The sequence below is a fragment of the Microbacterium sp. Root61 genome (genome assembly GCF_001427525.1).
GTDB lineage: Bacteria > Actinomycetota > Actinomycetes > Actinomycetales > Microbacteriaceae > Microbacterium.
The window spans coordinates 1071042-1128712 of record NZ_LMGU01000001.1 but is presented as its reverse complement, the minus strand read 5'-3'; the positions used below and the strand labels follow the sequence as shown (position 1 = coordinate 1128712).

The following is a 57671-nucleotide window of genomic DNA, read 5'->3' as shown; positions in this document are numbered from 1 at the left end:
GCGTACGCCCCCGCGACTCCGCTCAGCACGACGGGATCGCCGACGCGGAACCCCTCCGTGCCCGCGCCGATCGCGGTCACGACACCGGCGGCGTCGGAGCCGACCCTGCGCGGTTCGTCGATCGCGGCTGAGGCGCGGAGACCGCTGCGCAGCTTCGCGTCGATGGGGTTGGCACCCACCGCCTCGATGCGCACCGCCAGTTCGCCGTCGCCGGGGACGGGGTCGGGAACGTCGATCAGGGTGAGGACTTCGGGTCCGCCGAACTGGGTGTACACGATCGCCTGGGTCATGTCTGTGTCAACCGCCGTTCCGTCTCGTCGTATTCCGCCGCGGACATGTCAGCCTGCGAGCGTCTTCGTGATCCGCTGCAGCGAGACCGGCTCGCCGGCCCCCACGCGCTGGGCGAACAGGCTCATCCGGTACTCCTCCAGCAGCCATCGCGCGTGCACGAGCGATGCCGGCGCATCCGGCGGGGGAGGGATGACGCCGCCGGCGTCGGCGAACAGCGCGGCGGCGCGTTCGAACTCCGTCATCCGCTGTCGATCGCGGCCGGGGTTGTCGGCGAGGCCGCTCAGTCGTTCGAGCACGCCCTGGAGGTAGCGCGGCAGTTGCGCGAGTCGGGCGAGGCCGGTCTGCGCGACGAAGCCGGGGAAGACGAGTCCGGACAACTGCCCGCGGATGTCGTTGAGTGCACCGAGCAGGACGAGCGAGTTCTGGCTGCGCACGGCACGGTCGGCGTCCCGCGCGAGGATCAGGATGCGCGCCGTCAGCGACACGGTCTTGAACACGTCATCGACCACGCCGGCGGAGAAGGCGTCGCGGACCCGCGCGAACTCGGCTCGCGTGCGGATCACGCCCGTCGGGCTGAGGCGAGCGATCACGGCGTCCGCGACGGCCGTGCGGCAGTCCTCGATGAGCGCCTTCGCGGACGGATACGGGGATGCCGCGAGCGCCAGCTTCTCGTTCGCGGTGAGGTGCTCGAGCACATACGCGGCGGCCGACGGCACCGTGAGGAGAAGCAGTCGGCGGGCGCCGGCGCGGGTCTGCCGCGCCGCTTCCTCCGGCGTCGTCTCGATGCGCACCGAGACGGTCGCGCCGTCATCGACCAGGGCGGGGTAGCCGCGCACCACGCCGCCGGCGACCTTCGTGTCGACGACTTCGGGGAGATCGTCGAAGGTCCAGTCCGTGAGGCCCGTCCGGGTCAGCGGGGCAGCGGCAGGGCCCTGAGGACCGGACGGCGGCATCGGCCCTGTCTTGCTACCCGACTCCGGTGCGTTCGAACGCTCTGCGCCGCGCTGCAGCGAGCGCTCCACCGTGGTGCGCGCGCGGTCGGCGAGCCGGGTCTGCAGAGCGAGCAGATCGCGATCGGATGCCGCGGCCCGGCCACGTTCGTCCACGGCCCGGAACGAGACCTGCAGGTGCTCCGGCACTCGGCTCATGTCGAAATCGGCCGCGGTCACGGGCTGGTTCGCCACCCGCTGGACCAGCCGCGCGAGCGTCTCGCGGAGCGTCGTCGCGGGCAGGCCGTTGTGCGCCTCCGGGCCGAGCCCGGCCAGTTCGTCGGAGAACCGGGCCGCCCAGTCCGCCGCGGGCACGACGTTGCGGCGGATCGCCTTGGGCAGTGCGCGGAGCAGGGCGGTGACGAGCTCGGCCCGCATCCCCGGCACCTGCCAGTCGAATCCGTCCGGGCGCAGCTGCGCGAGCAGTGCGAGCGGCACGATGACCGTGACACCGTCATCCGGCGCCCCCGGCTCGAAGCGGTACGCCAGCGACAGCACCTGATCGCCCTGCTGCCAGCGCGCGGGGAAGTCGCGGGCGTCGCCGCGGGCGGCCTCGTCGACGAGGTCGGCCTCGGTCAGATCGAGCAGTCGCGGGGTGCGGGACGAGGCATCGCGCCACCAGGCTTCGAAGGAGCGGGCATCGAAGACGTCCTGCGGGACGCGGGCGTCGTAGAACGCGAAGACGGCTTCGTCGCCGACGAGGATGTCGCGGCGGCGCTCGCGCTCCTCGATCTTCTCCAGGCGTCGTCGCTGCTCGAGGTTGCGGCGGAGGAAGGCGGTGAGCTGCTTGTCGAGGTAGGACGGGTCCCAGTCCTCCTCGACGAGGGCGTGCCGCAGGAACAGCTCGCGGGCGAGGGGCCGGTCGTACCGGGCCAGCTGCACGCGGCGGCGCGGGATGATCTCGACGCCGAAGAGCGTGACCTTCTCGGACGCGACGGCCGCTCCCGCGGTCTTGGACCAGTGCGGATCCCCGAGCTGCCGCTTCGCGAGGTCACCGGCGAGCGGCTCGGCCCAGGCCGGATCGATCGCCGCGACCGTGCGGGCGAACAGGCGCGAGGTCTCGACGAGCTCGGCGGCCATCACCACGTCCGGGCGCTTCTTCTTCAGTCCGGATCCGGGGAAGATCGCGAACCGCGCGCCGCGGGCACCGACGTACTCGGCCGCCGGCTGGCGCTTCGTGTCAGTGCGCGCGTTCGACGCCCGGGCGGAGCTGCGCTCGTCGAGCATGCCGATGTGCGAGAGCAATCCGGACAGGATCGCCTTGTGGATCTCGTCCGGATCGGCCGAACCGCCGGAATCATGCCGTTCGCCTTTGTCGGAGCGCGAGACGAGCGAGCGCAACTGGCGGTGGACGTCGACCCATTCCCGCACCCGCACGTAGTTGAGGTGCTCGGCACGGCAGAGGCGCCGGAACGCGCTGGATCCCAGCTCGGCCTGCTGCTCCTGAAGGTGGTTCCAGAGGTTGAGCATGCTCAGGAAGTCGCTGGTCGGATCGGTGAAGCGCGCGTGCAGCCGGTCGGCCTCCTCGCGGCGCTCCTCCGGACGCTCGCGCACGTCCTGGATCGACATGCCCGCGACGATCGCCATCACATCGGACAACACTCCGGTCTTGCGCGCTTCCAGCAGCATGCGGGCGAATCGCGGGTCGATCGGCAGGCGCGCGATCTCCCGGCCCAGGGGAGTGAGCGCCGGCCCCTTCGGCTGGTCGCCCGACCGCGTGCCGCGCTCGGCGGGTCGCACCGCGCCGAGCTCGAGCAGGAGGTCGAAGGCGGCCTTCACCCCGCGTGAATCGGGCGGGGTGAGGAACGGGAAGGCGGTGATGTCGCCGAAACCGAGCGCCAGCATCTGCAGGATGACGGAGGCCAGGCTCGTGCGCAGGATCTCGGGCTCGGTGAACTCGGGGCGCTTCTCGAAGTCCTCCTCCGAGTACAGCCGGATCGCGATGCCCGGGGCGGTGCGACCCGCACGGCCGGCGCGCTGCTGGGCGGAGGCCTGCGAGATCGCCTCGATCGGCAGCTGCTGGATCTTGGTGCGGACGCTGTAGCGCGAGATGCGTGCCGTGCCGGTGTCCACGACGTAGCGGATGCCGGGAACTGTCAGGCTCGTCTCGGCGACGTTGGTGGCGAGGATGACGCGGCGACGCACGCCGGCGACGGTGGAGCGCTCGAACACGCGATGCTGCTCGGCGGCGCTCAGTCGGCCGTACAGGGGGAGCACCTCGGTGGGTGAGGTGTCCTTGGCGTAGGCGCCGCGGACGGCGTCCGCGGCATCCCGGATCTCCGCCTCACCCGGAAGGAAGACGAGCACATCGCCGGACGGCTCGCGGTCGAGCTCGCGCAGGGCCGCGACGATGGCGTCGACGTCGTCGGGGGTGTCGTCGCGCTTGGTGACAGGAGCCCGCTTCGGTCGGGCAGTGGCCGGTTCGCGGTTGGATCGAGCCGATCCTCCCTCGTCCGCAGCGCCGTCAGTCGCGACCTCCTCGACCTGTCCGCGGTAGCGGATCTCGACGGGATACGTGCGTCCGGAGACCTCGATGATCGGGGCGGGGTTGCCCGCGGCATCCGCGAAGTGCTTCGCGAAGCTCTCCGGATCGATCGTCGCGCTGGTCACGATGACGCGCAGATCCGGGCGCTTCGGAAGGATGCGGCGCAGGTACCCGATGAGGAAGTCGACGTTCAGGGACCGCTCGTGCGCCTCGTCCACGATGATCGTGTCGTAGCGGCTGAGCAGCCGGTCGCGATGGATCTCGTTCAGCAGGATGCCGTCGGTCATGAGCGTGACCCGGGTGTCCTCGGTCACCTTGTCGGTGAAGCGGACCTTGTAGCCGACCGTGGTGCCGAGCGGCACCTCGAGCTCTTCGGCGATGCGCTCGGCGATCGTGCGGGCCGCGATGCGGCGCGGTTGAGTGTGCGCGATCTTCGTGCGACCGAGCTCGAGGCAGATCTTCGGCAGCTGCGTGGTCTTGCCCGAACCGGTTGCGCCGGCCACGATCACGACCTGATGGTCGCGGATGGCGAGCGCGATCTCGTCCCGCGCGGCGCTGACGGGCAGCTCCGGCGGGTACGTGATGACGGGTTCGGGAGAGGGCATAGCCCTCCATCGTAAAGTCTTGCGGGACCGACTTGACCCTGACACCGTGTCAGGGCCCACCGTGGAGTGATCATGTACACCATTGGAGAGTTCGCTCTGTACGGACGGGTGAGCGTTCGGATGCTGCGGCACTACGACGCGATCGGGCTGCTCAGGCCCGCCCGGGTCGACGCGAGATCCGGGTACCGGTCGTACGACGCCGCGCAGTTCGCGACGCTCGGGCGCATCGTGGGCCTGCGCGATCTCGGCCTCGGACTCGAAGTGATCCGCGGAGTGATCGACGGATCGACGGATGCCGCGGGCACGCGCGCCCTGCTCGCCTCCCGTCGAGCCGAGCTGTGCGATCAGATCGCCGCAGACCACGAGCGCATCCGCCGCCTGGACGAACGCCTCCGCATTCTGGAAGGAAGCACCATCATGTCCGCTGCCGTCGAAATCAAAACCCTTGCCCCCGTCGCGGTGCTGGAGGCATCCGCCGTGGCCCCGGGGCCGGGACCGGAGAACGTTTCGCCCGTCATCGGGCCCCTCTACGACCGGCTCGCGGCGGCGATCAGCGCCGCCGGCCTGGCGGTGCGGGAACCGGCCTATGCGCTGTACGAAGCGGTCGATGGTGAGAACGAGGATGCCGGGCTGCGCGTGCGCGCGGGCTACACGGCGGCCGACGGAGATCGCGCCGCGGATGGGTTCGATGTCGTCGTGCTGCCCGCCGTGCCGCTGGCTGCGACGATCGTGCACCACGGTGTGATGTCGCGCATCGGTGAGACGTGGAACGAGCTCATGGAGTGGATGCCGGCCAACGGTTATCGTCCGTCCGGCCTGTGTCGTGAGGTGTACCTCGTCACCGACCCGCTGCCGCAACAGGAGTGGGTGACCGAGCTGCAGCAGCCGGTCGAAAGGATCTGAGCACGGAGAGGCCGACCGGCACCCACCGGTCGGCCTCTCATATGCCGAGAGACGCAAACCTATTGCGCTCGCAGACTACTTTGCGGTACAAAGTAGATATGAACGCAACACAGGATGACCCCATCTCCGGAGATGAAGCGCTATCGCCGGAGCAGATGCTCGCCCTGCTGGATGACCAGCGCAAGAGCGTCGAAGGGCAGATGGCCGCCTTCGTCCCGATCCTCGTGACGACGTGGGGTGTCGCGTGGCTGCTCGGCTTCGGTGCGCTGTGGCTGATCGACGGGTTGAAGCCGACGTTCTCCCTTCCGTTGCCGATCGCCATCGCGATCTTCGTGCTGCTCCTCGGCGGCGCGATCGCGATCTCGACGGTCCTCGGCATCCGCTCCGGTCGCGGTATCCGGGGCAACAGCGCTGCGGCCTTCACCGGCATGGTCTACGGAATGACCTGGATGCTGGGCAGCCTCGCGATCTTCGGCTTCGCGCAGGGGCTGGTGTTCAACGGCATGGATCGCGACCTCGCGAACCTGTTCTACCCGATCGCCTTCGTGCTGTTCGCCGGGATCATGTACGTGATCTCGGGCGCCATCTGGCACGCGGTGCCCATGATCGTGCTCGGCGTCTGGACCATCGTGGTGGCGATCGCGGCGCTGTTCTTCGGCTATCCGACCCACTACCTCGTGCTGGCGATCGGGGGCGGCGTCGCCTACCTGCTGCTCGGCATCCTGTCCTTCGTCCACCTCGCCCGGCTGCGCAACCGGGTCACGCGGACGGCGGCCGGCCGTGGATGAGCTCGACCCGGTCATCCACGCGCAGGCGCGGCTGCGGATCATGGCGACGCTGGCGACGATCGACGCGGGCGACCAGATCTCGTTCGCACGGCTCCAGGAGCTGCTGGACATGACCGCGGGCAACCTCTCCACGCATCTGCGGAAGCTGGAGGATGCCGCGTACGTCGAGGTCGTCAAGACCCACAAGGGCCGCACGCCCATCACCTACATAGCCCTGACCAAGCAAGGCCGTCGCGCCTTCGAGGACTACATGGACGCCCTCCGCGGCGTCCTGGGAGCATCATCATGACCCTCGCACCGCTCGCCTCCTTCGACCACGTCACCCGCCGCTACGGCGACATCGTGGCGGCGGATGACGTCACGCTCGACATCGCGCCCGGTCAGATCGTCGGCCTGCTCGGCCCCAACGGCGCCGGCAAGTCCACGCTGCTCTCCCTGCTGCAGGGGCTGCGGCGCCCGACCTCCGGGACGGTCCGCCTCTTCGGCGGCGACCCGCGGGACGTGCGCAATCGGCAGCTGCTCGGCAGCACGCCGCAGGAGACCGCGCTGCCGGAGGCGCTCAAGGTGGGCGAGGTCATCGACTTCGTCGGCGGTCACTTCGCTCACCGGGTGTCCACGGCCGACCTCGCCGCCCAGTTCGGGCTCGGGGATCTGCTCCGCCGGCAGACCGGATCCCTCTCCGGCGGTCAGAAGCGTCGCGTCAGCGTCGCGCTCGCGTTCGTCGGAGCGCCGTCCCTGGTGGTGCTCGACGAGCCGACGACGGGACTGGATGTGGATGCGCGCCGATCCCTGTGGGACGCCATCCGCGCGCAGCACGCCGCGGGCGTGACCATCGTCGTCACCAGCCACTACCTCGAAGAGATCGAGGCGCTCGCCGAGCGTGTGGTGGTGGTCGACCACGGCCGGATCCTCGCCGACGACACGATCGGCAGCGTGCTCGCCCACGTCGGGCGCAGCCGAGTGCGCATCCTGACGCCGGACCCGGTCGCCGTCGCACGGCTCGACCCGTCCGCTCACCATGAGACCGACGGAGACGGTGAGCTGTTCACGATGACCGACGCGGACGGATTCGTCCGCGCACTCGTGGGCAGCGGCATCCCGTTCCAGGGACTCACGGTGCGCGGCGCCACCCTCGAGGAAGCGTTCCTCGCCCTCACCGACTCGACCGACCGAAAGGCCTCCGCATGAGCGCCATCACGCTGGACCGCACGGGCGGAAGTACCCCGAGCATCGTCCGGATCACCCTGCTGCACGCCAAGTACAACCTCATCGAGACGTTCCGCATCCCGGTCGCCGTCATCGGCGCGATGGTCTTCCCAGCGCTCGCCCTGCTCTTCTTCGTCGTGCCCAACCGCGCCGTGGCCGACAACCCGGAGTTCGCGACGCAGGCGGTCATCTCGCTGTCGGTGTTCGCCGTGATGTCGAACGGCCTGTTCAGCTTCGGCCTCACGATCGCCGAGAGCAGGGAGAAGCCGTGGGATCCGTACCTGCGCACCCTCCCGGCATCCGGGCTCGCGCGTGTGCTCGCCCAGATCTTCTCGACCGGGGCGCTCGGAATCGTCGCGATCATCCCCGTCATCGTCGTGGGTGGCCTCTTCACCGCGGCCACCGCATCCCCCGGGCGTATCGTGCTCGGGTTGTTCGCGCTCGCCGTGTCGGCGGTGCCGTTCATGCTGATCGGCATCTGCATCGGCTACGCGATGCCGATGAAGGCCGCGATCGCCGTCGTGCAGGTCATCATGTTCGGGCTGGCGTTCGGCGGCGGACTGTTCCTCCCGCCGCAGATCTTCGCCGACTGGCTCAACACGATCTCGCAGTGGTTCCCGTCGCGCCAGGCGCGGGAGTTCGTCATCTGGGCCGTGCAGGGCGGCGATCTGGAGTGGTGGGTGTGGGTCGGCATCGTCGTCTGGACGATCGTCTTCCTCATCCTGGCGCTCGTCCTGTTCCGTCGTGACGAGGGCCGCCGCTACCGCTGATCCGGAACGTAGGCTGGAGACATGACGACGGTTCCCTCACTTCAGCTCAACGACGGCAACAGCATCCCCCAGCTCGGCTACGGGGTGTTCAAGGTGCCGCCGGCAGACACCGAGCGTGCCGTCAGCGAGGCGCTCGAGGTCGGCTACCGCCACATCGACACCGCCGCCATCTACGGCAACGAGGAGGGCGTCGGCGCGGCGATCGCGGCCAGCGGACTGTCGCGCGACGAGCTGTTCATCACGACCAAGCTCTGGAACGACCGCCACGATGGCGACGAGCCGCGCGCCGCGCTCGGGGAGAGCCTCGAGAAGCTCGGCCTGGACGCCGTCGACCTGTATCTCGTGCACTGGCCGACCCCGGCGCGCGACAACTACGTGCATGCGTGGACCAAGCTCATCGAGCTGCGGGATGCCGGGCTCTCGCGCAGCATCGGCGTCTCGAACCACCTCGTGCCGCACCTCGAGCGCATCGTCGCCGAGACCGGTGTCGTCCCCGCCGTGGACCAGATCGAGCTGCACCCGGCGCATCAGCAGCGCGCGGTGACCGAGTGGGCTGCCGCCCGCGGCGTCGCGATCGAGGCCTGGGGGCCTCTCGGTCAGGGCAAGTACGACCTGTTCGGCACCGCGCCGGTGACCGCGGCATCCGTCGCCCACGGCAAGACTCCGGCACAGGTGGTCATCCGCTGGCACCTGCAGAAGGGGTTCGTGCTGTTCCCCAAGTCGGTGCGCATCGAGCGCCTGCGCGAGAACCTCGACGTCTTCGACTTCACGCTGACCGACGCCGAACTCGCCGCGATCGATTCGCTGGACCAGCCAGACGGCAGTGGCCGCGTGAGCTCGGACCCCAACGAGGTCAACTGACGGTGTGACGCCCCGTGTCGCGCGGCGGGGCGGAGACGGACGCCGCGGCTAGCGTCGTAGGCATGACCGAGTCCGCTCCCCGCACCCCGCTGCGCGTCGTCGGGGTGTCGGGCTCGCTGTCGGCGCCGAGCCGCACGACGGCCTTGGTCGCGGCCCTCATCGAGGCGCTCGCGGACCGTTCGGACATCGATGCGCGGATCATCGAGCTGACTGACATCGGACCCGACCTCGCCGGTGCCCTGCGCCGCGAAGACCTCTCGCCGCGGGTCGAGGACGCGCTCCTCGCGATCGAGAGCGCCGACCTGATCATCGCGGCGAGCCCGGTGTACCGCGCGTCTTTCACGGGACTGTTCAAGCACCTCTTCGACTTCGTCGGGCAGTACTCGCTCGTAGGGAAGCCGGTGCTGGTCGCCGCCACGGGCGGGGGCGAGCGGCACGCCCTCATCCTGGAGCATCAACTGCGGCCCTTGTTCGGGTTCTTCCAGGCACTGACGCTGCCGCTCGGGGTGTACGCGAGCGACGCGGCGTTCGAGGGATACACGGTCACCGATCCCGCGCTGCTCGCCCGCATCGACGAGGCCGCATCCCGGGCGCTCCCGTTGGTAGAGCAGGTCGCCCGTCAACACATCTCGGAGTACGTGTCGAGCTGGTGAGTGCGGGCATAGCCTGGACGCATGGCCTCTCGTCTTGCCGACGCGTCAAGTCCCTACCTGCGCGCGCATGCCGACAACCCCGTCGCGTGGTTCCCGTGGGGTCAGGATGCGTTCGATGAGGCCCGGCGCCGCGATGTGCCCGTGCTGGTCTCGATCGGGTATTCGACCTGCCACTGGTGCCACGTCATGGCCCGGGAGTCCTTCTCGGATGACGTGACCGCCCGCGAGATCAACGACGGTTTCGTCGCGATCAAGGTCGACCGGGAAGAGCATCCGGAGGTGGATGCCGCGTATCTGGCCGCCGCGGGAGCCTTCACCGGCAGCCTCGGCTGGCCGCTGACCGTTTTCACGACGCCCGACGGACGCCCGTTCTACGCCGGCACATACTGGCCGCCCGAGCCGCGCCCGCCGCTCCCGGCATTTCGGCAGGTGCTCGCGGCCGTCCGCGAGGCGTGGGAGGAGCGCCGCGACCAGGTCGACGAGACCTCGCAGCAGCTCGCGGAGGCTCTGCAGCGTCTCGGTGCCGTGCGGCCGCCCGCCGACCGTCTTCCCGGCTCCGACGAACTCATGGATGCGGCACGGCGCCTGGCCCGGCTCGAGGATCGGGAGTATGGGGGCTTCGCCGCGGCATCCGTCGGTATGGACACCCCGAAGTTCCCGACCGTTCCGGCCTTGCGATTCCTCCAAGCGACCGCGGCACTGGGCGACGGCGGGGAGCCGGAGGTCGCGCATCGTGCGCTCGCAGCGATGGCGACCTCGCCGCTGCGAGACCCCGTCGATGGCGGCTTCTTCCGCTACGCGACCCGTCGTGACTGGACCGTGCCGCACTACGAGCGCATGCTGACCGACAACGCCGGGCTGCTCGAGGTCGCCCTCGACGACGGCGATGCTGCTACGGCCCGGGGCATCGCCGCGTTCCTGCGGGAGGTCATGCAACTGCCGTCCGGCGGGTTCGCGGCGGCGCAGGACTCCGAGTCGATGGTGGACGGGCGTCGGTCGGAGGGCGGGTACTACGTCCGGGATGCCGCGGCACGGGCATCGCTGGATCCTCCCGCGCTCGACGGCAAGGTCATCACCGGCTGGAACGGACTCGCCATCGCCGCGCTGGCCCGCGGCGGGGTGCGGTTGCAGGAGCCGACGTGGATCGAGGCGGCGCGCTGGGCCGCGGACTGCGTCCTGGTGGACAACATCGACGCGAACGGGATGCTGCGGCGCGCGTCGCTGGATGAGATCCCGTCGCGGGCAGCGGGAGCGCTGGAGGACTGGGGGCTGCTCGCCTCCGGTCTGCTCGGCCTCGCCGCCGCGACGGGCGATGTGCTGTACGCGACGAAAGCCCTCGACCTGATCGACGCCTGCGTGCGGGACGGAGCGCTGCGCACGCCCGGTGGCGGTGATCCGGTGCTGGCCGCACAGGGCGTGCCGATCACGACGGATGCGGCCGACGGAGACCATCCGTCCGGACCGGCGTCCGTGGCCGCTGCGGCGCTGGCGGCGTGGCGGCTCGGTGCGGGGGAGCGCTACCGGGAGATCGCGGCCGGGGTCGTGGCATCCCATTCGTCCATCGCGCTGGATCATCCCGTCGGCTACGGCGCGCTGCTGGAGACGGCGGTCGGACTGGCCGCGGCGCCGCGGCAGGTCGTGGTGGTGGCACCCGGGTCGGATGACCCGCTCGTTGCGGCGGCAGGTGCGCTACGTGCCGACGTGATCGCCGTCGTGACGCCGGAACAGGCGCAGGAGTGGGCCGAGGCCGGGTTCGAGCTGTTCGAGGCGAAGGCGCTCGTCGGCGGTCGCGCGGCGCTGTACGACTGTCGCGGCTTCACGTGCCGCCTGCCCGTGACCGAGGCATCCCAGCTCGCGGAGAGCTAGACCCAGGTCGGGAACCAGTTGTGCGCGCGCCAGAAGTCGTACGGGACGGAGGTCGCGGTGAGCACCGGGTACCAGAACGCGGAGAGCACAAGCACGAAGGCGAGGAACACCAGCACCACTCGTTGCCCCGATTTTCGCCGGTCCGGATCGGTGCTGCCCGATCCGGCGATATCTCGCAGGGCGAAGGCCAGCGCCAGCAGCATGAACGGGAGCATCGCGATCGTGTAGAACTGGAAGATCGTGCGCTCCGGGTACAGCAGCCACGGCACGTAGGTCGCGGCGAAGCCGGTCAGCACGATCGCGTAGCGCCAGTCGGGCTTCACGATGAAGCGGATGACGAGATAGACGATCGCCGCGATGCCGGCCCACCAGATCAATGGGTTCGGCATGCTGTAGACGTTCTGCACGCACCCGTTGGCCGTCTCGCAGCCGAGCTGACCGAGCTTGTCCTGGTGGTAGTACATCGACGTCGGCCGGATCAGGAACGGCCATTGCCAGGCCGCACTGCGGTAGCCGTGCGGCGAGGTGAGACCGACGTGGAACCCGTACATCGCCTCGTGATATGCCCACAGGTTCTGCAGCGGCAGCGGCACCCACGACCAGAATCCGGTCGCAGGTGAATCGTCCACCGCGTGTCGGCCATAGCCGTCATCCGTGACGAGCCAGCCGATCCACGACGCGACGTAGACCACGAGCGCGATGGGGACGAGCAGCAGGAACGACGCGATGCCCTGCCGGAACGCGGCATCCGTCGGCCAGAACCCGACCCCGGCGCGTCGACGGGCCAGCGCGTCCGAGACCACGACGTAGATGCCGATCGCCGCGAGCACGTACAGTCCCGACCACTTGACCGCTGTCGCGGCGCCGGCCGCCGCCCCCGCCGCGATGAGCCAGGGGCGGTTCCACAGCACCGGCCCCCACGCGGGCGGCGTGCCGCCGAGCGATCGGGCACCGATCACGGCGGCGAGATTCGCGAGATGTCGGCGGCGATCCAGGATGACGAACCAGAACGAGAGCAGGGCGAAGAAGGTCAGGAAGATGTCGAGGAGCGCGACCCTGCTCATCACGATGCCGAGGCCGTCGACCGCGAGCAGCAGCGCTGCGACCGAGGAGAACACCGTCGATCCGGTCAGTGACCGTGCCACGAAGTAGAGCAGCAGCACCAGCGCGGTGCCGAACAGCGCGGTGGTGAACCGCCATCCGACCGAGGAATCGGCCCCGAACAGGCCCATTCCCGCGCCGATGATCCACTTGCCGAGCGGCGGGTGCACCACGAAGCTGCCGACAGTGGTGAAGGTGTCGGTGTTACCCGCGACGAACAGCGCGTCGGCGCGGTCACCCCACGTGGATGGGTAGCCGAGGTTCCACTGGCTCCAGGAGTCCTTCACGTAGTACGTCTCATCGAAGATGAAGGCGTGCGGATGCCCGAGGTTCCAGAAGCGCAGGATGCCGGCGATGAGGGTGATCAGGGTCGGCGCGAGCCAGCCCCACACGCGGCCTCGGCGCGGATCCGCAGCCACCCGCGCGCGCCAGCGGTCGTACACGGACGGCCGAGTGCGCGTCGCAACGGCCGGGGGCAGGAGTGGCTCGGCGATCGTCACGCGAACAGCCTATGGGGGTCGAGTGCGAGACTGGGCGCATGCTGATCCTCGCCGCCACCCCGATCGGCAACCTCAAGGATGCCTCGCCCCGCCTCGTCGAAGCGCTCGAGACCGTGCGCGTCGTCGCCTCCGAAGACACCCGGACGACACAACGCCTGCTCGCCGCGCTCGGCGTGACCAATCGCCCGCGCCTGATCGCCTTCCACGACCACAACGAGAAGGAGAAGGCCGCCGAGCTGGCCGCCCTCGCTGCGCAGGAGGATCTCCTCGTCGTCAGCGAAGCGGGGATGCCGACGGTCAGTGATCCCGGATACGGACTGGTCGCCGCGGCCGCCGCCCTCGGCGTCACGGTCACCGCGATCCCCGGACCGAGCGCTGTCGTCACCGCGCTCGCCGTCTCCGGGCTGCCGACCGATCGCTTCACGTTCGAAGGATTCGTGGCGCGCAAGCCGGGGGAGCGGGCCGCTTCCCTGCGCGCCCTCGCGGCCGAACCCCGCACGATGGTGTTCTTCGAAGCGCCGTCGCGGGTGGCGACCACGCTCGCCGACATGGGGAAGGCGTTCGGCGACGATCGTCGCGCGGCCGTCTGCCGTGAGCTGACCAAGATGTTCGAGGAGACCAAGCGCGGCACCCTCGCCGAGCTGACCGCCTGGGCCGCCGACGGCGTTCGCGGCGAGGTGGTGCTCGTCGTCGAGGGAGCCGCCCCGCGCAACGTCGCATTCCCCGATGCCGTGACGCAGGTGCTCGAGCTCGTGCGCGCCGGCACGCGACTGAAGGATGCCGCATCCGAGGTCTCCGCCCACACCGGGCACTCCTCGCGCGAGCTCTACCAGGCCGCGTTGGCCGTCAAGGGCTGACCCGTCCGCGTCACATGTGACGTTTCGGCTTGCGCAAGACCGTTTCGGCCGGGCGATCGTCACAGGCCGAGGCGAGGCATCCGGCCAAACTAGACTCGACGGGTGAGTAACGGGAGTTCTTTCTACATCACGACGCCGATCTACTATCCGAGCGACGTGCCCCACATCGGCCATGGCTATACGACCGTGGCGGTGGACACGCTCGCGCGCTGGCACCGCCAGGCGGGCGATGACACCTGGATGCTGACCGGCACCGACGAGCACGGCCAGAAGATGCTCCGTGCGGCCGTCGCCAACGGCGTCACACCGCAGCAGTGGGTGGATCGCCTGGTCGGCGAGTCATGGTTCCCGCTGCTGACGACGCTGGACGTCGCCAACGACGACTTCATCCGCACGACGCAGGAGCGCCACGAGCACAACGTGCAGACGTTCTTCCAGACCCTGTACGACCGCGGCTACATCTACGCGGGCGAGTACGAGGCGCTGTACTGCGTCGGCTGCGAGGAGTTCAAGCCCGAGTCGGAGATCGTCGACGGCACGGGTGCCTTCGAGGGCCTCAAGGTCTGCGCCATCCACTCCAAGCCGCTGGAACTGCTGCAGGAGAAGAACTACTTCTTCAAGCTCAGCGAGTTCCAGGACAAGCTCATCGAGCTCTACACCTCGGTGCCCGACTTCATCCGCCCCGAGTCTGCGCGCAACGAGGTCATCTCGTTCGTCAAGCAGGGCCTCAAGGACCTCTCGATCTCGCGCTCCACGTTCGATTGGGGCATCAAGGTCCCGTGGGACGAGGCGCACGTCATCTACGTGTGGGTCGACGCGCTCCTGAACTACGCCACCGCGGTGGGCTACGGCTCCGACCCGGAGCAGTTCGCGCGCCGCTGGCCGGCATTCCACGTCGTGGGCAAGGACATCCTGCGCTTCCACGCCGTCATCTGGCCCGCGATGCTGATGGCTGCAGGGCTCGAGGTGCCGCGCGGCGTGTTCGCGCACGGCTGGCTGCTGGTCGGCGGCGAGAAGATGTCCAAGTCCAAGCTCACCGGCATCGCGCCGACCGAGATCACGGACGTCTTCGGCTCCGACGCGTACCGGTACTACTTCCTGTCCGCGATCGCGTTCGGCCAGGACGGCTCGTTCTCGTGGGAGGACCTGTCCGCCCGCTACCAGGCCGAGCTCGCCAACGGCTTCGGCAACCTCGCCTCGCGCACCGTCGCGATGATCGAGCGGTACTACGAGGGCATCGTCCCGCCACCGGGGGAGTACACCGACGCAGATCTCGCGATCCAGCAGGTCGTGGCCGATGCCGCGGCCACCGCCGACGCCGCGATCGAGCGTTTCCGGATCGACGAGGCGATCGCCGCGATCTGGAAGATCGTGGACGCGCTGAACCTCTACATCACCGAGAACGAGCCGTGGGCTCTGGCCAAGGACGACGCCCAGCGCGGCCGCCTGGGCACGGTGCTGTACACGGCTGCCGAGGGACTTCGCGCCCTCGCGACCCTGCTGTCGCCGGTCACGCCGGTCGCGACGGAGAAGCTGTGGATCGCGCTCGGTGCCGCCGAGACCCTCGGACGCCTGCAGGACCAGCCCATCCGCGCCGCAGGGAAGTGGGGTGCGCTCAAGCCCGGATCCTCGGTCAACGGCCTGGCGCCGCTGTTCCCGCGCGTCGAGCAGACGGTGTGATGACCGACCCCAGCAACTACGTGCGGGAGCGGTACAACGACGGCTCGCGCGATGTGCGATGGCCGGCGGCGCCCGAACCGCTCGCGGTGCCGGTGTACGACAACCACGCTCACCTGGAGATCGCCGACGGTGACGAGCTGCTGACGGTCGCCGATCAGCTCGATCGCGCCGCGGCGGTGGGCGTGATCGGCGTCGTGCAGGCGGGCGGCGACATCGAGTCGAGCGTGTGGTCGGCGGAGGCCGCGGCATCCCATCCCCGTGTGCTCGCTGCCGTCGCGATCCACCCGAACGAGGCTCCGGCGTATGCCGAAGCCGGCCGTCTCGACGAGGCGATCGCGGTCATCGACGAGCTCGCCGCGCAGCCGCGCGTGCGGGCCATCGGCGAGACGGGTCTGGACTTCTTCCGCACCGAGGCCGACGGCATCCCTGCGCAGTACGTGTCTTTCGAGGCGCACATCGCGCTGGCCAAGAAGCACGGGATCGCGATGCAGATCCACGACCGCGATGCGCATGACGCCGTCCTGGAGACGCTGGCGCGTGTCGGCGCCCCGGAGCGCACGGTGTTCCACTGCTTCTCGGGCGATGCCGACATGGCGCGTATCGCCGCCGATGCGGGGTACTACCTGTCGTTCGCGGGCAACGTGACGTTCAAGAACGCGCAGAACCTCCGCGATGCTCTCGCGGTCACGCCGCTGGATCACATCCTGGTGGAGACGGATGCTCCGTTCCTCACGCCGACGCCGCATCGGGGTCGCCCGAATGCGCCGTACCTGATCCCGGTCACGCTGCGCTTCATGGCGGCCGAGCTCGGTCTGGACGTCGACGAGCTGAGCGCTCAGGTCGCCGCCAACACCCTCGCTGTCTACGGGGCTTTCGAGGACTGAGACATGGACGGCGAACTCTGGGATGTGACGGATGCCGCCGGCCGGCCTGTCGGCAGGACCCATCGCCGCGGTGATCCAGGGTTTCCGGCCGGCTTGTTCCATGTCGTTTCGGCCACGTGCGTCGTGCGCGATGACGGGCAGGTGCTGCTGACGCAGCGCGCCGCGATCAAGGATTGGCCGTTGGCGTGGGAGTTCCCCGCGGGCAGCGCCTTGGCCGGTGAGACGAGCGCGGAGGCGGCGTCGCGCGAACTGTTCGAGGAGGCGGGGCTGCGGGCTGAACCGGAAGCGCTTATCTTCGTCGGACGCTTCACGGAGGTGAACGCGCTGCTCGATCTGTACGTCGCGCATGGTGTGGATGTCGGCACGCTCGAGCTCGATCCCACCGAAGTGCGCGACAGCGAGTGGGTGTCGCTTGCGGAGGTGCGCGATCGGTACCGTGCGGGTGGAATGGCAGGGCCATGGGTCGATCGCCTCGAAGCGCTGTGGGAGCGGTTGGTTGCTGCCGTGCGCGGAGCGGATGCGGCGGATTAGTAGTCGCACTCGGCGACTCACGATGCCGAGAGCGCCGATCGACGTCGCTGATTCGCTGAGCGGGGCTCAGCGGCCGATGGCTGAGCGGAGACTCAGCGGTCGATGATCGGCAGACCATCGACACCGTGCGCAGGATCGGTCGCGAGACGCGCGTGGAGCTCGACATCAAAGCGCTCGGTGCCGTACCGGAGCTTCTGTCGTTCGATCCCTTCGGGGATGAATCCGGCGCGGGTCGCGACCCGGCACGATGCGGGGTTGTTCACGCGATGGCCGAGTTCGAGCCGGAAGATGTCTTCGCTGAACGCCAGATCGGCGACGGAGGCTAGGGCGCGGGTCATGAGGCCCCGGCCGCGTGCGGCGGAGGTGAGCCAGTAGGAGATCCATGCGGTGCCGTGACGATGCTCGATGGCCGAGACGCCCACGTTTCCCACCGCAGTCCCGTCGTGTACGACAGCCCAATTTCGCGCATTCGCGCGCGCGCTCAGCTGCGTATCGATGAAGGATGCGGCTTGCGCGACGGTGCGGAGGTCCGCTCCGCCCAGCTGGGTGTCCAGACCAGGAGTCGACAACACCGCGGCGCGCAGGGCGTCGGCATCCGTCGCGCGCCAAGGACGGAGGTGGAGGTCGTCGAGCATCGATCTATGCTTTCATGTCGGCGGCGACCCCGGAGATCGGGCCACCGAGAGCAGCGGCGGCATCATGTCGTCGGCACGCATCATGTCACCGGCACCGCGCCACCGCGAGAACCGCGCCGCCGGCCCGCATCACGCCGCCGGCCGAAGCCGTTTCGGTGGTGGATCGACGTCGCGCCACGCGTATCGCAGAGCGAGCCGCGCTCCCAGGACGATCGGATCTCCTCGCCCGGGCGGCGGGTGCAAGACGAAGTCGGCATGACCGTCGCGGGTGATTCTCCACCCACCGTGATGCAGCTGCATGTGGTGATAGCGACATAGGAGTATCCCGCGATCGATGTCCGTGGAGCCGCCCTCGGCGTAATGGTCGATGTGATGGGCTTCGCAATACGAGGCGGGGCGGTCGCAGCCTCGCCACCGGCATCCGCCGTCGCGCACTGCGAGAGCGATGCGCTGTTTCGAGGAGAAAAGTCGCTCTTCGCGCCCGAGATCGAGGGGATTTCCTTCGCGATCGACCGTGCACCGGACGGTTCCGGTGTCGCAGACCCGCTGGGCGATCAGCCATGCCGGAAGCGCGAGCTGATCATCCTCGGTGAGGCTTGTCGCCGGGGATTCCTCGAGACCGGCCTGCAAATCTTGTGCCGTCACGAGAACACGCACGCCGGCCTGACGCGTGCCGAACACAGCCGTGGCGTCGGCCAGCGCGCCGGCGCGGAGCACATCGAGGATTAGGTCATACGCGAGCTGCTCATTGGTGCGTGCATCCTCGACGAGTTTCTCGGCCTGCGCCTTTTCCGTCGGATCGACGAAGCGCGGCCCTCCACGCCGTGGCCGCAGCGCGCTCGCGACGATCGTCTGAACCCACGCTCCGCCGAGGTCGTCGAAGGTGAGGGACGCGCGTCGCACCCCGTCGGCGTCCGTCCACAGGCGGAACGACCGACGTTCGGAACGTTCGTCGTATCGGCGCTGAGCACCCTCTGGATCGAGTTGGTCTCGCACTGTTCGCGCCGCGCGTGCCAGCTCTTCCACGGTGCGGTCCGCAGCTTCACGGCCGAGCTGTTCCGCGGCGAGCGACCATGCCTCCGCGAAGTAGGCCGAGTGTTCATCGGTGTCGGGCGGCTCACCGAGCCCGCGAAGGATCGCCTCGTGCTGCGCCGAGCTGATGGTGCCGTCGAGCAGCGCGCGCCCGAGCGCACCGTGCCAGGCCTCGCGGATGGGGTCAGTGTCGCTGTGCGTCTCGTGGTCGAGCCGAACCTCGACATCGCCTCGTCCGGCGATCCCAGCCCCCGTCAGCAACGACTCGCCGAGTCGTACGTGCTTGATCGCGTCGGCGCGTGTGGCGCCCGTCAGCTCTTGGATGAGCGCGACGGGGGAGTGATGCCCACGCGTCTGGGCCAGCCCGCCATGACCGCTCTCGCGAGTGCTGCGGACAGCGGCGATTCCGGACGCCGTGATCCGCACCTTCTCCGCTGCGCGGATGATGCCCGACGCGGCGGTGATCACGACGACGACGGCATCGTCGTCGAGCGCGGCGACCTGGCTCGGCAAGACACCTGATGCAGTGTCAGCTCCGAGAGCATCGCGCAGCACTTCGAGGTGCTCGAGAATCTCGGAGAAGATTGCCATGGTCTATTCTCCCAAAGGCCTCCGACATTCGAACGGAAGGATCACCCAGTTCGGGAAACTCCCCGCACCTGCGTGCATGTGGAGGAACGATCGAGCCGCGCCACTGAGTTTTGAGGCCTGGCTGCGTCGGATGCCAGGCTGGAATGGGGATTTTCCGAGCGATGGTTGGATGTGGGGGTGAACAATCGACCTCTCGCCGTCGCCATTGGCCGCTCGCGTGACAGATAACCGACTGCGGGAGAAGTACACCGTTGCGGCGCTGTTCCACACCATCGCCGAGGGCGTCGAATTCGACCGCGGTCATTGGCCCGCGCACGTGACGCTCGTGTCGAACTTCGTCACCGATGCGGACCTCGCCGATCTCGTTGCCGCCGTGCGCGGCGCGGATGCTCTGACCGGGCCTCTGGCCGTCGAGTTCGCCGGCTCGGCGCTGTTCGGACCGGATCGTGATGTGCCCGTTCAGCTGGTGCGGCCCACACGGCTCGCACTCACCCACGAGCGCCTGGCCGATCGGATCGAATCGCTCTCGGGGTTCGCGGCCGATGTCCCGGCCTACTGGCGGAATGGCTACCGACCGCATGTCACGCTCTTTCCGGGGCTCGCGGTCAGCGAGGGAGCGCAGCGCGTCGTACAGTGCGTCGTCATCGCGCGGCTCAGCGGAACTGCGGCGACGGTCGTTGCCGCGTTCGAAGTCCCGGACTGATCGGCCAGCGCGAGCTGAGCTCTCCCGGAACAACCCGTTCACGGCTGCGAGAACCGTTCATGCGATCAGGCATCCCCCAGTCCTACCCCGCGTTCTCCGCCACACCGTCTTCCACGACCGGCTTCGCGGCCGCGATGTTCGAGATCGAGCGCCACACCAGCAGCAGCGTGATGGCCGAGCCGGCGAAGGCGAACCACCACGGCGCGGTGAGGCCCCACGCCTCGGCGAGCAGCCCGCCGATGAGCTGACCGATCACGAGACCGCCGAAGACGCCGACCATGTTCACCGAGGCGATGCGTCCCTGCAGGGGCATCGGCACCAGGCGCTGCCGCACAGTGGTCGAGATCGTGCCCCAGATGAAGGCGTACGCGCCGAATCCGAACATGACCACGAAGGCGACGATGTCGGACGTGTTGAGGGCGAAGATGAGGTGCATCAGCACTTCGAGCGAGAGGCACACGCGCATCAGCGTCGCGAACGACACGTGACGCTCGAGCCAGCCGAAGCAGCCGGTCGAGATGAGCCCGCCGAGCGCGGCCGCTGTCGTGAGGGCGCCGTAGCCGATGACGCCGAGGTTGAGGTGCTCGGTGGCGTAGAGCACGAGGATGCTCCAGGGAGCGGCCCACGTCACATTGAAGACGAGGATGATGATGACGAGCGTGCGCACCGGTGCGTTGCCCCTCAGCCAGCGGAGGCCTTCGCGGATCGGTTGGGCCTTCACCCCCGGGACGACGGCAGCCTGCTCGGGGATCGGAGTCCGTGCGATCCGGGAGATGAGGATCACGGCGAGGGCGACGCAGAGTATCTGCACCAGGAACGGCCAGAACGACCCGATGGCGAACAGGAACGCACCCAATGGCGGGCCGGCGAGCTGGTTGCCGACGAGGTAACCGGCCTGCAGCCGCGCGTTCCCGATGCCCAGATCGGAGGGACGCACGACCATCGGCAGCAGCGTGCTCCCCGCCGTATCGGCGAAGACTTCCGCAGTGCCGTAGAGGAAAGCCGTGGCCAGCACGATCCACACCGTGACGTTGCCGGTCGCCAGGAAGACCACGAGCCCGAGCACGATCACCGCGCGCGATCCGTTGGCCAGCATGACCAGGCGGCGGCGATCGTGGTGGTCGGCGATCGAGCCGGCCAGCAGTCCGAACAGCAGCCACGGGAGGAACTGCATCATGGCGCCGGCGGCGACCAGGAGCGGCGACGAGGTCAGCGACGCGATGAGCAGCGGGGCGGCGGACAGTGCGATGCCGTCGCCGAGGTTGCTGGTCCACGAGGATGCGAGCAGCCAGCGGAAGTCCGCGCCGAGGCGGCGGGGCGCGATGAGTTCCCCGAGCGATGGCATCCCGCCATCCTAAAGGGGGCGTCCGACGCGATCGGCCCTACGACTTCACCTTGGGCGGGTGGGTGAAGAGGGTCTCGGTCTTCTCCAGCTCCATGCCCTTGGTCTCCGGGATCTTCCACCACACGTAGAAGAACGAGAGCGCGGCGAACATGGCGTACATGCCGTAGGTGAGGGGCAGCGACCAGCTCGACATCGCCGGGAAGCTCACCGTGATGAGGAAGTTGGCGATCCACTGCGCGCCGGCGGCGAGGCCGAGGGCCTTGCCGCGGATGCGGCTGGGGAAGATCTCGCCGAGCAGCACCCACACCAGCGGGCCCCACGAGGCGCCGAACCCGATCACGAACACGTTGGCGGCGACCAGGGCGATCGGTCCCCACGGTGCATCCAGCGTGACCGCGCCCGAGGCATCCGTCGTCGAGAACATGAACGACACGGCCATCAGCGACAGCGACACCGCCATCATCACCGAACCGGTCAGCAGGATCGGCTTTCGACCTACACGGTCGACGAGGAAGATCGCGACCAGCGTCACCAGCACGTTCGTGATGCTCGTCACCACGCTGATGCCCAGCGACGCGCTCTCCGGGAAGCCGACCGACTGCCACAGCGTGGTCGAGTAATAGAAGATCACGTTGATGCCGACGAACTGCTGGAACACGGACAGGATGATGCCGACCCAGACGATCGACTGCAGACCCAGGACCGGTCCGCGCAGCGACACCCCGGAGTTCTTACGGTCGGACTCGATCGCGTTGGTCAGCTCGCGCATCGTCTGGTCGAGGTCGGCGGGCGGCACGAGCCGCGCGAAGATCTCCTTCGCCTCCTTGGTCCTGCCCTTCGCGATCAGGTAGCGCGGGGACTCCGGGACCGTGAAGGACAGGATGCCGTAGACCGCGGCCGGGATGACGCCCACGAGGAACATCCACCGCCACGCCTCCAGACCGAACCACAGCGGCTCGGACGCGCCGCCGGCGCCCCAGGCGAGCAGGGCGTCGCTCAGCAGCGCGGTGAAGATACCGAGGGTGATGGCGAGCTGCTGGAGGGACGCGAGGCCACCGCGGATCTGCCGGGGCGCGATCTCGGCGATGTACGCCGGGGCGACCACCGAGGCGATGCCGATGCCGAGACCGCCGATGACGCGCCACAGGATCAGGTCGCCGACGCTGAAGGTCAGTGCCGAGCCGATCGAGCTCACGAAGAACATCACGGCGCCGAGGAACATGACGCGCAGGCGCCCCCACCGGTCCGACAGGTTGCCCGCGATGATGGCGCCGACGGCACAGCCGAGCAGCGCGACTGCGACCACGAAGCCGGTCACGACGGCGTTCAGCTCGAAGTTGTGCTGGATCGAGTCGACCGCTCCATTGATGACAGATGAGTCGAAGCCGAAGAGGAATCCACCGACCGCCGCCGCCACGGAGAGTGCGACGGCACGGCGCCCGTAGGGACCGCGGAGGGTGAAGGAGTTCGTGGGAATCGTGCCGGCATCCGTCATGGCGCCACACTATCGATCCGGTGTCGTCAGTGACAGGGGACGTGACTCCCCAAGGCAGCGAATACAGTGAGGGGATGCCCGTGACACTGCTCGGTGCGGCCGAGATCCGCTCCCTCGCCTCCGAGTTGGATGTGACCCCGACCAAGAAGCTCGGACAGAACTTCGTCGTCGACGCCAACACCGTGCGCAAGATCGTGCACGTCGCGGGTGTGCAGGCGGGTGAGAGCGTGGTCGAGGTCGGCCCGGGGCTGGGGTCCTTGACCCTCGCGATCCTGGAGACCGGCGCGTCCGTCACCGCCGTCGAGATCGATCACCGGCTCGCGGCCCGTCTGCCCGAGACCGCCGCCGCGCACGGCGTCGCGCCGGGGGCACTGACCGTCGTGGACGCCGACGCGCTGCGCATCACCGAGCTGCCCGGCGACCCCACGGTGCTCGTCGCGAACCTGCCCTACAACGTGTCGGTGCCGGTGCTGCTGCACTTCCTCGAGCACTTCCCGCACCTGCAGCGCGGCGTCGTGATGGTCCAGGCCGAGGTGGGGGAGCGGCTCGCCGCACCCCCAGGGTCCAAGATCTACGGCGCTCCCAGCGTGAAGGCGGCATGGTACGGGCAGTGGCGGCTGGCGGGCATGGTCTCCCGCCAGGTGTTCTGGCCCGTCCCGAACGTCGACTCGGTCCTCGTGGGGTTCGTGCGGGATGCCGCGACGCGCGGCACCGAGGAGGAGCGTCGTCGCACCTTCCAGATCGTGGATGCCGCCTTCCAGCAGCGGCGCAAGATGCTGAGGCAGGCGCTGTCCGCAGTGCTCGGAGGATCCTCGGCCGAGGCATCCGCTCTGATGGAGAAGGCCGGCGTGGATCCGACCGCGCGCGGCGAGCAGCTCTCGATCGACGACTTCGTCCGCATCGCACGAGCCCGCTGAGGCACCTGCGGACGGCGGGCGAGGCGCGCTAGCCTCGAAGCGTGACTGACGCGCCTCGCTTCACTACCGGCATCCCGGAGATCCATCGTCCCTACGCCGCCGCGACCGGCCGTTACGACCTGACCGAATACCGCCAGGTCGGCAGCTCCGGGCTGTTCCTGCCGCCGATCTCGCTCGGTCTGTGGTGGAACTTCGGCGACAACGTGCCGTTCGACCGTCAGCGCGCGGTGCTGCGACACGCGTTCGACGTCGGCATCACCCACTTCGACCTGGCGAACAACTACGGCCCCCCGTACGGTTCGGCCGAGACCAACTTCGGCCGCATGATGCGCGAGGACTTCGCGCCGTACCGCGACGAGATGATCCTCTCCTCGAAGGCCGGATACGACTTCTGGCCCGGCCCGTACGGCAACTGGGGGTCGCGCAAGTACGTCCTCGCCAGCGCGGAGTCGTCGCTGAAGCGGATGAGTGTGGACTACGTCGACATCTTCTATTCGCACCGCGTCGACCCCGTGACGCCCATCGAGGAGACCATCGGCGCGCTGGACACCCTGGTGCGCCAGGGCAAGGCGCTCTATGTGGGGATCTCGTCGTACAGCGCCGAGCGCACCGCGGAGGCGTCCGCGGTCGCCCGCAGCCTCGGCACTCCGCTGGTGATCCACCAGCCCGCATACTCGATCCTCAACCGCTGGGTCGAGGACGGCCTCACCGGTGTGCTGGCGCAGGAGGGCATGGGCGCGATCGCGTTCACCCCGCTCGCCCAGGGCCTGCTGACCGACAAGTACCTCGGAGGCGGGCCGGCGGACCGCTCGCAGCAGCGCTCGTCGCTGCCGACGAGCGAGCTGTCGGAGAAGGGGCGCGCCACGATCGAGGGGCTGAACGTCATCGCCCGTGAGCGCGGGCAGACGCTCGCGCAGATGGCGATCCAGTGGGTGCTGCGCGACCCGGTGGTGACCTCCGCGCTGATCGGAGCATCCCGTGCCGAACAGCTGGACGAGAACATTGCCGCCCTGCAGGGCCCCGCGTTCGACACGGAGGAGCTCGAGCAGATCGACGCGCTGTCGGACTCCATCGACGTCGACCTCTGGGCCGAGTCGGCGGCGCGGTGAGGCTGCGCATCGACGGGGCGTTCGCTGTGCCTGAGACGGCGGTCGGCGGATGAGCATGGGCGCGCGCGGACCCGCTCGGGTGCACGTGCGGGCACCGGGCAAGCTGAACCTCTTCTTCGAGGTCGGCGACGTCCAACCCGACGGATATCACGACGTCGCATCCGCCTACCAGGCGGTGTCGCTGTACGAGGACCTGTGGGCGGAGGATTCCGACGAGTTCACCGTGTCGGTGACCGGCTCGGTCGATGTCAGCGGAGTGCCCGAGGACGACCGCAACCTCGCGCTGCGCGCGGCGCGCCTGGTCGCCAAGGAGATCGGCCACTCCGGCGGCGTCCACCTCGAGATCGTCAAGCACGTTCCGGTGCAGGGCGGGATGGGCGGAGGATCAGCGGATGCCGCGGCCGCCCTCGTCGCCTGCGACGCGCTGTGGGGAGCAGAGTTGGGTTCGGCCCGGCTGCAGCGCCTCGCGGCGCGGCTCGGCGCCGACGTGCCGTTCTCGTTGATCGGGGGCACCGCCGTCGGCACCGGGCGCGGCGATCAGCTGAGCCCGGCGCTGGCGAAGGGGCGGTTCGACTGGGTCCTCGTGGTCGCGGACGGCGGGCTGTCCACACCCCAGGTCTACGAGCAGCTCGATCAGCTGCGCAGCGGGTCGACGTTCGACATCGCGCCGCGCGCGCGGGCGCCGCGCATCGATCCCGCCGTGCTTCAGGCGCTGCGGGCGGGCGATGCTCCGGGCCTCGCCGCCCACGCGCGCAACGACCTGCAGGTCGCCGCGCTGTCGCTGCGCCCGGATCTGCGCGCCGTGCTCGAGCTCGGCGAGAAGGCCGGGGCGCTGGTCGGCATCGTGTCGGGCTCCGGCCCGACCCTCGCGTTCCTCGCCGACGGCTCGGAGTCCGCCCTCGAGCTCCAGGTGACCCTGACCGCGTCGGGCCGAACCGCCCTGCACGTGCACGGCCCGGTGGCGGGTGCCCGGGTGATGTGACGCTGCGCGGCTCGCGGGCCGTGTTCTTTCGGGATTCCGACCCCGTGTCCGAGGGCTCCTGTAGCGTTGAAACGCTCGCCGGCGGCTCCTCCGCCCGTGATCGAAAGGTGTGACATGAAGGCACTGCTCGACGGCACGGTGATCGCCGAAGCGCCCACCGAAGATCTGATCCACATCGAGGGCAACTGGTACTTCCCGCCATCCAGCATCACTGCGGGGGTGCTGGTACCCAGCCCCACGCAGTACACCTGCCCGTGGAAGGGCGAGTGCCAGTACTTCACGGTCGTGGGCGGCGATTCGCCGTTGGCCGACCGGGCCTGGTCGTATCCGATGCCGTTCTCGAGCGCGGTCGACCGAGTCGGCCGTGACTTCTCGGACTACGTCGCATTCTGGAAAGAAATCAGCGTCGTCGACTGAGCGCCGCCCGTGCGGCGCGTGACAACCGGACCTGACGAGGAGACGTCGTGATCGAATTCACCCGGGTGGTCAAGCGATTCCCAGACGGCACCGTGGCTGTCGACGAGTTCAACCTCGTCATCCCGTCCCGCAAGACGACGGTGCTGGTCGGCTCGTCCGGAAGCGGCAAGACCACGCTGCTGCGGATGATCAACCGGATGGTCGAACCGACCGGCGGCTCGATCGCGATCGACGGCGACGATGTCGCCACGCGCGACCCGGTGCAGCTGCGGCGCAGCATCGGCTACGTCATGCAGAACTCGGGGCTGCTGCCGCACCTCACGGTCGCGGACAACATCGCGACCGTCCCCGTGCTGCAGGGCATGAAGCGGGCTGCGGCCCGCGCCCGCGCGCTGGAGCTCATGGTCACGGTGGGGCTGGACCCGGCTACGGCCGATCGGTACCCCAGCCAGCTCTCCGGTGGACAGCAGCAGCGTGTCGGTGTGGCCCGCGGTCTCGCGGCCGACCCGAACATCCTGCTCATGGACGAGCCGTTCGGTGCCGTCGACCCCATCGTCCGCGCCGAGCTGCAGCAGGAGCTGATCCGCCTGCAGCGGGACATGGACAAGACCGTCGTGTTCGTCACCCACGACATCGACGAGGCGTTCCTGCTGGGGGATCAAGTGGTGATCCTCGAGAAGGGGGCGCGCGTCGCGCAGGTCGGCAGCCCCAGCGAGATCATGGAGAACCCGGCCTCCGACTTCGTGGCGAGCTTCATCGGCGCCGACAAGGGCAAGCGCGCCCTGCGCCTCAAAGAGACTCCGCGCGGCACAGTCGTCGTGGATGGCGAGGGTCGCACCCAGGGGGCGCTGATCCGGGATGCGGTGACATGAACTGGGTGATCGACAACCTCGGTCTGATCTGGTCCCTGTCGCTGGAGCACCTGCGGCAGAGCGTCATCCCGATCGTCCTCGGTTTCGTCATCTCGGTGCCGCTGGGCTGGCTGGCCTGGCGCTACCGGCCCGTGCGCGCCGTACTGCTGACCGGAACGGGCCTGCTCTACACGATTCCCTCCCTCGCGCTGCTGGTCCTCCTTCCGCCCCTGCTGGGCGTCGGCATCGTCAGCGAATTGAACCTCATCATCACCCTGACGATCTATGCGGTGGCGCTGATGGTCCGCGCCGTCGCCGACGGGCTGGCATCCGTGGACGAAGATGTCCGCCTGGCCTCGACGGCGATGGGATACGGGGCCTTCCAGCGCTTCTGGGGTGTCGAGTTCCCACTCGCCGGACCCGTGATCCTGGCGGGTCTGCGCGTCACGGCGGCCAGCACGATCGCCCTGGCGACCGTGGGCATCCTCGTCGGGGTGAGCAACCTCGGCTATCTCTTCACCAACGGGCTGCAGCGCCGCATCATCCCCGAAGTCGGTGCCGGCATCGTCGCGGTCGCGATCATCGCCCTCCTGGTCGATCTCGTCCTCGTCTTCGCCGGCCGGGTGCTGCTGCCGTGGGCGCGCGCCACGAGATCGCGCTCGCGTTCCCGCACGGTCCAGGTCGGACTCGAAGCGGAGGCAGTGGCATGAACCTCTTCCTCGACGCGATCGCGTGGATCTTCTCTCCCGACAAGGGAGTGGGCGTCAGCTCGGTGCCGGTCGCTCTGATGCAGCACCTGTCCTATACGGTGATCTCGGTGCTGGTGGCGGGCGTCATCGCCGTTCCGCTGGGCTGGCTGATCGGGCATACCGGCAAGGGACGCGATGTCGCGGTGGCGATATCCGGAGCAGCCCGCGCGGTGCCGTCGTTCGGCCTGCTGATCCTGCTGGTGCTCCTCTTCGGCGTGCTGCACAAGCCCGAGGCGGCGGTCATCAGCTTCGTGCTGCTCGCGATCCCGTCGATCCTCGCCGGCGCCTACGCCGGGCTCGAGGCCATCGACCGCACCGTCATCGACGCCGGCCGGGCGATGGGCATGACCGAGTGGCAGATCCTCTGGCGCATCGAGGTGCCGCTCGGGCTCCCGCTGTTGGTCGCGGGGCTGCGCTCGGCGACGTTGCAGGTGGTCGCGACGGTGACGATCGCCGCATACGTGGGCCTCGGTGGGCTCGGCCAGTACATCATCGCGGGGATCCCGCTCCGCCGCTACGACATGGTCCTGGGCGGCGCGATCCTCGTCGCGGCGCTCGCCCTCATCTTGGACGGCCTGTTCGCGCTCGCCCAGCGCGGCGCCGTGCCGCGCGGGGTCCGGCCACCGCGATCCGATCGACGTTCCGTTCCGAACAATGCCGTGGACGCCGCATCCGTCCCCTCGGAGCGCCCCCGCGCCGAGGCCACCGTCACCTGACTTTCCGCATCCGTGTGTCCCGTCCCGTCAACAAGGAGGATCATCACCATGTTCACAGCCAAGAAGCGGCTCCTGGCCGCCACCGCCGCCCTCGCCGGCGCGGTCGTCCTGCTCGCCGGCTGCTCGTCGGGCAACCCGCTCGATACCCCGTCCGACTCGGCCGGGGGTTCGGGCGACACCATCGTCGTCGGCTCGCAGGCGTACTACTCGAACGAGATCATCGCCGAGATCTACGCCCAGGCCCTCGAGGGCGCCGGGTTCGACGTCGAGCGTCAGTTCAACATCGGCCAGCGCGACGCCTACATGCCGCTGATCGGAGACGGCTCGATCTCGCTGTTCCCCGAGTACACCGGCAACCTGCTGCAGTACTTCGACGAGACGACGGAGGCGCGCACGCCCGAGGACGTCTACGCGGCGCTGCAGGAAGCCCTCCCCGAGAATCTCACGGTGCTCGACCAGGCGACGGCGTCCGACCAGGACTCGTACACGGTGACCAAGGCGTTCGCCGACGAGTACGGGCTGACGTCGATCGCCGACCTCGCGAAGGTCACGGTGCCGCTGACTCTGGGAGGGCCGCCTGAGCTCGCCGAGCGCCCGTACGGCCCCACGGGCCTCCTCGACACCTACGGCGTCGAGGTGGCGTTCTCCGCGACCGGCGACACCACGGTCGAGGACCTTGTCGCCGGCACGGTCAACGTCGCGAACGTGTTCACGGCCGACCCGCGCATCCAGACGGATGACCTGGTCGTGCTGACCGACCCGGAGGGCCTGATCCTGGCCTCGAACGTCGTGCCGCTCGTCAACAAGGACCTCGCGCCGAAGATCGCCGACGTCATCAACGCGATCAGCGCCAAGCTGACGCCCGAGGCGCTCATCGCGATGAACGTGCAGAGTACCGAGGACCAGAAGTCCCCGCAGGACATCGCCACGCAGTGGCTGTCGGAGAACGGCCTGGACTAGCCGGAACGCAGAAGGGGGAGGATGCCGCGGCATCCTCCCCCTTCTGCGTCCACCGGGTCAGTGCCCGAGGATGTCGCCCAGTTCGAGCCAGCGCTCTTCGAGGGTGTCGACTTCGCTCGCAAGGGCGGCGCGTTCGGACTGCAGCTTCTGCAACGCGTCGTAGTCGTCGTGGAACTCCGCGAGCTTCACGTCGAGGGCTGCCATGAGTCCGGACAGCTTCGCGAGGCGCCGATCGATCGCCGACAGCTCCTTCTGCGCGGTACGCCGATCGGCCCCTGACAGCTCGGAAGCGGCGGCCGAGCTGGACGCGCCCGACGGGGGCCCGCTCTCCGCGGCCTTGCGCTGCGCTGTACGCAGGCGGAGGTATTCCTCCACGCCCCCGGGGAGGTGGCGCAGGTGGCCGTCCAGGAGCGCGTATTGCTGGTCGGTGACGCGCTCCAGGAAGTAGCGATCGTGCGAGACGACCAGCAGGGTGCCCGGCCACGTGTCGAGGAGGTCCTCGATGGCGGCGAGCATGTCCGTGTCCAGATCGTTGGTCGGCTCGTCGAGGATGAGCACGTTCGGCTGGTCCAGCAGGATCAGCAGGAGCTGCAGTCGTCGCTTCTGCCCACCGGAGAGGTCCTTGACCGGCGTCGACAGCTGCGCCGAGGCGAATCCGAGGCGTTCCAGCAGCTGGCCGGGCGTGATCTCGCGCGCCTTCGAGCCGTCTCCGAACGTGTACGACGTGCGCAGCTGTGCGAGCACGGTGCGCACGGGGTGATTCAGATGCTCTTCGAGTTCGTCGAGACCCTGCGCGAGCGTGGCGATCTTCACCGTCGTGCCCCGCGTGACGCGCCCGGTCGTGGGCTGACCCGTGCCCGAGATGAGGTTCAGGAGAGTGGATTTTCCGGCACCGTTCACGCCGAGGATGCCGGTGCGCTCGCCCGGTGCGATGCGCCATTCGACGTCCCGCAGCACGGCACGGTCGCCGTATGATACCGAGACGTCGAGCAGATTGACGACCTCCTTCCCGAGTCGGGAGACCGCGAGCGAGCGCAGGGCGATGGGATCGCGCAGCTCGGGCACATCCGCGATCAGCTCGTTGGCGGCCTCGATGCGGAACTTCGGCTTCGCGGTGCGCGCCGGTGCTCCTCGGCGCAACCAGGCGAGCTCCTTGGTGGCCAGATTCTGGCGGCGCGCTTCGATCGTCGCGGCCTGACGGTCACGCTCGACGCGCTGCAGGATGTAGGCCGCGTAGCCGCCCTCGAACGGATCGACCACACGATCGTGCACCTCCCACGTAGTGGTGCACACCTCATCCAGGAACCACCGGTCGTGCGTGACGACCAGCAGCGCACCCGAGCTCTGCGCCCAGCGCTGCTTCAGATGGCCCGCGAGCCACGTGATGGCCTCGACGTCGAGGTGGTTCGTCGGCTCGTCCAGCGCGAGGATGTCGTGGTCTCCGGCCAGCAGCTGCGCCAGCGCGACGCGGCGACGCTGACCACCCGAGAGCGGTCCGATCTTCCCGTCCCAGGGCAGGTCGCTCAGCAGCCCCGCGATGACGCTGCGGATACGGGGTTCGCCGGCCCAGACATGCTCGGGAGCATCACCCACCACCGCATTGCGCACGGTGTCGTCGTCGTCGAGCACGTCTCCCTGGTCGAGCACGCCGATCCGCACTCCGCTGCGCATCGTCACGCGGCCGGAGTCGGGGGTGAAGCGTCCCGCCAGCAATCCGAGCAAGGTGGACTTGCCGTCGCCGTTGCGACCGACGATCCCGATGCGGTCGCCTTCTTCAACGCCGAGCGATACGGAGTCGAAGACGACTTTGGTCGGGTACTCGAGATGTAGGGTTTCTGCCCCCAGAAGATGTGCCATAACACCCCCAGGCTACGTGCCTTGGATGGATGTCGATGGCCGCAGCCCGTGCGGGACGAACCCTCAGGCGTCGAATCCGAGGCTGAGCTTGCGCAGCAGGCCGGCGAGGCGGTCGCGGTCGCCGCGCGACAGTGCGCCGAGCAGCAGCGATTCTGCATCGACGAGCCGCGTGATCGCGGCATCCACCCGCGTTCGTCCGTCCATCGTGATCGTCACCAGAACACTGCGTCCATCCCCGGGATCTGCTTCCCGACGTACGAGTCCGCGGTCCACCAGTCGGTCGATGCGGTTTGTCATGGTGCCGCTGGAGACCAGCGTCTGCTGCAGGAGCTGCTTGGGGCTGAGCTGGAACGGCTCGCCCGCACGACGCAGCGCCGACAGCACATCCCACTCCCAGGGCTCCAGGTCGCTGCGCCGGAATGCGTCGCGACGGGCGCGGTCCAGATGCCGCGACAGGCGGTCCACGCGGGACAGCACTTCCAGCGGCGAGAAGTCGAGATCGGGCCGCTGCGCGATCCACGCTCCGACGATGCGGTCGACTTCATCGGTCTCGTGTCCCATCCACCCATTATCGACTGGCAGACTTGATGCTGGTCACGTGCCCCGGTTCGTGGCGATCCGCCGTGGTGTAATGGCAGCACGACAGCCTTTGGAGCTGTTAGGTCTAGGTTCGAATCCTGGCGGCGGAGCATGTCCGAGAACACCGAAAGCGGTCGTGCCGACGCCGACCTCGCCATCATCATCCTGGCCGCAGGGCAGGGCACGCGCATGAAGTCGCGCACGCCCAAGGTGCTGCACCGCATCGGCGGACGGTCGCTGGTGGGTCACGTGCTCGCCACAGCGGCCGAGCTCGTTCCCGCCCATACGCTGGTGGTGGTCCGGCACGAGCGCGACCTCGTCGCCCAGTCCGTCGCCGACGATGCGCCGCACGTCGTGGTCGTCGACCAGGACGAGGTGCCCGGAACCGGTCGCGCCGTCGAACTGGCCCTTGCGCAGCTGGACGGGTTCTCCGGCGATGTGCTCGTGCTCTCCGGCGACTGCCCGTTGGCGGATGCCGGGACCCTGACCGCCTTCGTCGCCGCCCACCGCGCGGCCGATGCGGCCGTCACGTTGATGACCGCCGTCGTGGCCGACCCGACCGGCTATGGCCGCGTCATCCGGGATGCCGACGGGGATGTCTCGCGCATCGTGGAGCAGAAGGACGCGAACGACGCCGAGGCGGCGGTCCGCGAGATCAACGCCGGGATGTACGTCTTCCGCGCCGACTCGCTGCGCACGCACCTGCCGGCGATCGGCATCGACAACGCCCAGGCGGAGAAGTACCTCACCGACGTGGCCGGCCTCGCCCGTGTCGCCGGCGACCGGGTGGCGGCATCCGTCGTCGAGGATGTCACCGTCACGTACGGCGTGAACGACCGGGCTCAGCTGTCGGAGGTGGGTCGCCTGCTCAACGCGCGCACCGTCCGCAAGTGGCAGCTCGCCGGGGTCACGATCATGGACCCGGCGACGACCTGGATCGATGTCACCGCGACGCTTGCTCCGGATGTCACCGTGCTGCCCGGCACCCAGATCCTCCGCGCCACCTCGATCGCGGAGGGCGCCACCATCGGTCCCGACACGAGCCTCGTCGACTGCGAGGTGGGGGAGAACGCGATCGTCACCCGCACGGACGCCACGCTCGCCGTCATCGGCGCCTCGGCGACGGTGGGACCGTTCGCCTACCTGCGTCCGAACACGATCCTCGGCGCCAAGGGCAAGATCGGCACCTTCGTGGAGATCAAGAACACGACGATCGGCGAAGGCAGCAAGGTGCCGCATCTGTCGTACATCGGCGACACCACGATCGGCGTCGGCGTCAACCTCGGGGCCGGCGCGATCACCGCGAATTACGACGACATCGCCAAGCACCGCACCGAGATCGGCGACCACGTGCACTCCGGGTCGCACAACGTGTTCGTCGCGCCCGTTAGGATCGGAGCAGGAGCGAAAACCGGCGCAGGGGCAGTCATCCGCAAGGATGTCCCGGCGGGAGCGCTCGCCCTTTCGGTGGCGCCGCAGCGCAACGTCGAAGGCTGGGTTGAGAAGAATCGCGAGGGTACGGCGGCAGCAGACGCCGCTCGCGCACAAGCCGACGAATAGGCGGGTCATGGCACGCAAGACCAAGAAGACGCAGGCCGATCTCGAGCGTGACATCGCCCCCGGGCTTGTCGCGAAGACGAAGAAACGACTCGTCGTCGTTGCCGGCAGCTCCCACCCCGCGCTGGCGACGCAGGTCGCCGAAGCACTGGGCAGCGAGCTGGCTCCGACCGAGCACCGCACCTTCGCATCGGGCGAGCTCTACACCCGCTTCGAGGTGAGTGTCCGCGGCTGTGACGTGTTCGTCATCCAGTCGTTCGGTCGTGGCGTCAACGAGTGGATCATGGAGCTGCTGATCATGGTGGATGCGCTCAAGCGCGCCTCCGCCAAGCGCATCACGGTCGTCGCCCCGTACTACCCGTACTCCCGCCAGGACAAGAAGGGCCGCGGTCGCGAACCGATCAGCGCCCGCCTGGTCACCGACCTGATCAAGACCGCCGGTGCCGACCGCATCATGAGCGTCGACCTGCACGCAGCGCAAATCCAGGGCTTCTTCGACGGCCCCGTCGATCACCTCTTCGCGCAGCCGGTGCTGCTGGAGTACTTCCGCAACGAGCTGAGCCCGGAAGACCGCGAGAAGCTCACGGTCGTCTCGCCCGACATGGGCCGGGTCCGCGTCGCCGACAACTGGTCCGACAAGCTGGGCGCACCGCTGGCGATCATCCACAAGCGTCGTGACCCGAAGGTCGCCAACCAGGTCACCGTGCACGAGATCGTCGGCCAGGTCGACGGCCGCGTGTGCCTCCTCGTGGACGACATGATCGACACCGGCGGCACCATCGTCAAGGCAGCGCAGGCCCTCAAGGCCGCCGGCGCCGAGCGCGTCATCGTCGCGGCCACGCACGCGATCTTCAGCGATCCCGCGCCGATCGTGCTGCAGGACTCGTCGATCGACGAGGTCGTCGTCACCGACACGATCCCGCTCGCGCCGGAGCACCGGTTCGAAGGCCTCACGATTCTGCCCATCGCGCCGTTGCTGGCGCGTGCGATCCGCGAGGTATTCGAGGACGGCTCCGTCACGAGCATGTTCGACGGCGCCGCCTGACACACCGAAGGGATGCCATGACCGGACAGCTCGCCGAGGCATCCCTGACCGTCGCGCAGCCCTTCGCGCTCGACGTCCCCGACGTCGAAACCGCTCTGGGTACGGATGTCGGCGGTCTCACGAGCGCGGACGCCCGGTCGCGTCTGGAGATCGCCGGACCCAACGTCCTGCCGGAGCCGCCGCGCAAGCCCGCGATCCTGCAGTTCCTCGCGCACTTCAACGACACGCTGATCTACATCCTGCTGGGCGCCGCGGCGATCAAGGCGATCATGGGCGATTGGCTGGACTTCTGGGTCATCATGGCCGTCGCCATCATCAACGCGGTGATCGGGTACGTCCAGGAGGGGCGCGCCGAGAAGGCCCTCGCGGGCATTCGAGGGATGCTGTCCTCCGATGCGAGCGTCCGCCGCGACGGCGCGTGGGCGACGATCCCCGCCGCCGACCTCGTTCCCGGTGACGTGATCCGACTCGCCCCCGGCGACAAGGTGCCCGCCGACGTGCGGCTCTTCCAGTCCTTCCAGCTGCGCGTGGACGAGTCGGCGCTGACGGGGGAGTCGGTGCCCTCCTCGAAGGGTGCGGACCCGGTGACCGCCGACGCCGGCATCGGCGACCGCGCATCGATGGCGTTCTCCGGCACGATCGTCTCGGCCGGGCAGGCGCGGGGCATCGTCACCGGCACCGGCGCGGACACCGAGATCGGCAAGATCCAGGCGCTGGTGGGCGATGCGGGATCGCTCGCGACGCCGCTCACCAAGCAGCTCGACGACTTCGGCAAGAAGCTGACCCTCGTCATCCTGGGCATGGCCGTCCTGATGCTCGCGATCGGGCGCTTCGTGCACGGGATGCCGTTCGCCGACCTCATCTCGGCGACCATCGGCTTCGCCGTCGCCGCCATACCGGAGGGGCTCCCCGCCCTCGTCACGATCACGCTGGCGATCGGCGTGCAGCAGATGGCCCGGCGCAACGCGATCACCCGCAAGCTCCCCGCCGTCGAGGCGCTCGGCTCGGTGACGACGGTGTGCTCCGACAAGACCGGCACCCTCACCAAGAACGAGATGACGGTCCGCTCGATCGTCACCCCCGTCGCGCAGTACGCCGTCACAGGGCTCGGCTACCAGCCCGAGGGAGACATCATCCCGGAGGACGGTGCCACCGCCGGCGCCGACCTCGCCGCGATCCTGGCCGTCGCCACGCTCTGCAACGACGCGCACATCGTCCCGCAGGAGGATCAGTGGACGCTCGTCGGTGAGCCGACCGAGGGGGCGCTCAAGGTCGTCGCCCTGAAGGGCGGGGCGAGCACCGACGGGATGCGGCGGCTGGACGTCGTCCCGTTCGATTCGGCGAACAAGCTCATGGCGACCCTGAACGAGGCGCCCGACGGCTCGCGCGCCATCCTGGTGAAGGGCGCCCCCGACCGGCTGCTGGAGCGCTCCACGGCTCAGCGCGGCGCGGCCGGACGCGAACCCCTGGACATCGTGCGCTGGGAGGCGGTCATCGCCGACCTCAGCGGTGAGGGTCTGCGGGTGCTCGCGGCGGCGCGGCTCCCTGTCGACGCCACGCGCGAGGGCATCGAGCTCGAGGACCTCGAAGGCCTCGAGTTCCTCGGGGTCTGGGGCATCCTCGACCCGCCGCGCCCCGAAGCCATCGAAGCGATCGCCGACTGCCACGCCGCCGGCATCCGCGTGAAGATGATCACCGGCGACCACGCCGGCACCGCCCTCGCCATCAGCCGCGAGATGGGTCTGGTCGATTCGGACGATGCCCGCGTGCTGACCGGGGCCGAGCTGGAGGCGCTCACGCAGGAGCAGCTCAAGGCCGTGGTGCAGGACGTGGACGTGTACGCGCGGACGAGCCCCGAGCACAAGATCCGGATCGTGCGCGCGCTGCAGGCGCACGACGAGGTCGTCGCGATGACCGGCGACGGTGTCAACGACGCGCCCGCACTCACCCGCGCGAACGTCGGCATCGCGATGGGCATCAAGGGCACCGAGGCGACGAAGGAAGCCGCCGAGATCGTGCTCGCCGACGACAACTTCGCAACGATCCGCAGCGCGATCCGCGAGGGCCGGCGCATCTACGACAACCTGCGCAAGTCGGTCGTCTTCCTGCTGCCGACCAACGGCGCGCAGTCGCTCGTCATCCTGGTCGCCGTCGTCTTCGGACTGGCGCTCCCGTTGACACCCGTGCAGGTGCTGTGGGTCAACATGGTCACCGCCCTCACCCTGTCGCTCGCGCTGGCGTACGAGCCGGCCGAGCGCGGCATCATGAGCCGCCCACCGCGTGCCACCGGTGGCTCGATCGTGTCGGCCCGTGAGCTCGGCTTCGTTCTGCTGGTCTCGGTGCTCATCGGCGGAGCGACCTTGGGTGTGTTCTACACGGTCGCCGCCACCGGGGTCGACGTGGACTACGCGCGCACCGAAGCTGTCGCGATGCTCGCGCTGGGCCAGCTCGCCTATCTGTTCAACTGCCGATTCCTGAGCCGCTCGAGCCTGACCTCCGAGGTGCTCCGCGGCAATCCGGTGGTGTGGTGGTCGGCGCTCGCCCTGCTCGGGCTGCAACTGATCTACACGTACGTGCCGTTCATGAACGATCTGTTCGGCTCCCGCCCGCTGGCCATCTGGTCGTGGGTGCTGCCGCTCGTCCTGTCGATCGTCATCTTCCTGGCCGTCGAAGGGCTCAAGGCGATCCGCCGGCGCGGCGAATCGCCCACAGCAATCTCGTAGACCGACCACAGGTGACGCCTCAACCCCGTCGCTACTGTGAACCCACATCGCCCCAGACCCGCGCCGGACCGGCACCCGTACGAGGAGAACCACTCATGATCCGCACCACCACCGTTCCCCGTCCTGCACGCGTCGCCGCCGCGATGGTCGGCGTCGCAGGAGTCATCGCGCTGGCGGGCTGCTCGACGGGCGGGGAAGCCGGCGATTCCGCCGGTGCTCCCACGACCGATTCCGGGGCATCGACGGCTCCCAGCACGTCGGATGCGGCTTCGTACGCCGACGGCACGTACACCGGTGAGGGCTCCTACGCCACGCCCGAGTCGGTGGAGACCATCACCGTGACCGTCACGCTCGTCGATGACGTCATCACCGAGGTCGAGGTCGTCGGACAGCCGCAGAAGGCCGAGTCCAAGCAGTACCAGGGCCAGTTCGTCGGCGGGATCTCAGAGGTCGTCGTCGGCAAGGACATCGACGAGATCTCGGTGAGCCGCGTCGCGGGATCGTCTCTGACGAGCGGCGGATTCAACCAGGCGATCGAGCAGATCAAGTCCGAAGCGGCCGTCTGATGTCCGCGCCGGAATCGCCGGCGCACGCCACCTGGTGTTTCGACGCCATCGGCACGTCGTGGGAGATCGAGACGACGGAGGCGCTGGGACCCGGCATCCGTGCCCGCGTCACCGAGTGCATCGCGCAGTTCGATCGGGTCTGGTCGCGGTTCCGCGAGGACTCGCTCGTCACCTCGCTTGCGCGCGACCCTCGCGAAGTGGGCGCGCCCGCTGACGCCGCCGAGATGCTGGACGCCTTCGTGGCGCTGTCCGCGGCCACGGCCGGCGCCGTCAACCCGCTGGTCGGGCGTTCGCTGGAGAGCCTCGGCTACGACGCGGCGTACAGCCTCGTCGACCGGGGTGCCGCACCCGCGCCGCTGGAGTGGGTCGATCAGCTGACCTGGACGGGGGAGCGGATGAGGCTGACCGCACCTGCCCTGATCGATGTCGGCGCCCTCGGCAAGGGCCGCCTGGTGGACCTCGTGCTCGCGGTCCTGTCGCCGGCGGTCCCCGGTGACATCGTGGTCGACGCCGGCGGTGACATGGCCCTGCGCGGCGGACCCGTCCGCATCGGCCTGGAGCATCCGTACGACGCCCGCCGAGCGATCGGGGTGTGGGAGGTGACGGATGCCGCGCTGTGCGCGTCGGCGACCAACAGGCGCGCGTGGGGCGACGGCCTGCACCACGTCCTGGACGCCCGCACCGGCCGGCCCGTCACGACGTATGCCGCGACCTGGGCCGTCGCGGCCACGGCGATGCGAGCGGACGCCATCGCGACGGCGTTGTTCTTCGACGGTGGCGTGGAGCTCGCCCACGGGTGGGGCGTCGAGTGGGTGCGGATGACCACGGACGGCCGGGTGGAGTGGTCTCCCGGCTGCGCCGCCGACCTGTTCACCGGGCCGGATATCGTTGACGTATGAGCGATCCCGTGACGGGTGCCCGTGTCCTCGCCGTATCCCGTGACGACCAGCACCGCTTCAGCAAGCCCACCATGCGCAGCATCCGGCTGGTCGAGGGGGTCGGCGTCGAAGGCGACGCGCACGCGGGCGAGTTCGTGCAGCACCTTTCGCGGGTGAAGCGCGATCCGAGCACGCCGAATCTGCGCCAGGTGCACCTCATGCACGCGGAGCTGTTCGCCCAGGTCGCGGAGCACGGCCACGAGGTCGCACCGGGACAACTCGGCGAGAACATCACGACCGAGGGCCTCGACATCCTCTCGCTGCCGCGCGGCACGCGTCTGGCGCTGGGTCCGGATGCGGTGATCGAGGTCACCGGCCTGCGCAACCCGTGCACCCAGATCAACGGGCTGTCGTCCGGGCTCATGAAGGAACTGGTCCACGTCGATGACGCCGGGGAGACCATCCGCCTGGCGGGCATCATGTCCACCGTCGTGCACGGCGGCGTCGTGCACCCGGGCGATCCGATCGGTGTGCACCTGCCCGCCGAACCGCACGAGAAGCTGGGACCCGTTTGATGCTCGGCACGCTCACCTCGCTCTGGAACCGGGTCTTCGCGGTGCTCGGACGCGTCTCGATGTACCGCCTGGTGTACCTCGCACTGGCGACCCTGGCCGTCATCGCGTTCCTGCTGTCCTTCTTCGAACTGGTCGCTCCGTCGCCCCTCGAGCTGGTCGTCACCCTCGCGGTCCTCGTGGCGGTGTGCTCCGCGGTGGATGCCGTGGCCCAGCGCATCGTCGGGCTGCCGTGGCGCATCGAGTCCTCGCTCATCACGGCGCACATCCTGCTGTTCGTGCTGCGCCCGTCGCTCGATCTGACGGCGCTGGCGGGCATCGCGCTGGCCGGAGCCGTGGCATCCCTCTCCAAGTACATCCTGGCGTGGCGGGGTCGGCACATCTTCAACCCTGCGGCGGTCGGTGCGACCGTGCTGGCGCTGTGCGCCATCGCGGTGCCGGCACTCGGCACGCCAGCGTGGTGGGTCGGCACCCCGGCGATGGCGCTGCCCGTGGTCCTGTGCGGACTCGCGGTCCTGTGGCGCACCGAGAAGGTCCGCGTCATCGCGGTCTTCGTCGTGATCGCCGTCGCCGTCGCCGTGCTGCGCACCTCGGCGCAGTACCAGGCGGCCGGGATCACGGTCGAGGGCGTCACCATCTTCTGGCAGATCCTGCTGTCCTCGCCGTTCCTGTTCCTCGGCGCCTTCATGCTGTCCGAACCGCTGACGCTGCCGCCGCGACGCTGGCAGCAGTTCACGGTCGCGGCGGTCGTGGGCGTGCTGGCCGGCTGGCCGATCGACCTGGGCGTCATCAGCCTCGGCCAGGAGCGCGCGCTGCTCGTCGGCAACCTCGTCGCGTTCGCCCTGGCCTTCACGGTGCGCGCGGCCGTGAAGCTGACGCTGGTGTCCCGCACCCCGCTCACTCCGACCGTGAACGAGCTCACGTTCCGCGCGAAGCGCCCGCTGCCGTTCCTGCCCGGACAGTACGTCGAGCTGGAGGTGCCGCACCACCACCCGGATGCCCGCGGCACCCGTCGCGAGTTCAGCATCGCGTCCGCCCCGGAGGACCTTCCCGAGCTGCGGATCGCGTTCCGCGAGAGCCCGGCCGCAGCCGGTGGCAAACCGCAGAGCAGCTACAAGAAGGCCCTCGCCGAACTCGACACCGGCGGGGCCCTCGCCGCGACCGGTGTGTGGGGCGACTTCGTCCTGCCGAAGAGGACGACCAGCCCGATCCTGATGGTCGCGGCGGGCATCGGCATCACGCCGTTCGCCGCCCAGCTGCGCCACCAGCGCCTTGCGGGCGAAGATCGCGACGTCGTGCTCGTCTACGTCGCCTCGGAGGCCGCCGAGCTGGCCTTCCGCCCCGACCTCGAGGCATCCGGCATCTCCGTCGTCGTCTTCACCCGCGACCGTCCCGCCGACCTGCCCTCGCACTGGCTGTGGGCGCAGGGCGTGCGACTGGACGCCGAGGGGCTGCAGCGTGTCGTCCCCGATCTCGCCGGACGTCACGCGTACATCTCCGGGCCTCCCGGACTGATCGCCGACTTGGCGCCCGCGCTGGAGAAGGCGCGGTCGATCACGACCGACGCGTTCAGCGGATACTGATCGATCGCGCCCGGGCTCAGTGCGTGAAGGAGCTCACCATGCCTTCGACGGGCATCGGCGACTCGAGCGCGTCGAGGTAGGCCACGGCTTCCCGGATGTCGGAGAGGAGGCTCTCCGCGAGACTGCGGCTCAGGCCGTTGCGCACGACGATCCGCTGCACGACGACATCGGTGAGGTCATCGGGCATCGGATAGGCGGGGATCAGCCAGCCCTTCAGCCGCAGGCGCTCCGACAGGTGGTACAGGTTCCACTTGTCGGTGTGGCCGGGCGTCAGCTGCCACGCGAACACCGGGATGTCGGTGCCGTCGTTCCACAGGTCGAACGCGTCCATCGCGCCGATCTCGCGCGCCAGGAAGACGGCGACATCCTGAGATGCCTGCTGCACGCGGCGGTAGCCGTCGAAGCCGAGGCGCAGGAACAGGTAGTACTGCAGCAGCACCTGTGAGCCCGGTCGTGAGAAGTTCAGGGCGAAGCTCGGCATGTGCCCGCCGAGGTAGGTGACGTCGAAGACGAGCTCCTGCGGCAGGTCGGCGACCGTGCGCCACACCACCCAGCCCAGACCCGGGTAGACGAGCCCGTACTTGTGGGCGGAGGTGCTGATCGAGGCCACGCGGGGGAGGCGGAAGTCCCACACCAGGTCGGGCTGCAGGAACGGCGCGATCATGCCGCCGGACGCGCCGTCGACGTGGATCGGGATGTCCAGGCCCGTGCTCTCCTGGATGCGGTCGAGGGCGGCGGCGATGTCGGCGACCGGTTCGTACATGCCGGTGTAGGTGACGCCCATGATCGCGACGACACCGATCGTGTTCTCGTCGACGTACTTCTCCAGGTCGTGGCCGTCCAGTACCTTGTGCTCGTCGCTGATCGGCACGTACCGCGGCTCGACGTCCCAGTAGTTGCAGAACTTCTCCCAGCACACCTGCACGGCGCTGGAGAGGATGAGGTTCGGCTTCTCGGTGCTCTTGCCCGCCGCCCGGCGGGCCAGCTGCCACCGACGCTTGAGCGCGAGACCGCCGAGCATGCACGCCTCGGACGAGCCGATCGTCGACGTGCCGATGGAGTCCTCCGCGTCCGGCGAGTTCCAGAGCGAGGCGATCATCTTCCAGCAGCGTGTCTCGATCGCGGCGGTCTGCGGGTACTCGTCCTTGTCGACCATGTTCTTGTCGGCTGACTCGCTGTAGATCTTGGTCGCGTGCGGATCCATCCACGTGCCGACGAACGTGGCGAGGTTGAGCCGGGAGTTGCCGTCGAGCATCGCCTCGTCGTGGACGATCTGATAGGCCGTCTCGGGCAGCGACTCGCTCGGCGGCAGCCGGTCGATCGGGAAGTCGGTCGCCTCGCCGGGCCGGGCGAAGATCGGGTTGAGTTGATCTCGGGCGGAATCGCCGACGTGGGCGGTGGCGGGGGTGAGACGACGGACAACTGACATGAGGGACCTCCTCGGCTCCGAGGCCGGGGCGGCTCGGTCGGTCCCAGTCTGGAAGCGGCGACTGGTCGCGTCAACCGCCTGCCGACACCTCACCCGACAGTTCACCCGCGTCGGGTGAGACGCGGGGCGAGGCGGCGATCGGTGCTACGCGGACGCCGGTGAGTCGTCCGCGTCCAGGTCGTCGGCGTCGAGCGTGGGCTCTTCGGCGCGCTCGACGGCGTTCGGTGGCGTGGCCGGGAGCGTCACAGAGAACGTGGTGTCCCCAGGCGCGCTCTGTACGGTGAGTGTGCCGCCGTGAGCCTGGACGATCGCGCGGGCGATGGAGAGGCCGAGTCCGGTGCCGCCCGTCTTGCGCGCCCGGGACCGGTCCGCCCGGGAGAACCGCTCGAAGAGCTCCTTCTCGACGGCGGGATCCACACCGGGCCCGTCGTCGTGCACGCTCAGCACGGCGTTGTCGCCGTCCTGTCTCACGGTGACGGTGACGGTGGTGCCGGCGGGGGTGTGGATGCGCGCGTTGGCGAGCAGGTTCGCGGCCACCTGGTGCAGTCGGGCGGCGTCGCCGGCCACCACGATCGGTGTGTCGTCCACCTCGAGCACCCAGTGATGGTCGGGACCCGCGGGGCGTGCGTCGCCGACCGCCTCGAGGGCGAGGCGCGTGAGGTCCACGCTGCCGTAGACGAGCTCCTGACCTTCGTCGAGGCGGGCGAGCAGCAGCAGGTCCTCCACGAGCGTCGTCATGCGCAGGGACTGAGCCTGGATGCGCTCCAGGGATGCCTCGGTGGTGTCGCTGAGCGAGGGGTCGCGCAGCGACAGCTCGGAGTAGCCGCGGATTGACGCCAGGGGAGTGCGCAGCTCATGGCTCGCGTCGGCGACGAACCGCCGCATCCGTTCTTCGTTGCGCTGGCGGGCGTCCAGCGACTCGCCGACGTGGTCGAGGAGCGAGTTGAGGGCCTCGCCGACGCGCCCGATCTCGGTGCGGGGATCAGCCTCCGGTGCCGGCACGCGTTCGGTGATGGAGACCTCGCCCTGATCGAGCGGCTGCCGGGAGACGCGTTCGGCGGTGTCGGCGATCGACCGGAGCGGTGCGAGGCCGGCACGGATCGTCCATGCCGTGGCGGCGGCCAGGAGAATGAGGCCGCCGAGGGTGAGGAGGCCGATCGTGGTGAGCATCTGACCGATCGATCGGGCCACCTCGTCGCGCGAGATGCCGACGACGACCACCGAGCCGGTGACCTGTCGCCCTTCCACTCGGAAGGTGCCGATGTCGTCGATGGACACGATGAGGGGGCCTTCGCCCTGCAACCCGGCTGCGAGCTGATTGATCTGATCCTCATCGAGCGCCACGACGTCGTGGTTGGGCATCGTGACGGCCGCGGTCGGCGCCGAAGGCACCGTCTCGACGGCGAGGAGGAACCCGGGCTGCTGCGGCTGCTGGCGGAGGATCTCCTCTGCGGTCAGCCCGGCCAGCAGGGCCGGACGCAGCTGCGCGGAGGTGCGTTCCAACGCGCTGGCCACCTGGTTGTTCAGTCCCGCTTCGAGGACGCCGCCGAGGATGGCGCTGGTGGCGACGCCGACCAGCACCAGGATGAACGAGGTGATGCCCACGACGGTGACGATGAGCTTGTTCTGCAGCGTCCACGGGCGGCGACGGGATGCCGCGGCGGGCGCCGCGACGGCCGCTTCCTCGTCGAGAGCGGGGGCCTCGACCTCGCTCATTGCGGGGCTTTGATCATGTAGCCGACGCCGCGCACCGTGTGGATGAGCGGCTCCCGACCCTGGTCGATCTTCTTGCGCAAGTACGAGATGTAGAGCTCCACGACGCTGGAGCGCCCGCCGAAGTCGTAGTTCCAGACCCGGTCGAGGATCTGCGCCTTCGACACGACACGGCGCTGGTTGCGCATCAGGAAGCGCAGCAGTTCGAACTCGGTGGCGGTCAGCTCGATCTCGGTGTCGCCGCGCATCACCTCGTGGCTGTCCTCGTTCAGCGACAGGTCGCCCACGTGCAGGATCGGCTCCGCGTCGGCGGCGAGCGCGGTCCCGGCGCGACGCATCAGCCCACGCAACCGCGCGACGACCTCCTCGAGGCTGAACGGCTTCGTCACGTAGTCGTCGCCGCCCGCGGTGAGGCCCGCGACCCGGTCGCTGACCGCATCCTTCGCGGTGAGGAAGAGCACCGGCACATCGTTGCCCGAGTGACGAAGGCGCTGCAGTACGGCCATGCCGTCGAGGTCGGGCATCATGATGTCCAACACCATCGCGTCGGGGTCGAAGTCGCGCGCGGCCTGCAGCGCCTCGAAGCCCGAAGCCGCCGTCTTCACCTCCCAGCCCTCCATGCGCAGGGCCATCGACAGCAGGTCCGTCAGCATCTGCTCGTCATCGACGACGAGCACGCGCAAGGCGGAGCCGTCGGGGCGTTGGAGTGCGGGGGCGGGTGCGGTCGCGGTCATGCCTCCATTGTGCGCCGTTATCTATGGGTCTCCTATGGCATGCGCTATGCGGTGGCTGTGAATCCGGTGGGGTCGGGCTGAGCGACCCATAGGGATCTCAGAAACTGCGCACCAGCCCCGCATAGTGGCCGTCTTTAGCGTCGGTGGCGGCCCGACAGATGTCGCGGCGAGAGGAGAGACATGTATTGGACGTACCTGCGACGGGAACTCGCCGGACGCAAGAAGCAGACGATCATCGTGGCCGCCGGACTGGCTGTCGCGATCGCATTGGTCATCATCGTGAATTCGCTGGCCGCCGGGGTGCGCGATGCCCAGGCGGAGGCGCTTCAGTCCGTGTACGGCGTGGGCACGGACCTCACGGTCACCGGTGCGGCAGCCGAGCCCGGCCAGGGCGGCGGACCGCAGTTCGAGTTCGAGGACGGTGCCGGCGAGAGCACCGACGGCACCACGACCCTCAGTCAGTCCCGTCTGATGACCGATCGGATGCGGGGGACGATCGATGCGTCGAGCGTCGACACCGTCACGGGGCTCGACGGCGTCAGCGCGGCATCCGGGGCCCTCAGCCTGACCAACACGACCTTCTCGGGCGAGATGCCCGACCGCTCGCAGACCCAGGTGCAGCCGGAGGCCGGCGCCGCGCCGCCGCAGGGCGGACCCGACGGCGCGGGCGGGAGCGCCTTCGATCTGAACTCGTTCACCGTTCTCGGCGTCGATACGAACGCCGCCACGGTCGGACCGCTGTCCGCCGTCACGGTGCCGGAAGGCCGTGCCCTGACTGCGGAGGACGCGGGACAGAACGTCGCTGTGCTCGACGCGACCTACGCATCGACCAACTCGCTCGCCGTCGGCGGCACGATCGACGTCGGCGGCTCCGAGATGGAGATCGTCGGGATCGTGGCGTCGGCCTCCGATACGGCCGACACGGCAGCCGACGTCTACATCCCGCTCGGCGTCGCGCAGAGCCTGGCCGGCGTCGAGGATGTGATCTCGACCGTCTACGTGCAAGCAGCCTCCGCGGGAGACATCGGCGCCGTTCAGGCCGCTATCGAGGAGAGCCTGCCCGACGCGACCGTCAGTTCGCAGTCGGATCTCGCCTCGACCGTGTCGGGGTCGCTCTCCAGCGCGTCCGCCCTCATCTCGAACCTCGGCACTTGGCTCTCGCTCATCGTGCTCGGCGTCGCCGTGCTTCTGGCCGTCCTGTTCACGATCTCCGGCGTATCGCGCCGCACCCGTGAGTTCGGCACCCTGAAGGCCATCGGCTGGTCCAACGGACGCGTCGTCGGGCAGGTCGCCGGCGAATCGATGGTGCAGGGACTGATCGGCGGAGGGATCGGGCTCGCGCTGGGCCTCCTCGGGATCTGGGTGATCAACGTGATCTCGCCGACGATCTCCGTGGCGTCGGAGACCCCGGGTCGGGGAGGCCCGGCCGGGGGAGCATTCCCCGGCGCGCTGCAGGCCGCGGCATCCGACATCGTCCTGCACGCCTCGTTGACCGCGTGGGTGATCATCGCCGCGATCGGCCTCGCGATCGCCGGCGGTCTCATCGCCGGAGTCTTCGGCGGATGGCGCGCGGCCCGACTCAGCCCGGCCGAAGCACTTCGCTCGGTGAACTGACATGGAACCTTCGACAGGAGAAGAACAGATGACCACGATGACGGATGCCGCGACCGGCGCGGCGGGATCGCCGAGCACCGCACCGGACCAGCCCCTCTACCGGCTCACCGGAGTGACCAAGCGTTACGCGCAGAAGGGGCGTACCGTCGACGCGCTCGCCGGCGTCGACCTGGAACTGGCGGAGGGCGACTTCGTCGCGATCCAGGGCCCGACCGGCGGGGGCAAGTCCACGCTCCTGCAGTTGCTCGGCGCGCTGGAGAAGCCCACGACAGGCTCGATCAGCCTGGGCACGACCGAGCTGTCGCGTGCGACGGCGAGTCAGCTCGGCGCGCTGCGGGCACAGGCGATCGGTTTCGTGTTCCAGGGGTTCAACCTCATCCCCACCCTCACCGCGATCGAGAACGTGGAGATGGCGCTCGAGCCTCTCGGCGGCTCGCGTGCGGACCACCGGCAGCGTGCGGCGGAAGCGCTCGCGGCGGTGCAACTGGCGGATCGCCACGATCATCTGCCGTCCGAGCTCTCCGGCGGGCAGCAGCAGCGCGTGGCGATCGCCCGCGCCATCGTGAAGAATCCACGGGTGCTGCTCGCCGATGAACCGACCGGCAACCTCGACGAGCAGACGCGCGACGAGATCATGGCGGTGCTGACCGACCTGAACCGCACAGGGCTCACTCTCATCGTCGTGACGCACGACTCGCATGTCGCGCGGATGGCGCACCGCCGGCTGCGCCTGAAGCAGGGCACGGTGACCGAGCTGACGCGCTGACAGCGGCGATCGCGTCGGGCCCGGGCCGCGGCATCCCCTGCACCTAGAGTGGGATGTCGCGGCCTCGGGGCCGGGGAAAGGTAGGTGCCGCATGCCCCTCGTGGACTTCGGTGTGTATGTCGACGGCGCTCGGACCCCTGACCCCGCGACCCTCACCGACACCTTCGAGGTGATGCGCGAGCGGCACGGCATGGCGTGGATCGGTCTGTACCGCCCCTCCGAGGACGAGGTCCGCGAGATCGCGGCGGAGTTCGACCTGCACCCGCTGGCGGTGGAGGACGCGCTTGTCGGGCACCAACGGGCCAAGCTCGATCGCTACGGCGACACCGAGTTCATCGTGCTGCGGCCGGCGCGCTACGTGGACTCGACCGAGGAGGTCGAGTTCGGCGAGGTGCACGTGTTCGTCGGCGTCGACTTCGTCGTCACCGTGCGCCACGCCGAATCACCCGATCTCGCGCGCGTGCGGCACCGCATGGAGGAGAACCCCGAGCTGCTGGCACTCGGACCGCAGGCCGTGCTCTACGCGATCCTGGACGAGGTCGTCGACGAGTACTCGCCCGTGATCGCGGGTCTCGAGAACGACATCGACGAGATCGAGGATCAGCTGTTCGACGGCGATCCCGGCGTCGCCCGGCGCATCTTCGGGCTGTCCCGCGAGGTGATCGAGTTCCAACGCGCTGTTCAGCCGCTCGTGCCGATCCTGGAGACGCTCCGCGGTGACGAGCAGCATCCGATCGATCTGGAGCTGCGCCGCGCGCTGCGCGACGTGCTCGACCACGCGCAGCGTGCCGTCGAGCGGGCCGATGGCTACCGGGCGATCCTGGAGAACGCGCTGCTGGTGCACTCGACGCTCGTCGCTCAGGCGCAGAACGAGGAGATGCGACGCATGACCGAGCACAGTCTCGGCCAGAACGAGCAGGTCAAGAAGGTGTCGTCGTGGGCCGCGATCCTGTTCGCTCCGACGCTGGTCGGGACGATCTACGGCATGAACTTCGACTTCATGCCCGAGCTGCACTGGGTGTTCGGGTATCCGATGGCGCTGGGGCTGATGGCGGCCACCAGTATCACGCTGTACTTCGTCTTCAAGCGCCGTCACTGGCTCTAGCGGTTCCGCGTGTCGGCGGCGCGCGCTATCGTGCCGCGCATGGATATCGCACAGCTCCGTCACGCCGTCGCAGGACCGGTCATCGCCCAGGGCGATGCCGAGTGGGATGACGCACGTCTGTTCCACTCCGGCATCGGTGAACCGGAGCTCATCGTGCGCGTGCGGTCGGTCGCCGACGTGCAGGCCGCCGTGCGGTTCGCCGCCGAGGGGCTCGTGGTGGGCGTGCGCGGCGGCGGGCACAGTGCGTGGGGCACGCTTCCCGGCGGGCTGATCGTCGATCTGTCGGCGCTCGACGACGTCGAGGTGGATGCCCCGGCGGTGCATGTCGGCGGCGGCGCGACGTGGGGGAGTGTCGCCGAGACCCTCGGCGCGCACGGGCTCGGGCTGAGTTCGGGCGACACGGCGTCCGTCGGTGTCGGCGGCTTGACGCTGGGTGGCGGGATCGGCTGGATGACGCGCGCCTGGGGTCTCGCCTGCGACCAGCTCGTCGGCGTCCAGCTCGTGACCGCGGCCGGCGACGTCGTCGAGGTCACCGCCGGCTCGCACCCCGAGCTGTTCTGGGCGCTCCGCGGCGGGGGCGGCAACTTCGGCGTCGTGACCCGCTTCGACTTCGAAGCGCACCCGTTGCCGGGCGTCGTGTGGACGACCCTGTCGATCGACGGCGATGCGGCACCGCTGCTCGCGCGACTCGAGGACGTCATGCGTGACGCGCCCCGGGCGCTCACCGTCACGTACATGGACGTGCCCGCGATGGACCCGAGTGCCCCTGCGGGCGCCTCGTTGTCGGCGTGCTGGGTCGGTACCGACGTCGAGGCCGCGCGGGCGGTGCTCGCCCCACTCCTCGAGATCGACGGCATCACCGAGGTAGAGGGCGGAGTCCGTCGCTACCGCGACGTGCTGCTCGAGGCGCCGCCGTTCGATCCGGCGATGCCGATGCCGGGCTTCGTCGGGGGCAACACCCTGCTGCGCGTGCTGGACGCCGAACTGGTTTCGCTGCTGACCGGCTTCCGCGAGCGGTACCCGGCATCCGTCCTGATGCTGCGATCCGTCGGCGGAGCGTACGGCGACGTGGCCCAGGACGACTCCCCGTTCCCCGCGCGAACGGCCACCTGGTTCGCCATGGCCGGTGCGTTCGACATCCCGGGGTTGCTCGACGCGGAGGCGCGTGCGGGCGCACAGCGCGACTGGGACGCGATCGAGGCGCACGGTGACGGCATCTACACGAACTTCACGGTCTCCACGGATGCGGAGATCGCCCGCAAGGCCTTCCCGCCGGCGACGATGGCGCGACTGGCACGGGTGAAGCAGGAGTGGGATCCGCAGAACGTGTTCTCCCGCAACCACAACGTGCGCCCGGCCTGAGCCGAGCGCACGTGTGAAGACCGCTTGAGGTCAGTGCGTGTCTTCGGCCTCGATCTCGGTGCGGTCGCCCGACCACAGCGTGTGGAACGTGCCCGGCTTGTCGATGCGCTTGTACGTGTGCGCACCGAAGAAGTCGCGCTGTCCCTGGACGAGGGCGGCCGGCAGCCGGTCGGCACGGATGCCGTCGTAGTACGACAGCGAGGACGAGAACGCCGGAGCAGGGATGCCGGTGGTCGCGGCGGTCGAGACGATCCGGCGCCACGAGCCCTGGGCGCGGCCGAGGGCCTCCACGAAGTACGGCGCGGTCAGCAGCACCGGCAGATCGGGGGTCGCCCCGTAGGCGTCGGCGATGCGGTTGAGGAACTGCGCGCGGATGATGCAGCCGCCGCGCCAGATCTTCGAGATCGCGCCGAGGTCGATCTTCCAGTCGTACTCGGCTGCGCCGGCACGGATCTCGTCGAAGCCCTGCGAGTAGGCGACGATCTTCGAGGCGTAGAGGGCGAGGCGGACGTCTTCGATGAAGGCGTCGGCGTCGGGGGCGAACCCGGCGGCCTCGTCCGGTCCGGGCAGGTCGCCGGAGACGGCGCGCTGCTCGGGGTGGCTGGAGAGCGAGCGGGCGAAGACGGCCTCTGCGATGCCGGAGACCGGCACACCGAGGTTGAGGGCGGTCTGCACGGTCCAGGCGCCGGTGCCCTTGGCGCCGGCCTGGTCGAGGATGACGTCCACGAGCGGGAGGCCGGTCTCGGCATCCACCTGGCGGAGCACCTCGGCCGTGATCTCGATGAGGTAGGACTCCAGCTCGCCGCGGTTCCACTCGGCGAAGACGTCGGCGATCTCGGCCGGCGTCTTGCCGGTGCCGCGGCGGATCAGGTCGTAGGCCTCGGCGATGAGCTGCATGTCGGCGTACTCGATGCCGTTGTGCACCATCTTGACGAAGTGGCCCGCGCCGTCGTGGCCGACGTGCGTGACGCACGGCTCGCCCTCGGCGATCGCCGCGATCGACTTCAGGATCGGCCCGAGCGTGACCCACGACTCGTCCGAGCCGCCGGGCATGATCGAGGGGCCGAGGAGGGCGCCCTCTTCGCCGCCGGAGATTCCGGCGCCGACGAAGTTGATGCCGGTCTCGCGGACCGCCTTCTCGCGGCGGATCGTGTCGGTGAACAGCGCGTTGCCGCCGTCGACGATGATGTCGCCGGGCTCGAACACGTTCACGAGCGCATCGATCACGGCATCCGTGCCCGCACCCGCCTTCACCATGATGATCGCGGTGCGCGGCTTCTGCAGCGACGCGGCGAACTCTTCGTAGGTGGCGGCCGGGATGAATCCGGCCTCGGGGTGCTCAGCGACCAGATGCGTCGTCTTGTCGTGGCTGCGGTTGTAGATCGCGACCGTGTTGCCTTCGCGGCTCGCCAGATTGCGCGCCAGGTTGGAGCCCATCACTGCCAGGCCGACGACTCCGATATTGGCTGCTGCCTCGGTCACACGTTCTCCTCTAGTTAGCGCTGGGGGTTCACATCCAGCCTAGAGTCTGACGGCGCTCTCCGGCACGCGGTCCGCGCCGTCCGGCGACGGCGGTCGCGCCTACTCCTTGCGGTAGGCGGAGCGGCCCAGCGACCAGAAGGCGCCGACCGTGCCGAGCAGGCCGACCAGGGCCAGTAGACCGATGATGCCCAGCAGAATGTCCGAGGCGAGCTGGCTGTCGATCATGGGTCCTCCGAGGTCAATGGGCGTGCGTCATCATCGTAGCGGGGGCGCTGGTAGACTGGGCGACTGTACTTCGGCGAGGGATGTCTCACGCCGCCTCCCGGGCGGTTCCGACATCCGTGATCGACGCAGTGATGCAGGCTTACGGCTTTCCTCACGCGCTCGCGTTCGAGTCGAACCAAAGACCCCATACCAGGGCCCGTAAGCCCTCAAGGAGATCCAACATGTCGGAAGACAACAACAAGGTTCACGCCGAGCTGCGTGAGAACTTCGGCAAGGGCTTCGCCCGTCGCCTCCGCGCCGCCGGCAAGATCCCGGCCGTCATCTACGGTCACGGTGCCGAGCCCAAGCACGTCGCGCTGCCCGGACACCAGGTCGCCCTGCTGATCCGCAAGGCCAACGTCGTCCTCGAGCTCGACGTCGCCGGCTCGCACGAGCTCACGCTCGTCAAGGACGTCCAGCGTGACCCGGTGCGCCAGATCATCGAGCACATCGACCTCCTCGTCGTGAAGAAGGGCGAGAAGGTCCAGGTCGACGTTCCCGTCGTCGTCATCGGCGAGTCCGCTCCCGGAACGATCGCGAACCTCGACGCCGTGTCGATCCTGCTCGAGGTCGAGGCCACGCACATCCCCGAGAAGATCGAGCTCGACATCGAGGGCCTCGAGGATGGCGCGCACGTCACCGCCGCCGACCTCAAGCTACCCAAGGGCGCGACCCTGATCGCCGACCCCGAGACGCTGATCATCGGCATCACCGGTGTCGCCGGCGACTCCTCGATCGAAGAGGCTGACGCGGCCGTCGCTGCGGCTCAGGCCGAGGTCTCCGAAGAGGCTTGATCGACTGAATTCCGACGAAGGGGTGCGCGTATGCGCACCCCTTCGCTGTATCCGGGAAGATGGACGTATGGCAGAAACGTGGCTCGTGGTCGGTCTGGGCAATCCCGGTCCGCGCTACGAAACGACCCGGCACAACGTCGGCCAGATGGTGGTGGACGAACTCGCCCGGCGACGCGGCGAGGTGCTGCGCTCGCACAAGACCAACGCCCGCATTGCCGAGACGTGGCTGCGTCCGGGTGCGGCCAAGCTCGTGCTCGCCAAGCCGAACTCCTTCATGAACGTGTCCGGCGGGCCCGTGTCGTCGCTCGCCAAGTTCTACGGCGTCGACCCCGACCACGTCGTGGTGATCCACGATGAGCTGGACATTCCGTTCGACACGATCAAGCTGAAGATCGGCGGCGGCCACGGCGGTCACAACGGTGTCCGCGATGTCGCCAAGGCCCTGGGCACCCCCGAGTTCCCGCGCGTGCGGGTCGGCGTGGGGCGTCCGGTCGGCCGACAGGACCCCGCCGACTGGGTGCTGGACCCGTTCGGCGCGACCGAGCGGCAGAACCTGCCGGTGCTGATCTCCGACGCGGCCGATGCGGTCGAACAGCTTGTCGGCGAGGGACTTCTCGCGGCGCAGCAGCGCCATCACGCGCCGCGCGTGTGACCTCGGGCGGATTCAGCCGCCGATCGAGGACCCCGCCGCGATGCCCGCGACCAGCACGGCGTACGCGACGAACGTGTAGACGAACGGACCGAGTGCGGCGATCACGACCGCGCCGATCCCGGCACCGCGGCCGCGGCGCGAGACGATCGCGACGATGCCCTGGATGATCGCCCAGATGCCCAGCGCGCTGCCGATCCAGAACGAGATCTCCAGCCACAGCACCGAGTCCCGCACCGGTGAGAGGTAGCTCAGGTCGAAGTCGGACGCGATCGGCCGCAGCGCCATTTCGTGGCCGATGCCGATCCCCGCGCCGAAGCCGGCGACGCCGGCGATGACCGATGCCACGACCACGGCCAGGATCGCCAGCACGAGCGCCGTGACGCCGAGGCCGGCCCCGCGGGGAGCCGGTGCAGCGGCATCGAATCCGCCGCGGGCGGGTGCGGTGTACGGTGCCGCGAACTCGCTGGGCGCGTTCGGCGTCTGGCCCGGGTAGGGCGCCTGTCCGGCGTAGTGGGGCGGTCTCGCGTACTGCTGCGGCGCCGGATAGGCCTGCGGCGTCGCGTACTGCTGCTGCCCGGGATACATCGGCTGGCCGGGGTGCGCGGGCTGACCCGGGTACGGCGGCTGAGCGGGGAACTGCGGCTGCTGCGCCGGGTACGCTGGCCGGCCCGGGTAGGCTGCCGGAGCGGCGGGCGGCTGAGCGGCACCGGGAGGAGTGAACGGCGCCGGGGGCTGCGGTGCTCCGGGGGCTTGCTGCGGGGCCGCGACAGGCTCCCGCGGCGAGTCGGCCGGCGGGGTCGGCGGCGCGACCGGCGGCACCGCCGGCTGCGCAGGCTCGGGCGGGGTCGGCACGACAGGCTCTTGCTCGCTCACGTTGCCATCCTAGGAGCCCGATGTCCGTCCGCGCCCGTAGACTCGTCCGGTGACAGTTCCCGGGATCGTGCGCGCCCTCGAGCAGGCTGAGTCATTCCGGGATGCTGTGGCCGCAGCATCCGTCGACGCAGACTTCTCCCTCGTCGAAGGGCTCGATGCGCCGCTGCTGGCCGCCTTGCTCGCTCACCGTCGTGCGCACGGTCGCGGTGGGGTCCTGCTGGCGATCGCCCCGACAGGCCGCCGCGCCGAGACGCTCGGGCCCGCTCTGCAGGCGGTCATCCCCGGCGCGGTGTCGCTGCACTTCCCCGCGTGGGAGACGCTGCCGCACGAGCGCCTCAGCCCCAGCCCGGAGACCGTCGGACAGCGCCTCGAGGTGCTCCGTCGCGTCGCCCAGTGGGACGGCGAGACGCCGCTGATCGTGACCGCCTCGGTGCGCGCGGCGCTGCAGCCGCTCGCCGGCGGGCTGAACGACCTCGCACCGATCTCGCTGACGATGGGCGGCCGAGGTCACGACCTCGGCGAAGTGACCGAGCGACTGGTCGAGCTGGCCTATCACCGTGTCGACATGGTGTCGCGGCGCGGCGAGTTCGCACTGCGCGGCGGGATCCTCGACGTGTTCCCCCCGGTGGCCGACCACCCGTACCGCGTCGAGTTCTTCGGCGACGAGGTCGACCAGATCCGCGCGTTCAGCGTCGCCGACCAGCGCTCGCTGCCCGGCGACATCGCGGCGGTGGAGCTGGCCGCCAGCCGTGAGCTGCTCCTGACGGAGGCCGTGCGGTCTCGTGCGCGAGAGCTGAAGGACGAGTTCCCCGGCATCCGGGGCATGCTCGAGAAGATGTCCGAGGGTATTCCGGTGGAGGGCATGGAGTCCCTCACCCCGGCCCTCGTCGACGAGGTCGTGACGCTGGTGGACTACCTCCCGGAGGGCACCGCGATCGCGCTGGTCGACCCCGAGCGGGCCGTCACCCGTGCCGTCACGCTGAGCGACACGAACCGCGAGTTCCTCGAGGCGGCGTGGAACGCCGCGACGGCCGGCGCGAAGACCCCGGTCGACCTCGGTGCGGGCGACTTCGTCACGCTGCCCAAGCTGCGCGAGGCGTCGCAGGCCCGCGGAGACGTGTGGTGGACGCTCAGCACCTTCGACTCGGGTGCCGCGGACGCCTCGGCCGAGGGCCTGCTCGACCCCGACATCGATGTCGCACTGCAGGCCTCCGCCGTCATCCGGCTGCGCGGAACGGCCGTGCCGTCCTTCCACGGCAACGTCGACGGTGCGACCGCGCACATCGGCGAGCTCCTGGCCGACGGCTGGCGGGTCGTGGTGGCCGCGTCCGGCCAGGGTCTGGTCGAGCGCGCGCGCGATGTGCTCGCCGAGCGCGGCATCGCCGCCCGCCGGGTCGACTCCGTGCTGGATGCACCCGAACCGGGCGTCGCCTACGTGGTCGCGACCACCCTGGAGCGCGGCTTCGAGCTGCCCGAGGCCAAGTTCGCCGTGCTCACCGAGACCGAGTTCTACGGGCGCACGATCGGCGGCGACTCCCGCGTCGTGAAGAAGCTCGCTTCGCGCCGCCGCAATGTGGTGGACCCGCTGCAGCTGAAGCCCGGGGATTTCGTCGTGCACTCCACGCACGGCATCGGCAAGTTCGTCGAGCTCACGCAGCGCGAGGTCTCCAGCGGCGGGCGCAACGCGGTCAAGACGATCCGCGAGTACCTCGTCCTCGAGTACGCGCCGTCCAAGCGCGGCTACCCCGGCGACAAGCTGTTCGTGCCGACCGACCAGCTCGACCTGCTGTCGCGCTACGTCGGCGGCGAGGCCCCGACGCTGTCCAGGATGGGCGGCAGCGACTGGGCGCAGGCCAAGGGCAAGGCGCGCAAGGCCGTGCGCGACATCGCGGTGGAGCTCGTCAAGCTCTACTCCGCGCGCATGGCGGCCAAGGGGCACGCTTTCGGCCCCGACACCCCGTGGCAGCGCGAGCTGGAGGAGGCGTTCCCGTTCGCGGAGACGCTCGATCAGCTCCAGACGATCGATGAGATCAAGGCCGACATGGAGAAGCCGATCCCGATGGATCGCCTGCTCTCCGGCGACGTCGGCTTCGGCAAGACCGAGGTGGCCGTCCGCGCCGCCTTCAAGGCCATCCAGGACGGCAAGCAGGTCGCGATGCTCGTTCCGACCACCCTCCTGGTCAAGCAGCACATCGAGACCTTCACCGAGCGGTTCGCCGGCTTCCCCGTGCAGGTCCGCCCGCTGTCGCGCTTCCAGAGCGACAAAGAGGCCAAGGCGACTCTCGCCGGCCTGACGGACGGCACCGTCGACATGGTCATCGGCACGCACCGCATCCTCACCGAGAAGGTGATCTTCAAGGATCTCGGCCTGATGATCATCGACGAGGAGCAGCGGTTCGGCGTCGAGCACAAAGACGCGCTGAAGAAGATCAAGACCAACGTCGACATCCTGGCGATGAGCGCCACGCCGATCCCGCGCACGCTGGAGATGGCGGTCGCCGGCATCCGGGAGATGTCGACGCTGCAGACTCCGCCGGAGGACCGGCATCCGATCCTCACCTACGTCGGCCCGCGCAATGACAAGCAGATCGCCGCGGCGATCCGGCGTGAGCTGCTGCGCGAGGGCCAGGTCTTCTACGTGCACAACCGCGTGCAGTCGATCCAGCGGGTGGCCGCCGAGCTCGCCGAACTCGTGCCGGAGGCCCGCATCGCCGTCGCGCACGGCCAGATGGGGGAGCACGCGCTGGAGAACGTCGTCGACGACTTCTGGGAACGCCGCGCCGATGTGCTGGTGTCCACCACCATCATCGAGACCGGCCTCGACATCGCCAACGCGAACACGATCATCATCGACCGCGCCGACAAGTACGGGCTCTCGCAGCTGCACCAGCTGCGTGGCCGCGTCGGGCGCGCGCGCGAGCGGGCGTACGCCTACTTCCTGTACGACGAGATGAAGCCGCTGTCCGAGACAGCGGCCGATCGGCTCGAGACGATCGCGGTCAACAACGACCTGGGCAGTGGCATGCAGGTCGCGCTGAAGGACCTCGAGATCCGCGGCGCGGGCAATATGCTCGGCGCCGAGCAGGCCGGGCACATCGCCGGCGTCGGGTTCGACCTGTACCTCCGGATGATCGGCGAGGCCGTCGCGACCTTCCGTGGCGAAGACACCGAGACCACGACCGAGCTGCGCCTGGAGCTGCCGGTGGATGCCCGCATCCCCGAGTCGTACATCGACAGCGAGCGGCTGCGCCTGGAGGCGTACCAGAAGCTCTCGGCCGCGGCATCCGCGACCGCCAAGCCGGATGCGATCGACCTCGTGATCGAGGAGATGCGCGACCGTTACGGCGAGCCGCCCGCCGAGGTGGACGGGCTGATCGCGGTCGCACGTCTGCGCCGCCGCGCGGCGCGGGTCGATCTCGCCGATGTGGTCGCGATGGGGCCGAACCTGCGCATCGCGCCGGCGCACCTGGCCGATTCGATGCGGGTGCGACTGCAGCGGCTCTACCCCAAGGCGAAGCTCGTCTCCAACGGCGACGCCCTCGTGGTGCCGCTGCCGACCGCAGGCGGCGACGCCGTGGAGGATGCCGCGCTCATCGCGTGGGTCGCGCAGCTGCTGGACCAGCTGTTCCCGGAGCCGCCGGCACCGGCGGGGGAGCCCGCACAGGCCTGAGGTCGGCGCGCTACGCTGGCACCGATCCAGGAGGCACCGTGCAGTTCGAGCACCTCGGGGCGAGTCCCCGCATCCATCCCGACGCCGTCGTGGCCGCCACCGCGGTGATCAGCGGCGATGTCACCATCGGCGCGGACAGCCAGGTGCTGCACGGCGCGGTGATCACCGCCGAGGGCGGCGCGATCACCATCGGCGCGAACGTGATCGTCATGGAGAACGCGCTGATCCGCGCCACGACGGCCAACCCGGTGCACATCGGCGACCACACGCTGGTCGGTCCGATGGCGAGCATCTCGGGCGCGACGATCGGCGACGAGGTGTTCCTCGCGACGGGCACGCGCATCTTCAACGGCGCACGCATCGGTGATCGCAGCGAGGTGC

Annotated in this window: 51 protein-coding genes and 1 tRNA gene (2 of these 52 cut by a window edge); 37 read left to right on the top strand and 15 right to left on the bottom strand. The window is 69.3% G+C overall.

Going from position 1 to position 57671, the window contains the following annotated elements; all coding sequences use genetic code 11:
* On the bottom strand, nt 1–290 hold the 5' end (the start) of the coding sequence (locus ASD65_RS05515) for a quinone oxidoreductase family protein (protein ID WP_056219568.1). The gene continues 652 nt to the left of window position 1, outside the view; the window shows 290 of its 942 coding nt (coding positions 1–290); the start codon lies at nt 288–290; its stop codon lies off the left edge, out of view.
* A 48-nt stretch (nt 291–338) separates the two neighbouring features.
* On the bottom strand, nt 339–4370 hold the full coding sequence (hrpA, locus tag ASD65_RS05510) for an ATP-dependent RNA helicase HrpA (RefSeq protein WP_056219565.1): 4032 nt from the start codon (nt 4368–4370) through the stop codon (nt 339–341).
* 72 nt (nt 4371–4442) lie between these two features.
* Here hrpA and ASD65_RS05505 point away from each other — a divergent pair, with 72 nt between their 5' ends.
* The 8 genes from ASD65_RS05505 to ASD65_RS05470 all read left to right on the top strand — a co-directional run bounded on the left by ASD65_RS05505 (nt 4443) and on the right by ASD65_RS05470 (nt 11417).
* Nucleotides 4443–5273 (top strand): MerR family transcriptional regulator, encoded by an 831-nt coding sequence (locus ASD65_RS05505; protein ID WP_056219562.1) that lies wholly within the window; start codon nt 4443–4445, stop codon nt 5271–5273.
* 98 nt (nt 5274–5371) lie between these two features.
* Nucleotides 5372–6061, top strand: a complete 690-nt coding sequence (locus ASD65_RS05500; RefSeq protein ID WP_156378785.1) for a hypothetical protein — start codon at nt 5372–5374, stop codon at nt 6059–6061.
* The gene (locus ASD65_RS05495; RefSeq protein WP_056219556.1) at nt 6054–6350 is read left to right on the top strand and encodes a winged helix-turn-helix domain-containing protein; all 297 of its coding nucleotides are present in this window, start codon (nt 6054–6056) and stop codon (nt 6348–6350) included. The genes ASD65_RS05500 and ASD65_RS05495 overlap by 8 nt, the downstream gene beginning before the upstream one ends.
* Nucleotides 6347–7249 carry an ABC transporter ATP-binding protein gene (locus ASD65_RS05490; protein ID WP_056219553.1) on the top strand — a complete coding sequence of 301 codons (903 nt, stop codon included), beginning with the start codon at nt 6347–6349 and terminating at the stop codon, nt 7247–7249. Before ASD65_RS05495 ends, ASD65_RS05490 begins: the two co-directional genes overlap by 4 nt.
* On the top strand, nt 7246–8037 hold the full coding sequence (locus ASD65_RS05485) for an ABC transporter permease (protein WP_056219550.1): 792 nt from the start codon (nt 7246–7248) through the stop codon (nt 8035–8037). The genes ASD65_RS05490 and ASD65_RS05485 overlap by 4 nt, the downstream gene beginning before the upstream one ends.
* A gap of 21 nt (nt 8038–8058) precedes the next feature.
* Entirely contained in the window at nt 8059–8898 is an 840-nt protein-coding gene (locus tag ASD65_RS05480) for an aldo/keto reductase (protein WP_056219547.1), read from the top strand.
* A gap of 62 nt (nt 8899–8960) precedes the next feature.
* Nucleotides 8961–9551, top strand: a complete 591-nt coding sequence (msuE, locus tag ASD65_RS05475) for an FMN reductase (RefSeq protein ID WP_056219544.1) — start codon at nt 8961–8963, stop codon at nt 9549–9551.
* A gap of 21 nt (nt 9552–9572) precedes the next feature.
* Nucleotides 9573–11417: a thioredoxin domain-containing protein gene (locus ASD65_RS05470; RefSeq protein WP_056219541.1), complete on the top strand. Its 1845-nt coding sequence runs from the start codon at nt 9573–9575 to the stop codon at nt 11415–11417.
* On the opposite strand, the gene ASD65_RS05465 is transcribed toward ASD65_RS05470, so the two are convergent.
* A complete protein-coding gene (locus tag ASD65_RS05465) occupies nt 11414–13018 on the bottom strand; it encodes a dolichyl-phosphate-mannose--protein mannosyltransferase (RefSeq protein WP_056219538.1) in 1605 nt (534 codons plus the stop codon). The genes ASD65_RS05470 and ASD65_RS05465 overlap by 4 nt on opposite strands.
* A gap of 38 nt (nt 13019–13056) precedes the next feature.
* Here ASD65_RS05465 and rsmI point away from each other — a divergent pair, with 38 nt between their 5' ends.
* The 4 genes from rsmI to ASD65_RS05445 all read left to right on the top strand — a co-directional run bounded on the left by rsmI (nt 13057) and on the right by ASD65_RS05445 (nt 16970).
* The gene (rsmI, locus tag ASD65_RS05460) at nt 13057–13875 is read left to right on the top strand and encodes a 16S rRNA (cytidine(1402)-2'-O)-methyltransferase (RefSeq protein WP_056224512.1); all 819 of its coding nucleotides are present in this window, start codon (nt 13057–13059) and stop codon (nt 13873–13875) included.
* Between the two features lie 102 nt (nt 13876–13977).
* Nucleotides 13978–15555, top strand: a complete 1578-nt coding sequence (metG, locus tag ASD65_RS05455) for a methionine--tRNA ligase (RefSeq protein ID WP_056219534.1) — start codon at nt 13978–13980, stop codon at nt 15553–15555.
* Complete coding sequence (locus tag ASD65_RS05450; RefSeq protein WP_056219532.1) at nt 15555–16439, top strand: TatD family hydrolase; 885 nt, start codon at nt 15555–15557, stop codon at nt 16437–16439. The genes metG and ASD65_RS05450 overlap by 1 nt, the downstream gene beginning before the upstream one ends.
* Nucleotides 16440–16442: 3 nt before the next feature.
* Nucleotides 16443–16970, top strand: a complete 528-nt coding sequence (locus ASD65_RS05445; protein ID WP_056219529.1) for an NUDIX hydrolase — start codon at nt 16443–16445, stop codon at nt 16968–16970.
* Between the two features lie 92 nt (nt 16971–17062).
* On the opposite strand, the gene ASD65_RS05440 is transcribed toward ASD65_RS05445, so the two are convergent.
* Nucleotides 17063–17605 carry a GNAT family N-acetyltransferase gene (locus ASD65_RS05440; RefSeq protein WP_056219526.1) on the bottom strand — a complete coding sequence of 181 codons (543 nt, stop codon included), beginning with the start codon at nt 17603–17605 and terminating at the stop codon, nt 17063–17065.
* 129 nt (nt 17606–17734) lie between these two features.
* Nucleotides 17735–19228 carry an HNH endonuclease signature motif containing protein gene (locus ASD65_RS05435; protein ID WP_056219523.1) on the bottom strand — a complete coding sequence of 498 codons (1494 nt, stop codon included), beginning with the start codon at nt 19226–19228 and terminating at the stop codon, nt 17735–17737.
* Nucleotides 19229–19445: 217 nt separating this feature from the next.
* Here ASD65_RS05435 and ASD65_RS05430 point away from each other — a divergent pair, with 217 nt between their 5' ends.
* Nucleotides 19446–19931, top strand: a complete 486-nt coding sequence (locus ASD65_RS05430) for a 2'-5' RNA ligase family protein (RefSeq protein WP_056219519.1) — start codon at nt 19446–19448, stop codon at nt 19929–19931.
* Nucleotides 19932–20013: 82 nt separating this feature from the next.
* Here the strand turns inward: ASD65_RS05430 and ASD65_RS05425 are convergent, their stop codons facing one another.
* Entirely contained in the window at nt 20014–21276 is a 1263-nt protein-coding gene (locus ASD65_RS05425) for an MFS transporter (RefSeq protein WP_056219516.1), read from the bottom strand.
* 37 nt (nt 21277–21313) lie between these two features.
* Nucleotides 21314–22771 (bottom strand): sugar porter family MFS transporter, encoded by a 1458-nt coding sequence (locus ASD65_RS05420; protein ID WP_056219513.1) that lies wholly within the window; start codon nt 22769–22771, stop codon nt 21314–21316.
* Between the two features lie 74 nt (nt 22772–22845).
* Here ASD65_RS05420 and rsmA point away from each other — a divergent pair, with 74 nt between their 5' ends.
* The 8 genes from rsmA (at nt 22846) to ASD65_RS05380 (ending at nt 29472) form a co-directional block, all read left to right on the top strand.
* Nucleotides 22846–23688 carry a 16S rRNA (adenine(1518)-N(6)/adenine(1519)-N(6))-dimethyltransferase RsmA gene (rsmA, locus tag ASD65_RS05415; protein ID WP_056219510.1) on the top strand — a complete coding sequence of 281 codons (843 nt, stop codon included), beginning with the start codon at nt 22846–22848 and terminating at the stop codon, nt 23686–23688.
* A gap of 41 nt (nt 23689–23729) precedes the next feature.
* The gene (locus ASD65_RS05410; protein WP_056219508.1) at nt 23730–24797 is read left to right on the top strand and encodes an aldo/keto reductase; all 1068 of its coding nucleotides are present in this window, start codon (nt 23730–23732) and stop codon (nt 24795–24797) included.
* A 49-nt stretch (nt 24798–24846) separates the two neighbouring features.
* Nucleotides 24847–25779, top strand: a complete 933-nt coding sequence (locus ASD65_RS05405; protein WP_056219505.1) for a 4-(cytidine 5'-diphospho)-2-C-methyl-D-erythritol kinase — start codon at nt 24847–24849, stop codon at nt 25777–25779.
* Nucleotides 25780–25893: 114 nt separating this feature from the next.
* Nucleotides 25894–26196, top strand: coding sequence for a DUF427 domain-containing protein (locus tag ASD65_RS05400; protein ID WP_056219503.1), 303 nt, complete (start codon nt 25894–25896; stop codon nt 26194–26196).
* Nucleotides 26197–26243: 47 nt separating this feature from the next.
* Complete coding sequence (locus tag ASD65_RS05395) at nt 26244–27068, top strand: ABC transporter ATP-binding protein (protein ID WP_056219500.1); 825 nt, start codon at nt 26244–26246, stop codon at nt 27066–27068.
* A complete protein-coding gene (locus tag ASD65_RS05390) occupies nt 27065–27757 on the top strand; it encodes an ABC transporter permease (RefSeq protein ID WP_056219497.1) in 693 nt (230 codons plus the stop codon). The genes ASD65_RS05395 and ASD65_RS05390 overlap by 4 nt, the downstream gene beginning before the upstream one ends.
* Nucleotides 27754–28512 (top strand): ABC transporter permease, encoded by a 759-nt coding sequence (locus tag ASD65_RS05385; protein WP_056219495.1) that lies wholly within the window; start codon nt 27754–27756, stop codon nt 28510–28512. Before ASD65_RS05390 ends, ASD65_RS05385 begins: the two co-directional genes overlap by 4 nt.
* 48 nt (nt 28513–28560) lie before the next feature.
* Nucleotides 28561–29472 (top strand): ABC transporter substrate-binding protein, encoded by a 912-nt coding sequence (locus tag ASD65_RS05380; RefSeq protein ID WP_056219492.1) that lies wholly within the window; start codon nt 28561–28563, stop codon nt 29470–29472.
* A 57-nt stretch (nt 29473–29529) separates the two neighbouring features.
* On the opposite strand, the gene ASD65_RS05375 is transcribed toward ASD65_RS05380, so the two are convergent.
* Together ASD65_RS05375 and ASD65_RS05370 are read right to left on the bottom strand one after the other, a co-directional pair.
* On the bottom strand, nt 29530–31329 hold the full coding sequence (locus ASD65_RS05375; protein ID WP_056219489.1) for an ABC-F family ATP-binding cassette domain-containing protein: 1800 nt from the start codon (nt 31327–31329) through the stop codon (nt 29530–29532).
* Nucleotides 31330–31392: 63 nt separating this feature from the next.
* Complete coding sequence (locus ASD65_RS05370) at nt 31393–31890, bottom strand: MarR family winged helix-turn-helix transcriptional regulator (RefSeq protein ID WP_056219485.1); 498 nt, start codon at nt 31888–31890, stop codon at nt 31393–31395.
* Between the two features lie 56 nt (nt 31891–31946).
* Here ASD65_RS05370 and ASD65_RS05365 point away from each other — a divergent pair.
* From ASD65_RS05365 to ASD65_RS05330, 8 genes are all read left to right on the top strand, one after another.
* A tRNA-Gln gene (locus tag ASD65_RS05365) sits at nt 31947–32018 on the top strand.
* A gap of 1 nt (nt 32019) precedes the next feature.
* Nucleotides 32020–33468: a bifunctional UDP-N-acetylglucosamine diphosphorylase/glucosamine-1-phosphate N-acetyltransferase GlmU gene (gene glmU / locus ASD65_RS05360; protein WP_056219482.1), complete on the top strand. Its 1449-nt coding sequence runs from the start codon at nt 32020–32022 to the stop codon at nt 33466–33468.
* Between the two features lie 7 nt (nt 33469–33475).
* Nucleotides 33476–34510 carry a ribose-phosphate diphosphokinase gene (locus ASD65_RS05355; RefSeq protein ID WP_056219479.1) on the top strand — a complete coding sequence of 345 codons (1035 nt, stop codon included), beginning with the start codon at nt 33476–33478 and terminating at the stop codon, nt 34508–34510.
* A gap of 17 nt (nt 34511–34527) precedes the next feature.
* Nucleotides 34528–37233, top strand: a complete 2706-nt coding sequence (locus tag ASD65_RS05350; RefSeq protein WP_056219475.1) for a cation-translocating P-type ATPase — start codon at nt 34528–34530, stop codon at nt 37231–37233.
* Between the two features lie 95 nt (nt 37234–37328).
* Complete coding sequence (locus ASD65_RS05345; protein WP_056219472.1) at nt 37329–37799, top strand: FMN-binding protein; 471 nt, start codon at nt 37329–37331, stop codon at nt 37797–37799.
* On the top strand, nt 37799–38698 hold the full coding sequence (locus ASD65_RS05340; protein ID WP_056219469.1) for an FAD:protein FMN transferase: 900 nt from the start codon (nt 37799–37801) through the stop codon (nt 38696–38698). Before ASD65_RS05345 ends, ASD65_RS05340 begins: the two co-directional genes overlap by 1 nt.
* Entirely contained in the window at nt 38695–39252 is a 558-nt protein-coding gene (locus tag ASD65_RS05335; protein ID WP_056219466.1) for an MOSC domain-containing protein, read from the top strand. The genes ASD65_RS05340 and ASD65_RS05335 overlap by 4 nt, the downstream gene beginning before the upstream one ends.
* Nucleotides 39252–40832: an FAD-dependent oxidoreductase gene (locus ASD65_RS05330; protein ID WP_056219463.1), complete on the top strand. Its 1581-nt coding sequence runs from the start codon at nt 39252–39254 to the stop codon at nt 40830–40832. Before ASD65_RS05335 ends, ASD65_RS05330 begins: the two co-directional genes overlap by 1 nt.
* Nucleotides 40833–40848: 16 nt before the next feature.
* On the opposite strand, the gene ASD65_RS05325 is transcribed toward ASD65_RS05330, so the two are convergent.
* From ASD65_RS05325 to ASD65_RS05315, 3 genes are all read right to left on the bottom strand, one after another.
* On the bottom strand, nt 40849–42261 hold the full coding sequence (locus tag ASD65_RS05325; RefSeq protein WP_056219460.1) for a glutamate decarboxylase: 1413 nt from the start codon (nt 42259–42261) through the stop codon (nt 40849–40851).
* Between the two features lie 144 nt (nt 42262–42405).
* Nucleotides 42406–43977 (bottom strand): sensor histidine kinase, encoded by a 1572-nt coding sequence (locus ASD65_RS05320; protein ID WP_082561578.1) that lies wholly within the window; start codon nt 43975–43977, stop codon nt 42406–42408.
* Nucleotides 43974–44708 carry a response regulator transcription factor gene (locus tag ASD65_RS05315; RefSeq protein WP_056219457.1) on the bottom strand — a complete coding sequence of 245 codons (735 nt, stop codon included), beginning with the start codon at nt 44706–44708 and terminating at the stop codon, nt 43974–43976. The genes ASD65_RS05320 and ASD65_RS05315 overlap by 4 nt, the downstream gene beginning before the upstream one ends.
* 180 nt (nt 44709–44888) lie before the next feature.
* On the opposite strand from ASD65_RS05315, the gene ASD65_RS05310 reads away from it, so the two are divergent.
* The 4 genes from ASD65_RS05310 (at nt 44889) to ASD65_RS05295 (ending at nt 49555) form a co-directional block, all read left to right on the top strand.
* The gene (locus ASD65_RS05310; protein WP_056219456.1) at nt 44889–46322 is read left to right on the top strand and encodes an ABC transporter permease; all 1434 of its coding nucleotides are present in this window, start codon (nt 44889–44891) and stop codon (nt 46320–46322) included.
* 37 nt (nt 46323–46359) lie between these two features.
* Nucleotides 46360–47088, top strand: a complete 729-nt coding sequence (locus ASD65_RS05305; RefSeq protein ID WP_056224504.1) for an ABC transporter ATP-binding protein — start codon at nt 46360–46362, stop codon at nt 47086–47088.
* 91 nt (nt 47089–47179) lie between these two features.
* The gene (locus ASD65_RS05300) at nt 47180–48193 is read left to right on the top strand and encodes a magnesium and cobalt transport protein CorA (protein WP_056219454.1); all 1014 of its coding nucleotides are present in this window, start codon (nt 47180–47182) and stop codon (nt 48191–48193) included.
* Nucleotides 48194–48232: 39 nt separating this feature from the next.
* Entirely contained in the window at nt 48233–49555 is a 1323-nt protein-coding gene (locus ASD65_RS05295; RefSeq protein ID WP_056219452.1) for an FAD-binding oxidoreductase, read from the top strand.
* Nucleotides 49556–49585: 30 nt separating this feature from the next.
* Here ASD65_RS05295 and gndA read toward each other — a convergent pair whose 3' ends face one another.
* The gene (gene gndA, locus ASD65_RS05290; RefSeq protein WP_056219448.1) at nt 49586–51037 is read right to left on the bottom strand and encodes an NADP-dependent phosphogluconate dehydrogenase; all 1452 of its coding nucleotides are present in this window, start codon (nt 51035–51037) and stop codon (nt 49586–49588) included.
* A 99-nt stretch (nt 51038–51136) separates the two neighbouring features.
* The gene (locus ASD65_RS19395) at nt 51137–51262 is read right to left on the bottom strand and encodes a hypothetical protein (RefSeq protein ID WP_268778124.1); all 126 of its coding nucleotides are present in this window, start codon (nt 51260–51262) and stop codon (nt 51137–51139) included.
* 221 nt (nt 51263–51483) lie between these two features.
* On the opposite strand from ASD65_RS19395, the gene ASD65_RS05285 reads away from it, so the two are divergent.
* Together ASD65_RS05285 and pth are read left to right on the top strand one after the other, a co-directional pair.
* Nucleotides 51484–52095, top strand: a complete 612-nt coding sequence (locus ASD65_RS05285) for a 50S ribosomal protein L25/general stress protein Ctc (protein ID WP_056219445.1) — start codon at nt 51484–51486, stop codon at nt 52093–52095.
* 67 nt (nt 52096–52162) lie between these two features.
* A complete protein-coding gene (pth, locus tag ASD65_RS05280; protein WP_056219442.1) occupies nt 52163–52747 on the top strand; it encodes an aminoacyl-tRNA hydrolase in 585 nt (194 codons plus the stop codon).
* 12 nt (nt 52748–52759) lie between these two features.
* Here the strand turns inward: pth and ASD65_RS05275 are convergent, their stop codons facing one another.
* On the bottom strand, nt 52760–53620 hold the full coding sequence (locus tag ASD65_RS05275; protein ID WP_200948625.1) for a hypothetical protein: 861 nt from the start codon (nt 53618–53620) through the stop codon (nt 52760–52762).
* A 49-nt stretch (nt 53621–53669) separates the two neighbouring features.
* Here ASD65_RS05275 and mfd point away from each other — a divergent pair, with 49 nt between their 5' ends.
* Together mfd and ASD65_RS05265 are read left to right on the top strand one after the other, a co-directional pair.
* Nucleotides 53670–57290, top strand: coding sequence for a transcription-repair coupling factor (gene mfd / locus ASD65_RS05270; protein WP_056219438.1), 3621 nt, complete (start codon nt 53670–53672; stop codon nt 57288–57290).
* 38 nt (nt 57291–57328) lie between these two features.
* A protein-coding gene (locus tag ASD65_RS05265; protein ID WP_056219434.1) for a gamma carbonic anhydrase family protein crosses the window boundary here: on the top strand, nt 57329–57671 show its 5' portion. 257 nt of this gene lie beyond the right edge of the window; only the first 343 of its 600 coding nucleotides appear in the window; it begins with the start codon at nt 57329–57331; its stop codon lies off the right edge, out of view.

Coding starts and splice junctions, on each gene's coding strand:
- ASD65_RS05420 (WP_056219513.1), bottom strand. CDS start 22,771: ATGACGGATGCCGGCACGATTCCCACGAACTCCTTCACCCTCCGCGGT.
- ASD65_RS05295 (WP_056219452.1), top strand. CDS start 48,233: ATGGATATCGCACAGCTCCGTCACGCCGTCGCAGGACCGGTCATCGCC.
- ASD65_RS05445 (WP_056219529.1), top strand. CDS start 16,443: ATGGACGGCGAACTCTGGGATGTGACGGATGCCGCCGGCCGGCCTGTC.
- ASD65_RS05300 (WP_056219454.1), top strand. CDS start 47,180: ATGCCCCTCGTGGACTTCGGTGTGTATGTCGACGGCGCTCGGACCCCT.
- ASD65_RS05490 (WP_056219553.1), top strand. CDS start 6,347: ATGACCCTCGCACCGCTCGCCTCCTTCGACCACGTCACCCGCCGCTAC.
- rsmI (WP_056224512.1), top strand. CDS start 13,057: ATGCTGATCCTCGCCGCCACCCCGATCGGCAACCTCAAGGATGCCTCG.
- ASD65_RS05450 (WP_056219532.1), top strand. CDS start 15,555: ATGACCGACCCCAGCAACTACGTGCGGGAGCGGTACAACGACGGCTCG.
- ASD65_RS05350 (WP_056219475.1), top strand. CDS start 34,528: ATGACCGGACAGCTCGCCGAGGCATCCCTGACCGTCGCGCAGCCCTTC.
- pth (WP_056219442.1), top strand. CDS start 52,163: ATGGCAGAAACGTGGCTCGTGGTCGGTCTGGGCAATCCCGGTCCGCGC.
- ASD65_RS05330 (WP_056219463.1), top strand. CDS start 39,252: ATGCTCGGCACGCTCACCTCGCTCTGGAACCGGGTCTTCGCGGTGCTC.
- ASD65_RS05405 (WP_056219505.1), top strand. CDS start 24,847: ATGAGCATGGGCGCGCGCGGACCCGCTCGGGTGCACGTGCGGGCACCG.
- ASD65_RS05385 (WP_056219495.1), top strand. CDS start 27,754: ATGAACCTCTTCCTCGACGCGATCGCGTGGATCTTCTCTCCCGACAAG.
- ASD65_RS05485 (WP_056219550.1), top strand. CDS start 7,246: ATGAGCGCCATCACGCTGGACCGCACGGGCGGAAGTACCCCGAGCATC.
- ASD65_RS05380 (WP_056219492.1), top strand. CDS start 28,561: ATGTTCACAGCCAAGAAGCGGCTCCTGGCCGCCACCGCCGCCCTCGCC.
- ASD65_RS05375 (WP_056219489.1), bottom strand. CDS start 31,329: ATGGCACATCTTCTGGGGGCAGAAACCCTACATCTCGAGTACCCGACC.
- ASD65_RS05435 (WP_056219523.1), bottom strand. CDS start 19,228: ATGGCAATCTTCTCCGAGATTCTCGAGCACCTCGAAGTGCTGCGCGAT.
- ASD65_RS05370 (WP_056219485.1), bottom strand. CDS start 31,890: ATGGGACACGAGACCGATGAAGTCGACCGCATCGTCGGAGCGTGGATC.
- ASD65_RS05285 (WP_056219445.1), top strand. CDS start 51,484: ATGTCGGAAGACAACAACAAGGTTCACGCCGAGCTGCGTGAGAACTTC.
- ASD65_RS05320 (WP_082561578.1), bottom strand. CDS start 43,977: ATGAGCGAGGTCGAGGCCCCCGCTCTCGACGAGGAAGCGGCCGTCGCG.
- ASD65_RS05335 (WP_056219466.1), top strand. CDS start 38,695: ATGAGCGATCCCGTGACGGGTGCCCGTGTCCTCGCCGTATCCCGTGAC.
- ASD65_RS05355 (WP_056219479.1), top strand. CDS start 33,476: ATGGCACGCAAGACCAAGAAGACGCAGGCCGATCTCGAGCGTGACATC.
- ASD65_RS05480 (WP_056219547.1), top strand. CDS start 8,059: ATGACGACGGTTCCCTCACTTCAGCTCAACGACGGCAACAGCATCCCC.
- ASD65_RS05440 (WP_056219526.1), bottom strand. CDS start 17,605: ATGCTCGACGACCTCCACCTCCGTCCTTGGCGCGCGACGGATGCCGAC.
- ASD65_RS05315 (WP_056219457.1), bottom strand. CDS start 44,708: ATGACCGCGACCGCACCCGCCCCCGCACTCCAACGCCCCGACGGCTCC.
- ASD65_RS05500 (WP_156378785.1), top strand. CDS start 5,372: ATGAACGCAACACAGGATGACCCCATCTCCGGAGATGAAGCGCTATCG.
- ASD65_RS05340 (WP_056219469.1), top strand. CDS start 37,799: ATGTCCGCGCCGGAATCGCCGGCGCACGCCACCTGGTGTTTCGACGCC.
- ASD65_RS05425 (WP_056219516.1), bottom strand. CDS start 21,276: ATGCCATCGCTCGGGGAACTCATCGCGCCCCGCCGCCTCGGCGCGGAC.
- ASD65_RS05310 (WP_056219456.1), top strand. CDS start 44,889: ATGTATTGGACGTACCTGCGACGGGAACTCGCCGGACGCAAGAAGCAG.
- ASD65_RS05305 (WP_056224504.1), top strand. CDS start 46,360: ATGACGGATGCCGCGACCGGCGCGGCGGGATCGCCGAGCACCGCACCG.
- ASD65_RS05400 (WP_056219503.1), top strand. CDS start 25,894: ATGAAGGCACTGCTCGACGGCACGGTGATCGCCGAAGCGCCCACCGAA.
- ASD65_RS05505 (WP_056219562.1), top strand. CDS start 4,443: ATGTACACCATTGGAGAGTTCGCTCTGTACGGACGGGTGAGCGTTCGG.
- ASD65_RS05390 (WP_056219497.1), top strand. CDS start 27,065: ATGAACTGGGTGATCGACAACCTCGGTCTGATCTGGTCCCTGTCGCTG.
- ASD65_RS05345 (WP_056219472.1), top strand. CDS start 37,329: ATGATCCGCACCACCACCGTTCCCCGTCCTGCACGCGTCGCCGCCGCG.
- hrpA (WP_056219565.1), bottom strand. CDS start 4,370: ATGCCCTCTCCCGAACCCGTCATCACGTACCCGCCGGAGCTGCCCGTC.
- ASD65_RS05325 (WP_056219460.1), bottom strand. CDS start 42,261: ATGTCAGTTGTCCGTCGTCTCACCCCCGCCACCGCCCACGTCGGCGAT.
- ASD65_RS19395 (WP_268778124.1), bottom strand. CDS start 51,262: ATGATCGACAGCCAGCTCGCCTCGGACATTCTGCTGGGCATCATCGGT.
- ASD65_RS05470 (WP_056219541.1), top strand. CDS start 9,573: ATGGCCTCTCGTCTTGCCGACGCGTCAAGTCCCTACCTGCGCGCGCAT.
- rsmA (WP_056219510.1), top strand. CDS start 22,846: ATGCCCGTGACACTGCTCGGTGCGGCCGAGATCCGCTCCCTCGCCTCC.
- glmU (WP_056219482.1), top strand. CDS start 32,020: ATGTCCGAGAACACCGAAAGCGGTCGTGCCGACGCCGACCTCGCCATC.
- msuE (WP_056219544.1), top strand. CDS start 8,961: ATGACCGAGTCCGCTCCCCGCACCCCGCTGCGCGTCGTCGGGGTGTCG.